This is a genomic window from Methylobacterium sp. Leaf399 (assembly GCF_001424525.1).
Classification (GTDB): Bacteria; Pseudomonadota; Alphaproteobacteria; order Rhizobiales; family Beijerinckiaceae; genus Methylobacterium.
Genome location: NZ_LMQK01000030.1, coordinates 1 through 56851, shown reverse-complemented (window position 1 = coordinate 56851; position 56851 = coordinate 1). Strand labels below are relative to the sequence as shown.

Here is a 56851-nt window from a genome sequence, read left to right as displayed (position 1 = left end):
TTCACGCCGCGCAGTTGCCCGTTGTGGGCGAAGGTCCAGCGCCGGCCCCACAGCTCCCGGCTGAAGGGGTGGGTGTTCTCCAGCGCGACCCGGCCGCGGTTGGCCTTGCGGACGTGGGCGATGACGATGCGGCTCTTGATGGGAGCGTTGCGCAGGAGCTTGGCGAGTTCCGAGCGCGCGCTCGGCTCGGGCTCGTGGAAGGCGCGGCAGCCGCGCCCCTCGTAGAAGCTGATCCCCCAGCCGTCCGCATGCGGCCCGGTCTCGCCGCCCCGGCGGGCCAGCGCCGCGAAGGAGAAGCGGATGTCGGTGGGCACGTTCGCGCTCATGCCGAGCAGTTCGCACATGGTGTGGGGGCGATTTCTTTGGAAGAAGGGAAAACCCGCAGCAGGCGGGCAGGCTTAAGGGCCTTTGCGGAATCCCACAACGCGCCTTCGCCTACAACGCGCCCTCGCGGATCGCTCCGGGGTCGGCCAGCGCATGCAGCAGCCGCGCCGCGTTGTGGGCAAAGCGCAGGGTCACGGCCTTGCGCCGGGCGCCGCTCAGGGGATGCTCCGGCCCCTCGCGCAGGATCATCGCCCCGAACGCATCGGCCACGATGAGGCCGGTCTCGGCCGGGATCAGCGACTCGGGCAGGGTCTCGGGGATCGCGAACAGGAAGCGGTCGCAATAGGCCCGGTAGTCCGGCCATTTCCTGTCGGCGCGAAAATCCGCCACGCTCGACTTGATCTCGACGATGGTGAGCCGCCCGGCCGGGCACAGGGCGATGACGTCGGCACGGCGCCCGCCCGCGAGGGTGAACTCGGGGATGGTGACGTGGCCCATCTCGCGAAACAGCCGCCGGACTCCGCGCTGGACCTGCAGCGCGGTGGCCGATTGCCGGCGGTCGGGGGGAAGGACGACGTGGGCGAGGGAGGCGGACATGCGCGGCGCGGGGGCGTGTGACGGCGTCCCGAAACGGGACGGCGCCCCTCAAGAATCAGGTCGCGGCGCCTTTGTCACCTGCGGCGTCGTTCCGTCAGCCCGCGCCTCACCCGCGAAAGTACGTGAACAGCCCGGCGCCGGGCGCCAGCATCGCGAAGGCCCAGACCAGTGCGGAGAGCACGTTGGCCACCTGGAACGGCAGGCGGGCCACGCCGAAGGCGCCCGCGATCAGGGGCACCACCGCGCGGGCCGGCCCGAAGAACCGGCCGACGGCCACGCCCATGGCGCCCCAGCGACGGCAGAAGTCCTCGCCGCGCGCCACCATGTCGGGGTAGCGGCTCATCGGCCAGAGCCGCTTGGTGGCATCGGTGTAGTGGCGCCCGACCTCGTAGGAGAGCCAGTCGCCGAGGATCGCGCCGAGGGCGGCGGCCAGCACCACTGGCCAGAACGGGATACCCACCGCCCCCATCAGCGCGCCGATCCCGATCAGCAGGACGGTGGAGGGCACCAGCAGCGACAGGAAGGCCAGCGATTCGCAGAAGGCGAGCACCCCCACCACCAGGGGCGTCCACTCCTTGTTGGCTTCTACGAAGGCGAGGCTCGCGGTCTTGATGGCGTCGAGGTCGATGAAATCGAAGGTCATGTCGGCTTTCAGCAGATCGTGTCCGCTTTCAAAAGGTCATCGGCCGCCTTCATACGGGGGCGGGGTCGCACCGCAAGCCCGCAGATCGTTTCCCCGGCGGGCGGTGCAAGGACGCCACGAACCGGCTAGAGCGCGGGCTGCTCGCAAACGGTCGGCCCCCATGAACATCCTCTCGATCCAGTCGCACGTCGCCTACGGCCATGTCGGCAACGCCTCGGCGGTATTCCCGATGCAGCGCCTGGGCGTCGAGGTCTGGCCGATCCATACGGTGCAGTTCTCCAACCACACCGGCTACGGCGCCTGGCGCGGCAACGTCTTCGACGGGCCCTCCATCGAGGACCTCGTGGCGGGGATCGCCGAGCGCGGGGTGCTCGGCACCTGCGACGGGGTGCTCTCGGGCTACATGGGGTCGGCCGACATCGGCACCGCCATCGTGCGGGCGGTGGCGGCGGTGCGGGCCGCCAACCCGAAGGCGCTCTATTGCTGCGACCCGGTGATGGGCGACACCGACCGGGGCGTCTACGTCCGCCCCGGCATCCCCGACTTCATGCGGGGCCAGGCGGTGCCCGCCGCCGACATCGTCACCCCCAACCAGTTCGAGCTCGACCACCTCTCGGGCCTGGCCTCCACCAGCCTCGCGGCGGCCAAGCGCGCCGTCGCGACGGTCCAGGCGATGGGGCCGCGGGTGGTACTGGTGACCTCGCTCGTCACCGATGCGACGCCGGCCGATGCCATCGACCTCCTGGCGGCCGAAGGCGGCGCGTACTGGCTCCTGCGCACGCCCCGGCTCGACCTCGGCGTCAACGGCGCCGGGGATGCCATCGCGGCGCTGTTCCTGGTGCATTACGCCCGCACCGGCTCGGCCGCGGTCGCGCTGGGGATGGCGGGCGCCTCGGTCTACGGCCTCCTGCGCCGCACGGCGGAGGCCGGCTCGCGCGAGATCCTCACGGTGGCGGCCCAGGACGAGTTCGTGACCCCGACGACGACGTTCCCGGTCACGCCGGTGTAGCGGCGCCGGCCTCCTGCGCCGGCGCCAGCACGGCGGGCGAGAGGGAGGGGATCACCGCCGCCGGCGGCCCCGAGGCGACGATGCGGCCGGCGTCCAGCACGTGGACCGTGTCGGCCCGCGCGAGGCTCGCCAGCCGGTGGGCGATGAGGATGAGGGTGCGCCGGCCGGCGAGCGCATCGAGGGCGGCCATCACCGCCGCCTCGGTCTCGCCGTCGAGGGCGGAGGTGGCCTCGTCGAACACGATCACGTCGGGGTCGTGGTAGAGGGCCCGCGCGATGCCGAGGCGCTGGCGCTGGCCGCCGCTGAGCCGGGCGCCGCGCTCGCCGACGCGCTCGCCGTAGCCGCCGGGCAGGGCGGCGATCACCGCGTCGAGGCCGGCCAGGCCGGCGGCCCGGCGCACGGCGTCGTGGTCGACGGCCTCGGGCGGGACGCCGAGCGCGATGTTCTCGGTGACGGTGCCGTCGATCAGGAACACGTCCTGGGGCACGTAGCCGACCCGGTTCTGCCAGGCCGGCAGGGTCGCCTCGTCGAGGAAGACGCCGTCGACGGCGATGGTGCCCGAGGTCGGCGTCAGGATGCCGAGGACGAGGCCGACGAGCGTCGACTTGCCCGAGCCCGTGCGCCCCACGAGGCCCACCGTGGTGTGGGCGGGGATCGTCAGGTCGAGGGCCGAGAGCGTCCGCCGGCCGGGCTCGTAATCGAACGACACGCCCGCCAGCCGGATCTCGCGGGCGAAGGGGAGGGTGTCGCCCGTGCGCGGCGGCACGCTGCGTTCCCCGGCGAGTTCATCCACCACCACCCGCACCGCCGGCAGGTAGAACCGCAGCAGCGACAGCGACAGGAAGATGTTCTGGAAGGCCGGCAGCATCCGGTAGCCGGCGAAGGCGAACAGCCCGAGCAGCGGCAGCAGCCCGGCGGTGTCGAGCCCCTGGGACAGGGCGAACAGCACCACCGCGACGACGCCGCCGAAGGCCAGCGATTCCATGACGAAGCGGGGAAGCTGGCCGGTGAGGAGACTGGCGGCGGTGGCCCTGGCGTAGGCGCGGGCGGGGCCGTCGAAGCCGGCGGCGAAGGCCTCGGCCCGGCCGTAGAGCTTGAGTTCGGTCAGCGCCCCGAAGGTCTCCTGCACCACCCGGTAACGCCGCTCGTTGTCGGCCACGGCCTTGGCCCCCAGCCGCGCGAGGCGGGCGCGCATGACGAGGTAGAGGGCGACGTAGAGGCTGCCGAAGCCGCCGCCGAGGATGAGGGCGAGCCGCGGCGCATAGGCCATCAGGAAGCCGATCACGGCGAGCGCCGAGAAGCTGCGCGAGGCGATGACGGTGGCCGGCGTCAGCACGCCGACCACGAGGCGGTCGGTTTCGCTCAGCACGTTCTTGGCGAGTTCGGCGCTGTTGGCGCGGGCGAAGAACAGGCGCTCGCGGGCGAGGTAGCGGGCGAGCAGGCGCCGGGCGAGGCCGTAGCCGGTGAGGTTGGTGAACAGCAGCGTGGCGAAGGTGAGCCCGGCGTTGATCAGGCTCGTCGTCAGGATGGCGAGCAGCGCCGCCGCCCCCATCGCCATCAGGAAGGTGCGGTCGTCGGTCAGTCCCATCGTGGCGCGCAGGGCGGCCAGATACGGCACCTTGGCCGCGGCGGACGGATCCCCGACCAGGGTCAGGAACGGCACCACCGAGGCGACGCCCACCACCTCGAACAGGGCGGCGAAGGCCAGCCCCATCGCCAGCAGGGCGAGCCGCCGCCGCTCGTGGGGCCGCAGGATGCGGACGAGGTCGATCAGCGCGCGCATCGCGGATACGGGCTTTCGGTCACGGCCGTGGCGGGGCGGGGGCGATCCATCTGGCTCAGCGCGATAGAGGCGGGGCGCGCCGGTGTCCATGGCGCGGGGGGAGGGGGCTCCGGCCGGCGGCCTGGCGGGAGGCTGCCCCCCCAAAAAGCCTGGCGCGGGCCGCGACGATTGGAGAAAGGCTTAAACCAATCTTGATCTATGTGTTGAATTCTGTCCGCATGAGTTGGCGCATCGTCGAAAACTGCCTCCTGTCCGCCGCCATAGCCTTCGTGCTGCCGCTCCTGGCGGTCTCGCCCGCTCGCCCCGGCGCGGCGGTCCTCGTCCTGGTGGCGCCCTGGGCCGGGCCCGACCGGGCGATCGGCCTGATCGCAGCGGCCGAGGGTGAGATCGTGCGCGGCACGGCGATGTCCTGGCTCGCCGTGGCCCGATCGGACCGGCCCGATTTCGCGGCGAGGCTGAGGCGCGCCGGTGCCTGGATGATCTTCGATGCGTCGGGGGTCGGCGGTTGCGACCCGCAGGGGCGAGACGAAACCAAAGCGAGAGACTAACGAGATGCACGAGGCCATCAGCACATCCGGCGATACCCTCCATCGCATCCGGTCATCGGCCGGTTTGGCGATGATCGGGTTCCTCTGGGCCAACGCCGTCCTGGTGGTCGGCGCCAACGTCTGGCGGGAGACCTTCGCCGCGCCGGGGCTCGCCGGTGCCTCGCTGGCGCTCGCGGCGGTGCCGACCTGGCTGGCCTACCGGACCCCGGCCGACCCGCGCACCCGCATCGTCACCAGCATGGCCCTGGCCGCGCTCGTGGCGGTGCTGGTGGCGGTGTTCCAGCCCGCCGGCGGTGCGCCCACCATCCAGGGCGACCTGCACATGTACTTCTTCGCCTGCCTCGCCATCACCGCCGCCTTCGTCGACTGGAAAGCCCTGGTGGCCTTTTCCACCGTCGTGGCCGTGCATCATCTCGGCCTGTCGCTGCTGATGCCGAGCCTGGTCTTCCCGAACGGGGGCGGCCTCGACCGTGTCGCCGTGCACGCCGTGATCCTGGTGGCCCAGACCGCGGTGCTGGCGTGGCTGGTGTTCCAGGTCCAGGCCGGGCTGGCCGCGGGCGATGCCCTCGTTCGGACCAGGGGCGAGAAGGACGAGGCCGACGCTCTCCGGGCGCAGGCGCAGGCCCTGGCGCGCAAGGAGGAGGTTCGCGCCGCGTCGGTGGAGGGCCGGGTCCGCGCGTTCCAGGGGGCGGTCGCCGGCGTCGTCGCGGCCATCGAGGCGGCGCTCGGCCGGATGGGGGCGAGCACCGCCGCGATGGTGGAGGTCGCAGGACGCACCGCCGCGGATACCGACGGCGCCACCGACTCGTCCCGCCGCGCCGGGCAGAACGTCAGCCGCGTGGCATCCACCTGCGGCGGCCTGACGGCGGCGGCCGAAGAGATCGCGCAGCATCTGGCGGCGACCAACGCCGTCACCCGCGCCGCCGGCGAGGAAGCCCGCCAGACCGGCGAGACCGTCGCCAAGCTCATGGCCTCCGTCGAGAGGATCGGCTCGGTGATCACCACCATCCGCTCGGTCGCCGAGCAGACCAACCTCCTCGCCCTCAACGCCACCATCGAGGCGGCGCGGGCCGGCGAGGCCGGGCGGGGCTTTGCCGTGGTCGCCGCCGAGGTCAAGGAGCTCGCCGGGCAGACCGCCCGCTCCACCGAGGAGATCGCCGCGCAGATCCGCGACGTCCAGGGTGCCACCGAGCAGTCGGTGGCTTTCATGCGTGCCTTCGCCACGCGCATCGGCGACGTCGAGCGCACCGCCGGCGCCATGGTCGAGGCGATCGACCGGCAGCGCGCGGCGACGCGGGCGATGGGCACCGACATCGAGGCCGCCCTCGACGACGCACGCGCCGCCACGACGCAGGTGACGGCGGTCTCCCAGGCGCTCGGCACCACCGAGGCCGCCATCGGCGACGTCCAGGGCTCGGCCGATGCCGTCCACCGCCAGGTCGAGATCCTGCGAGAGGTCACCGCCGGCTTCGTGCGCGATCTCGACGCCGCCTGAGAGCGAGGGCGCGCCGCGGCCCGTGCGGCGGAGGCCTTCGACCGGCGATCGCCGCCGGGACGGGCCGTCCCGCTTTCTCCCGCGCGACCGGCGATGCGCCCCTCGCCCCGGCCCGTCCTCCCGTGGGATACCGTCGGGGCGCCAAGGCAGCCATGCCGCGGCGCGGGTCTTCGAGGGGAAGCCGGTTTTCGTCGGGAAACCGATGACCACTTTCCCCGATACCCGCTCTGGGACGGAGGATCGATGGCACGCAAGCGCAGACGGGCGACCGCCGAGATCCTGGTGGAGGCGCTCTGGCGGCTGGGACACGATGCGGCCGCCGTCGATCTCGCGGCCCTCCAGGCCCGGCTCGGCCTGCCCGACGTCGACGGGTGGGTCGAGGACGAGGCGGTGGCGCAGGCACTGGCGGCGCGGGCGCCGGTGCCGGCCGAGCGCGTGGCCGAGGTGGTCCGCGCATGTCCCGGAATCAGGGGCGGGCTCGGCCCGGACGGGGGTCCGGAGTGGCGCGTGACCGCGACGATCCCGATCCTCGACGACGGCCGGGCGGACCTGCGCATCGACGCGACGCCCGAGCCCGGCGCCGTCGAGATCCTCGATGCCATGGCACGGCGCAACGATCCGAGCTGGCGGCGCGACGAGCTCGTCCGGCTCGTGGCGGCCGCGCAGGCGGGGATCGAGCGCGCCCTGCGCCGGCCGGTGGAGCGCCTGCGCGGCCAGGTCGCCGCGGACCTCGCCGAGGTCGGCGCCGACGCCGTCACCTACATCGCCCACCTCGACCGCTCGCTGCGCTCGCGCCGCTTCGCCTACGGCCCCGACCTGCCGGGCGCCCTCATCGAGACCCTGAAGCCGGTGCGCAGCCGCGGGCGGGTGCTGGCGCAGGAAAACTCCCGCCAGCGCCGCCTGCGCGACCGGATCGGCTTTGCCACCTACATCGACCGCTTCAGCGCCGCCCGCCGGCTCGGGCGGCGCATCGTCTTCCACATGGGGCCGACCAATTCGGGCAAGACCTACGCCGCGCTGCGCCATCTCTCGCAGGCCGCCACCGGCTGCTACCTCGCGCCCCTGCGCCTCCTGGCACTCGAGAACTACGAGACCCTGGTCGAGCGCGGCCTGCGCGCCGGCATGGTCACCGGCGAGGAGGTGCTGGGCGAGGCCGACCCGAGCCACACCGCCCGCACCATCGAGACCGCCGACCTGCGCCGCCCGGTGGACGTGGCGGTGATCGACGAGATCCAGATGATCATGGACCCGGACCGCGGCTGGGCCTGGACCAACGCGCTGTTCGGCATTCCCGCCCGCACGGTCGTCGTCTGCGGCTCGGAGGACGCGCTGTCCTACGTGCGCCGCGCCGCGGAAGCGGCCGACGAATCCCTCGACGTGGTCGCCTTCGCGCGCAAGACGCCGCTCCACCTGATGGACGAGCCGGTGCCCCTCGATCGCGTCGAGGCCGGCGATGCCGTCGTCGCCTTTTCGCGTCGGGCCGTCCACGAGAACCGCCAGGCGCTCATCGCCGCCGGCCACAGCGTCGCGACGATCTACGGCGCACTCTCGCCGGAGGTGCGCCGGGCCGAGGCCGCCCGCTTCCGGTCGGGGGAGGCACAGGTGCTGGTGACCACCGACGCCGTGGGCATGGGCCTCAACCTCGGGCCGCTCAAGCGCGTCGTGTTCTCGGCGGTGCGCAAATGGGACGGCACCGCCGATCGCCCGCTGACCCACTCGGAGATCCGGCAGGTCGCCGGCCGGGCCGGACGCTACGGCCACCAGGAGGCGGGCTACGTCGCCGCCCTCGACGAGACCGGGATCGCGCCGTTGCGGGCCGCCCTGGGCGGTGCCCTGACCGCGCCGGCGGCGGACCCGCGCTTCTACGTCCGGCCCGACCTCATCGCCATCGAGGCCCTGGCCGCGGAGATGGGCACCCAGAGCCTGCACGCGGTGCTGAGCCGGTTCGCGCTCGCCACCTTCTACGAGGGCTCGCCGTTCCAGCCCGCCGACCAGGCCGAGATGCTGGCGGCGGCCGAACGCACCGACCGGGTTCCCCTCGCCCTGGCCGACAGGCTCGTCTTCGCGGTCTGCCCGATCGACCGGCGCGACGCCGTCTCGGTGGCGGTCCTCGACCGCTGGATGGAGGCGTGTTCGCTCGGCGCGGCGGTGCCGGCGCTGCGGCCGGGCGCGTCCGGCGACCTCGCCGAGCAGGAGCGACTGGTCAAGCTCGCCAGCGCCTATCTCTGGCTCGGGCGCCGCTTTCCGGACGTCTTCGTCGCCCTCGACGAGATGCGGGCGATGCGCGGGGCCGCCAACGCGGCGATCGAGGCCTACCTCGTCGCCACGGCCGCCGCGAAGGCCACCACCCGCCGCCCGCGTGGCCCGACCCCGCAGGCTGCCCTCGCCGATACGGATGGTTGAGACGGGTTCCGCTTGAATCAAGCGGGACCCGTCTCACCGAGCCCGCGCGGCGCCTGGGCGAAGCCCATGTCCGCATCACGACGTGATCAACCGGAAATGGCATGAGACCGACCGGCACTATCGTGCCGGTCGGGACCCGCGCCGGATCACAGCGGTGCGGACTTCTTCATCGCCATGCGGTGCATGACGGCAAGACCGAGCCAGGGACCGACGAAGACCAGGAAGTAGAAGAAGCTCATGCTCTCGCTCCCGTCCGAACGCAGCCGGAAATGTCCCGCTGCCCGGAACGATAAGTCATGAAGGCGGGGTGGAGTTCAACATGTCGGTCCCCCCGCGACGGCCGGCGATTCCGGGTGGGCGCGACGCCGGGGCGAAGTCGGTCCGTGACCCATGTCCCCTCGTCGCGCGTTGCCGCAGCACCCGACGAGTACCGGCAAGCGAGGAGAACACGATGAGCGACGGCGCCACCGCCAGCGATAGCCCCTTCATCCAGGGACGCAACGCCCGCCTCTATGGCAAGACCCGCGAGAGCTGCCCCTACGGCGAGGGGACCGACGACCGGGCCGCATGGCTCGAGGCCTTCGACGAGGCGGCCGACGACGGCCGGGAGGGAACCACGACCGCGGGCGACGCGACGCCGGCCTGAGGCCGGCTCACGTCCCGCGCGGCTTGGCCCGGCGGGTCGGCGGTTCGGCGATCGGGTCCTCGGGCCAGGGATGGCGTGGGTAGCGGCCGCGCATGTCGGCCCGCACGCCGGCCCAGGAGCCGCGCCAGAACCCGGGCAGGTCGCGGGTGATCTGGATCGGGCGGGAGGCCGGCGAGAGCAGGTGGAGCACCAGGGGCACCCGCCCGCCGGCCAACGCCGGATGGCGGTCGAGGCCGAACAGTTCCTGCACCCGCACCGCCAGCACCGGCCCGCCCTCCACCTCGTAGTCCACCGGGATGCGCGAGCCGGTGGGCACCTCCACATGGGTCGGGCAGGCGCTATCGAGGCGGGCCCGCAGGTCCCAGGGCAGCAGCGCGAGCAGGGCGCGGCCGAGGGTGTCGGCGGGGATCGCGTCCACGCTCGTCACGCCGACGAGCTCAGGGGCGAGCCAGTCCGGTGCCGTCTCGGCCAGTGCCGCGTCGGACAGGTCCGGCCACGGCTCGCCCTCGGCCGCGCGCATGAAGCCGACGCGGGCCCGCCACTGCGTCAGGGCCGGCGTCCACGGCAGCGCCGCGATGCCGATCCGTGCGACCCCGCGTGCCAGGATCTCTGCCGAGGCCGCATCCGCCGGCACCGGCAGGGTGCGCTCGGCCAGCGTCACCGCACCCAGCCGGCGGGTGTTGCGGGCGCGTAGCGCCCGCGCCGCCGTGTCGAAGCTCACGGTGGTCGTCGCCTCGATCCGGTCGGAAAACAGGGCCTCGATCGCCTCCGAGGCGATGGCGGCCGCAGCCAGGATGCGGGCGTTGCCCGCGGCCCCCGCGAGGTCGGCCACAACGATGTAGGTCTCGCGGGCCAGCGCCGAGGCCGGATCGAGCCGTCCGCCGCGGCCGTTGGCGAGGACGAACTCGCCCTCGCGTCCCCGTGCCCTGGCGATCCGGTCCGGATAGGCGAGCGCCAGCAGCGGGCCGGCCTCGCGCAGATCGGGGCCGCCGCTGCCGTCGGGGTGTGACTCGGCCTGTCGCTCGGCCTGCCGCGCCCAGCCGTCGGCGAGCCGGCGCATGTCGGCGGCGCGCTGGCCGCGGTCGCGGGCGAAGCGGTCGACCCGCTCGGCGAGGTCGGCGCCGTCGCCGCCCAGGCCCCGTTCCACCAGCACGGCCGCCAGGCGCGCCGCCTGCACCGCCGCGCCGAGGCCGGCCGCACCCACCACCATGCGGGCCAGCCGTGGCGGCAGCGGCAGGGCGCGCAGGCGCCGCCCGGAGGTGGTGAGACGGCCCTCGTCGTCGATGGCCGCGATGGCCCGCAGCATGGCGCCGGCCTCGTCCAGCGCCGGGGCCGGCGGCGGGTCGAGGAAGGCCAGCGTGCGCGGGTCGAGGACGCCCCAGGACGCGCAATCGAGCACGAGCCCGGCGAGATCCGCCGCCAGGATCTCCGGCCGGCCGAACGGGTCGAGGGCCTGCGTGGCGGCCTCCGCCCAGAGCCGGTGGCAGACGCCGGGCTCGGTGCGCCCGGCGCGGCCCCGGCGCTGGTCGACCGAGGCGCGCGAGGCCCGTGCGGTGACGAGGCGGGTCAGCCCGGTGGCCGGCTCGTAGAGCGGCACCCGGGCCAGCCCGGAATCCACCACGATGCGCACGCCCTCGATGGTCAGCGAGGTCTCGGCGATGCTGGTGGCCAGCACCACCTTGCGCCGGCCCGCCGGAGCGGGGGACACCGCCCGGTCCTGCTCGGCCGGGGTCAGGGCGCCGTAGAGGGGCGCGACCTCGGTGTCGGCCGGAACCCGCCCGTCGAGGAGCCCGGCGACGCGGCGGATCTCGCCCTGGCCCGGCAGGAAGGCGAGCACCGAGCCCGGATCGGCCCGCAGGGCCCGCAGGATCGCCTCCGCCATCGCGTCCTCGATGCGTCCGTCGGGAGAGCGGGGATGGTGGCGGGTCTCGATTCCGAAGGCCCGGCCTTCCGATTCGATCACGTGGGCCTCGCCCAGGAGCCGCGCGACGCGGGCCCCGTCGAGGGTCGCCGACATGACGAGGATGCGCAGGTCCGGCCGCAGGGCCCCCTGCGCGTCGAGGGCCAGCGCCAGGCCGAGGTCGGCGTCGAGGGAACGCTCGTGGAACTCGTCGAACAGGACCGCGCCGACCCGCGCGAGCTCCGGATCGTCGAGGATCATGCGGGTGAACACGCCCTCGGTCACCACCTCGATGCGGGTGCGGGAGGAAACCTTCGAGCCCAGGCGCACGCGCAGGCCCACGGTCTCGCCCACCGCTTGGCCCAGCGTCGCGGCCATGCGCTCGGCCGCCCCCCGGGCTGCGAGACGGCGGGGCTCCAGCACGATGATGCGGGCCCTCTCCTCGAGCCAGGGCGCGTCGAGCAGGGCGAGCGGGACGCGGGTGGTCTTGCCCGCGCCCGGAGGCGCCACCAGGACTGCGCTCGTCGCCCTCTCCAAGGTCGCCCGCAGGCGGGGCAGCACCGCATCGATGGGGAGCGGGTGGTCGGTCGGGGCGGGGGTCACCGGTGCCATGGTCCAGGCTCCTGCGACGCGGTTTCGCGAACCGCAAGGGGGCGTGCCGGCGTAGCGGCGACGGCGGCGCGGACGGGCGCGGCGGACCGACACGTCGGGCGCGGCGTAACAATCCGATGCGCGCCCTTCAAAAATCCGAATGGCCTCAAGGCTTTGTATACACCGTTTTCATGCGCGCGATGTCGGATTTCCGGGAACAGGTCGCGCACAAGCGACTTATCAGGCCGGCGCGGTATCGCGCGGACCGACCGGATTGGACGACATGAACAAGCTGACCCTCACCCTCGCCGCGAGCCTGATGCTCGGCGGTCTCGGCCTCACCACCGCCTCCGCCGCTCCCGCCGTGCCGGCGGCCGCGACCCTCGCCGAGGGCCTGGCCACCACCGATGTCGCCTACCGCGGCAGCTACGGCGCCCGCCATCGCCACGGCTACCGCAACAAGATGCGCCGCCGGCAGCCGCGCATGATGAGCGACCCGAATTCCCGCAACCCGTCGCAGCCCGGCTACCAGCAGCAGAAGGGCAACACCTCGGGCGGCCCGCGCTACTGAGGTCAGGCGGAGGGCCGGCGCACCGCCGGCCCCGACCGCAGATACGGGGTCGATCCGTCCAGGGCCGATGCGGCGACGCATCGGCCCTTGTCGCGTCTCGATGGCCTCCACAGGCCAATGCCGGTGCCGCGCTGAAACGCGACCCGGGGTCTGATACCGTCACGCCATGTCCGAGCGTTCCGCCCGATCCCAGTCGAAGATCCTGCCTGTGCCGGACGGGCCCGCCCCCTTCGACAGGGCCGGCGCCACGCCGATGATGGCCCAGTACATCGAGATCAAGGCCGCCAACACCGATTGCCTCCTGTTCTACCGGATGGGGGACTTCTACGAACTGTTCTTCGAGGACGCCGAGATCGCCTCGCGGGCTTTGGGCATCGTGCTGACCAAGCGCGGCAAGCACGGCGGCGCCGACATCCCGATGTGCGGCGTGCCGGTGGAGCGGGCCGACGATTACCTCAGCCGCCTGATCGCGCTCGGCCACCGCGTCGCCGTCTGCGCCCAGACCGAGGACCCGGCCGAGGCCAAGAAGCGGGGCCCGAAATCGGTGGTGAACCGCGCCGTGGTGCGCCTCGTCACCCCCGGCACCATCACCGAGGAGCGGCTGCTCGATCCGGGCCGGGCCAGCATCCTGCTCGGCCTCGGGCGCCGCAAGAACCCGGACGGCGGCTTCGCCTACGGGCTCGCCGCCATCGATATCTCGACCGGGCGGTTCTCGCTCAGCGAGGTCGACGGCAGCGAACTCGCCGCGGCCATCGCCCGGCACGAGCCGCGCGAGATCGTCCTCTCGGAGGCGATCCACGCCGATCCCGGCCTCGCCCGGCTGTGGCGCGAGATCGCCGCCGCGGTGACGCCGCTGCCCCAGGCCGAACTCGAACCGGCCTCGGCCGAGCGGCGCATCCGCGAGCAGTTCGGCGTCTCCACCCTCGACGGGTTCGGTACGTTCGGCCGGGCCGAGATCGCCGCGGCCGGAGCGGTGCTCCTCTACATCGCCAGGACGCAGATCGGCGCGCGCCCGGCCCTGTCGCCGCCGACCCGCGAGGCCAGCGGCGCCACGCTCTCCATCGATGCGGCCACCCGCGCCAACCTCGAACTCACCCGCACCCTCTCGGGCGAGCGGGCCGGGAGCCTGCTCGCGGCCATCGACCGGACCGTGTCGGCCGGCGGCGCGCGGCTGCTGGCCGAGCACCTGGCCGGTCCGCTCACCGATCTGGCGGCCATCGGCCGTCGCCACGCGGCGGTCGCGGTCTTCGTGGACGACGGGGTGTCGCGCCGGGCCTGCCGCGAGATCCTGGCCCGCGCCCCCGATCTCGCCCGCGCCCTCTCGCGGATCGGGCTGGGGCGCGGCGGCCCGCGCGACCTCGCCGCCCTTCGGGACGGCCTCGACGCGGCCGGGGCGCTGGCCGACCGGCTCTCCGGCGTGGGCGCGCTGCCGGACGTCCTCGCCGGGATCGCCGAGACCCTGGCGCGGGTCGACCCCGACCTCGTCGACACCCTGCGCGCGGCCTTGGCCGACGAGCTGCCGCTCAACCGCCGCGACGGCGGCTTCGTGCGCGCCGGCTACGACGCCGAGATCGACGAGACCCGTCTCCTCGGCCAGGATTCCCGCAAGGTCGTGGCCGCCCTCCAGGCCCGCTACGCCGAGGAGACCGGCTGCCGCACCCTGCGCATCAAGCACAACCACCAGCTCGGCTACTACATCGAGGTGCCCCAGGCGGTGGGCGAGACCTGCCTCAAGGGTCCGATGCGCGAGACCTTCGTGCATCGCCAGACCATGATCGACGCGATGCGGTTCACGAGCGTCGAGCTCGGCGCCCTCGAATCGAAGATCTCGGGCGCCTCGGAGCGGGTGCTGGCCCTGGAGGGCGCGATCTTCGACGCGCTGGCCGCACGCGTGATGGGGCAGGCCACCACCATCGCCGCCTGCGCCGAGGCGCTCGCGGGCCTCGACGTCACCGCCTCCCACGCCGAACTGGCGGTGGAGCTCGACTGGACCCGGCCGTTCGTCGACGACGGCTTCGCCTTCGTCGTGCAGGGCGGGCGCCACCCGGTGGTGGAGGCGGCCCTGCGCCGGGCCGGCGAGCCCTTCATCGCCAACGATTGCGACCTCTCCGGCGAGGGCCGGGGGCGCATCCGCCTGATCACCGGCCCCAACATGGGCGGCAAGTCGACCTTCCTGCGCCAGAACGCCCTCATCGCCGTGCTGGCGCAGATGGGCGCCTTCGTGCCGGCGGCGCGGGTCCACCTCGGGGTGGTCGACCGCCTGTTCTCGAGGGTCGGCGCCGCCGACGACCTGGCGCGCGGGCAATCGACCTTCATGGTCGAGATGGTGGAGACCGCCGCGATCCTGAACCAGGCGACCCGGCGCTCCCTCGTCGTCCTCGACGAGATCGGGCGCGGCACCGCCACCTTCGACGGGCTCTCCATCGCCTGGGCCTGCCTCGAACACCTGCACGAGCAGAACGGCTGCCGGGCCCTGTTCGCCACCCACTTCCACGAACTGACGGCGCTCGGCCAGCGCCTCACCCGCCTCGACAACGCCACCCTGAAGGTGACCGAGCACAAGGGTGCCGTGGTGTTCCTGCACGAGGTCGTGCCCGGCGTGGCCGGTCGCTCCTACGGCCTGCAGGTGGCGCGCCTGGCCGGCCTGCCGGCCGGTGTGGTGGCGCGTGCCGGCGCCATCCTCAAGAACCTGGAGACGGCCGAGCGCGACCGCCCGAACCGCCCGCGCATCGACGACCTGCCGCTGTTCGCCAGCCTCGCCCCGCCGCCGCCGCTGCCGGAACCCGCGCCGGCCGACCCGCTGGGCGACCTCCTCGACACCATCGATCCCGACGCCCTGACCCCGCGCGAGGCCCTGGAGGCGCTCTATCGCCTCAAGGCGCAACGCCAGGGGGGCGGGCCCGGGTGAGGATGCCGCCACCGGCCGCGCGGGCCATGCCAGGCGGCCTTGCGTTCAATGGCTCATCAGGCAGCAGATCGGGATGCGCTCCAGCAGGGTGCGGGTGACGCTGCCGAAGATCACCTCCCGCATCCGGGTATGGCCGTAGGCCCCGGCGACGATCAGGTCGGCACCTTCCCGTTGCGCGATCGCGATGACCTCGGCGGCGACGCCGAGCTTCGGAGGCGGCCTCAGGACGGTGGTGGCGGTGACGCCGTGCCGGGACAGATAGGCCCTGGTCTCGCCGGCGCCCGTCCAGTCGGCCTCGTCGCCGAGGGCGACGATCAGCACTTCCTCGGCCATCCGCATGAACGGGAGCCCGTCCGACACGGCGCGGCGCGCTTCGCGGGTGTCCTTCCAGGCGACGACGATCCTGCGTGCGGCGAGGGTCTCGACGGACGGCGGGGCGATGAGCACCGGCCGGCCGAGGCGAAGCACCAGCTCGCCGGGCTCGATGGACGAGCACCAGTCCCCGGCGCCTTCCTCCCGGTACGGGTTGACCACGACGAGGTCGGCCGACCGGGCCTGCCGGACCAGGAACGCCATGGGATCGGTCTTGGCCGCGCGCCATTCGACATCGTCGGAACCGGCCGTGGCCTCGCGGAACCGTGCCTCGACCTGCGACAGCTCCTCGGACGCGCGGGTGCTGGCCTGGTCCACGAACTGGCTGCTGATGTAGGCGCCCCGGCCGTACAGGTGCTGCGGCAGGGCCTGCCGGGCCGCGAGCCCGATCAACCGGGCCTCGAAGCGTCGGGCCAGGGTGCTGGCGAGCCGCAGGCGCACGGCCACGGACGCCCCGAGGTCCAACGGAACCATCACGCTCGCGAACGTCATGACCGATCCCCTGCTGCCTCCCAGGTCCGGCAGGCGCGCCGGAGGGTCGGGCCGTGGTTCAGCCTACTGCGGACGCGCCCTCCCGGCGAGGCCCTACGCAAGCAATCTCAGATCACCGTGCAGCCCCGAGGTCCCGGCCCGGACGGGCCCGCGCGCGTCCCGGCCCCGATCCGCTCCCGACGCGACGCTTGACCGCGCCCGCACGACCATGCTGCGCTCGTCGGCGCACCGCGGAACAGCCTGCGGCACGGACCGACCCACCCATGACCCGACACGCCGATACCGTCCCGCCGGACTATTTCACCAACCTCTACGCCACCAATCCCGACCCGTGGAGTTTCGAGACCAGCGCCTACGAGACCGCGAAGTACGACGCGACCCTCGCCGCCCTGTCGCGGCCGACCTACGACGCGGCCGTCGAGATCGGATGCTCCATCGGCGTTCTGACCCGGCGGCTGGCCCCGCGCTGTCGCGACCTCCTCTCCCTCGACGTGGCCGCCCCCGCCATCGCCGCCGCCGCGGCGCGCTGCGCCGACCAGCCCCACGTGCGGTTCGCGCAGATGGTGGTGCCCGGGCAATGGCCCGAGGGGCGCTTCGACCTCGTGATGCTGTCCGAGGTGCTCTATTTCTTCAGCGACGACGACATGGCCGCTCTGATGGCGCACCTTCGTATCGCCCTCGTCCCCGAGGGTGAGGTGGTGCTCGTGAACTTCCTCGGGGAGACCCATTATCCCAACACCGGGGACGGGGCGGCCGAGGCCGTCATCGCCCTCGGGCACGACTGGCTCGACCTCGTCCGCCAGGAGCGCACCGAACGCTATCGCCTCGACGTCCTGCGCCGCCGTCCCGTGACCGCGCCGGTCGCCTGAGGGCGTCACCCTGAGCGAGCGGGGCCCGCGAGGCGGAATCCCTCGACCCGGCCGCCGCCGGGTTCGGCACCCGCGCGCAGGGCGGTGACGTAATCCAGCGCGGCCATGACCGTCCGTTCGGAATAGGGCTTGGCGATCACCCCGATGGCCCCGGCGAAATCCTCGGGAATGCGCTTGTCGTTGGCGGTCATGAAGATGAGGGTGATGCGCGGGTCCGCACTCAACGCCTCCGACACGCGGACCCCGGTCGGACCGTCCATGAGGTGGATGTCGACGAAGGCCACGTCGGGCACGCCGGCGAGGCCCAGGGCGATCGCCTCGGCGGAACCGACCGCCGTGCCGATCACCTCGTGCCCGAGATCCTGGAGGAGGCTGCCGAGTTCGAGGGCGATCAGCGCCTCGTCCTCGACCACCAGGATGCGCAGCGCGCTCAAGCGCAGCCGCCGGTGCGGACGAGGTCGGGTCCTGCCGCGGGATCAGGCACCCTTGAGCCTGACGCCGTCGAGGGGGACGGCGATGGCTACGCAGGTGCCCGGGTTGGTCTCGGTCCAGGCGATGGTACCGCGCAGCTGCCGCACCACCATCTCGGCCAGCGACCGCCCGAACCCGGCAGGGTTCGGCGTCCCGGCCCCGATCCCGATGCCGTCGTCCTCGATCCGCACGTTGAGGATGTTGCCCTCTCGGCGCGCCACGATGGAGACGCGGCCCTCGCGGTCGCCCGGGAAGGCATGCCGGATCGCGTTGCTGGCGATCTCGTGCATCAGGAGCGCCAGCGGGGCGGCCATGGCGGCGGAGACCGAAACCTCGTCGAACTCCGCGCTCACGGTTGTGCGCTTGCGGTCCACCGTCGCGGTGAGGTCGCCGAGGAAGTCGTCGGCGAAGTCCTTGATGTTGAACTGCGTCGCGTCGCCCGCGGAATACAGCATCCGGTGCGCGGTGGAGAGGGCGCCCACCCGCTCGGCCATGGCCTCCAGGGCGTCGCGGGCCTCGCCGAGCGGGGTCCGCCTGGCCTTCAGCAGCATCAGCGAGGAGATGACCTGGAGGTTGTTCTTGACGCGGTGGTCGACCTCGTGGAGCAGCGCGGTCTTCTGCTCCAGCGCCGCCTCGAGGGCCGAGGTGCGTTCGCGGACCTGCCGTTCGAGTTCGGCATTGGCGTCCGCCATGGCCGCCTCGAGGCGATGCTTCTCCGTCATGTCGGCCTGGGCGGCGAAGTAATAGGCCACCGCCCCCTCCTCGTTCCGGACCGGCGCGATGGTCATGCCGTTCCAGAAGGCCGAGCCGTCCTTGCGGTAGTTCAGGATCTCGACGTCGATGGGAGAGCCCGCCGCCACTGCCTCCGTGATGCGGCTCACGGTGCCCGCGTCGGTGTCCTCGCCCTGGAGCATGCGGCAGTTGCGCCCCTCGATCTCCTCGCGGGCATAGCCGGTGAGGGCGAGGAAGGCGTCGTTCACCCAGATGATCGGGTTGTCGGGCAGGCGCGGATCCGTCACCACCATCGGTGTCCGGCTGGCGCTGAAGGCCGAGACGAATGTCCCGGCGCCGACCTTGCGGACCTGATCGTTCGAGTCGTTGTCGTTGGCCATCCCGTTCCGACCCGAAACCCCGCTCCGAGCAATGGCGCCGTCGACGGACCGTGCCCGATCTGATGTTTCACGACCTTTCCCGACGCGCAAGTCAGCATCGGCGCGGGCGAGACCTTCCCTGCGTCCCTTATCAATTGACATTACGGTGCGCCGATCTCCACAGTCGAACAAATCTAGCGATGGATGGCCTTGGGTCGGGGCCATGCTGGCAGGGTTTTGCGGTCATCGCATGTCCTGGCGTGCGAACCGGTCGCCGGGACGGCGCCGGCGGAATCCGCCGTGTCGGTTTTCTCTTGGCGTCGGTCTGGGCTAACGAGAGCCACGATCATCCGCCATCAAGGGTCGTCGCGACCCGGGAGTTCCACACGATGGCCAACAGCGTTGTGCACGAGGCTTCCGAATCCTCGCCGCCGCGGCCGTTCCGCCTTCGCGACATCGTCGAGGATCCGCGCATCCTGCTGATGCTGGCCCTCGGGTTCTCGTCCGGCCTGCCGCTGCTCCTGGTGCTCGGCACCTTCTCGACCCGGCTCGCCTTCTCCGACGTCGACATCAAGGCCATCGGCCTCTTCAGCTACCTCGCGCTGCCCTATACCCTGAAGTTCCTGTGGGCCCCGATCATCGACCAGTTCGACGTGCCGGTGCTCACCCGCCGGTTCGGCCGCCGCCGGGCCTGGATGATCGCCACCCAGATCGCGGTCGCCCTCTCCCTGACGCTGATGGCCTTCGCCGACCCGGCCACCAGCCTCGCGCTGCTGGGGCTCGGCGCCTTCCTCGTGGCCTTCTGCGCCGCCACCCAGGACGTGGTCATCGACGGCTGGCGCATCGATGCGGCCGGCACCGACCTGCAGGGGGTGATGGCCGCCACCTCGAACCTCGGCTACCGCCTCGCGTTGATGTCGGCGGGTGCCGGCGCGCTGTTCATGGCGAGCTACGCCGGCTGGACCGCCGCCTACCTGACCATGGCCGCCCTGATGGGGGTCGGCATCCTCGCCGCCCTGTTCGCGCCCGCCTTCGACGCCAGGCACGCCACCGCACTGGCCGCCGCATCCCGCCCCGCCGCGGACGGCCGCAAGACAGCATGGTCGTTCCGCACCGCCGTGTTCGAGCCGTTGAAGGAGCTGCACACCCGCCTGGGAGTCGGCCTCTGGGCGATCCTGGTGCTCGTGGCCTTCTACCGGATGCCGGACTTCATCTCCGGCGTGATGGCGAGCCCGCTCTACCGGCAGGTCGGCTTCAGCCTCGTGGAGATCGGCACCGTATCGAAGCTCTACGGCATCTGGATCGGCATCGCCGGGGCCTTCGCCGGCGGCTGGGCGATGACGCGGTTCGGCCTGTTCCCGACGCTCGTGGTGGGCGCCTTCCTGGGCGCCGCCTCCAACCTGTCGTTCTCCTGGCTGTCCTACGGCGGGCCGGAGGTCTGGCGGCTCACCACGGCGATCTCCGTCGACAACTTCTGCGGCTCCTTCGCCGGCATGGCGCTGATCGCCTACATGTCGAGCCTCACCGCGCCCGGCTTCGCGGCGAGCCAATACGCCCTGTTCTCCTCGCTCTACGCGCTGCCGGGCAAGCTGGTGGCGGGCACCTCCGGCTTCATCGCCTCGGCCTACGGCTACCCGGTGTTCTTCGCCTTCACGGCCGCCGTGGGCATCCCGGTGGTGATCCTCTGCCTGTTCGTCGGCCGGGCCGGCGAGCGCGCCGCCGTGGCGGTGCCGGAGCCCGATGCGGCGGTGGGGCTCGACGGCGACGGCCTGGCCCCGGCCGGGTTGCCCGCGGGGAACCATCCGCCGGGGCACGGGCTTGCGTCCCGGTAACGGCCTTTCATCCCAGGCCCGGCCTCACCATGCCGGTCCCCGATCCGCTACGCGCATGAGATGGCAGACGTGAGCATCGCTCTGATCACCGACGACAGCGTCACCCTTCCCGCCGCCCCCGCCGGCGCCCCCGGCCTCAGTGCGGACGATCGCGAGGCCCTGCGCCGGGCCGTGCTCGCCCTCGAGAAGCCTGGTCTGGCCGCCCGCCTCTCGGCTGCGGTGGGCGCGCCCCTCGACATGATCGGGCGCGCCTTGCCGGCCCCGGTCACCGATGTGGTGGCAAGGTCCACGGACGCCGCCATGCGCACCGCCCTGCGGATCGCCCTGGCGTCGCTGCCAGCAGCCAAGCCCGCCACCGGGCGCGACCTGATCGACGCCCTCGATACGCCGGCGCCCAAGCGGTTCGCCAACCTGTTCGGATCGAGCGAGACCAAGCACAAGGTCTTCGCCGGTCTGTCGGGCGCGGTGGGCGGTGCCTTCGGCCTCGCGACCCTGGCCGTCGAACTGCCGCTCTCCACCACGCTGATGCTGCGCTCCATTGCCGAGATCGCCCGCAGCGAGGGCGAGGATCTCGCCAAGCCCGAGAATGCGCTCGCCTGCATGCAGGTGTTCGCGCTCGGTGGGCGCGCGGGCGCCGAGACCTCCCTCAGCGACAGCGGCTACTTCGCCGTACGCGCCGCCCTCGCTAAGACCATGGCCGAGGCGGCCCGCTACGCCGGCAACAAGGCCCTCCTCGACGAGGCGGCCCCGGCCCTGATCCGGTTCTCGGCGCAGATCGCCTCGCGCTTCGGCCTCGTGGTCTCGCAGAAGGTGGCGGCCCAGGCCGTGCCGATCGTCGGCGCGGTCGGCGGGGCGGCGGTCAACGTCGCCTTCATGGACCATTTCCAGGCCACCGCCCGGGCCCACTTCACCGTCCGGCGGCTGGAGCGCGTCTACGGCCAGCCGGCGGTGCGGGCCGCCTACGAGTTGGAGCGGGCGGCGCTCGGCGCCTGAGGCTCACGCGCCGTAGCGGTCCTTCAGGAGGCGGTACACCAGCCGCGCGCCCTGGACCTCGCCGCCCTCCGGCCGGCCCGGCTTGGTGGTCGGGTTCCAGCCGTAGAGGTCGAGGTGCACGTGGCGGCGGGTCTTGGGCGCGAAACGGCGCAGGAACAGCGCCGCCGTGATCGCTCCGGCGAAGGGACCGCCCGAGACGTTGTTGATGTCGGCCACCTTCGAGTCGAGGAGCTTGGCGTAGGGCTTGTGCAGGGGCATCCGCCAGACCGGGTCGATCGCGCGGGCGCCCGCCTGCATCACGGCGCCGGCCAGATCCTCGTCCTCGGTGAAGAAAGCCGGCAGGTCCGGCCCCAGCGCCACCCGGGCCGCCCCCGTCAGGGTCGCGAAATCGACGATCAGGTCGGGTTCCTCTGCGTCGGCGAGGCAGAGCGCGTCGGCCAGGATCAGGCGACCCTCGGCGTCGGTGTTGCCGATCTCGACCGACAGGCCGGCCCGGCTCGCGAGCACGTCGCCGGGCCGGAAGGCGTTGCCGGCGACGGCGTTCTCCACCGCCGGGATGAGCAGGCGCAGGCGCAGCCTCAGGCCCGCCCCCATCACCATGTCGGCGGCGGCGAGCGCCGCGGCGGCCCCGCCCATGTCCTTCTTCATGAGCAGCATGCCGCTCGACGGCTTGATGTCGAGGCCGCCGGTGTCGAAGGCGACGCCCTTGCCCACCAGCGTCACGCGGGGCGCATCCGCCGGCCCCCAGGTCAGGTCGATGAGGCGCGGCGCCCGCGGCGAGGCGGCGCCGACCGCATGGACCAGGGGGAAGTCGCGGGCGAGATCCTCGCCCAGCGTGACCGCGACCGCGGCGCCGTGCCGTTCGGCCAGGGCCCGGGCCGCGGCCTCGATCTCGGCGGGGCCGAGATCGTTGGCGGGCGTATTGACGAGGTCGCGGCCCATGGCGACGGCGACGGCGATCCGCACGATCTCGGCGGCGTCGACGCCCTCGGGCGCCACGAGGCCGGGGCTCGGGCTCGCCGTCCTGTAGCGGGCGAAGCGATAGCCGCCGAGCAGCCAGGCGAGGGCGGCCTCGGCCGCGTCGAAGCCGTCGCGCGTCTCGAACCGATAGGTGCCGGGCGGCAGCAGGCCCGGCAGCTTGCCGGCGACGAGGCGGTCCTCTCCGGTTTCCCCGAGCCCGTAGAGGACGCGGGCGAGGGTGCCGTCCTCGCCGGGCAGGAGGACGATCCGCCCGGCCTTGGGCGTGAAGTCCACGGCCGTGCAATAGGCGCCCTGCGCCCGGCTCAAGGCGTCGCGCGCCGCCGGCCACTCCTCGAGCGACAGGCAGGCGATCGGGGTCGCCGCGGTTCCGGGCGGCAGCAGTTCGGGCGGGCGAGAAGGCATGGGCCGGCGGGGCTTGGGGGATGGGCGGGGTTAACCCGGGATTAGGGTTAACGCTCTATCACCGGCTGGCCGGCGGCGTGAAGCGCGAGACCGGCCAGTCAGTTCGGAGTGCGTCATGGCCACGCCTAGGTCCGGGTTCCATCGCCGTCCGGGCGTCCTGCTGCGGGCTCCCCTGGCCGGCGCGATCCTCGTGGGCGCGGTGCTCGGCGGCTGCCAATCGCGCTCGCCCGAGACCACCGGATCGATCGGCTCGCCCGGCCTCGGCTTCGGGCGTCAGCGCGAGACGGTGAGCCGCCGCGACGTGGAAGCGCTGGGCGAGCGCTACGCCGCCAGCCCCTCCGACGTCGGCCTCGCCCTGCGCTACGCGCAAGGGCTGCGGGCCACCGACCAGAAGCCCCAGGCCGCCGCCGTCCTGCAGCAGACGGCCCTGCGCAACCCCAAGAATTCCGCGGTCCTGGCCGCCTACGGCAAGGCCCTCTCCGACGTCGGCCGCTTCACCGAGGCCGCCGACGTCCTCCAGAACGCCCACACCCCGGCCCGGCCGGACTGGCGCGTGCTCTCGGCGCAGGGCGCGGTGGCCGACCAGCTCGGTGATCACGCCCGCGCCCAGGCGTTCTACGAGGCGGCCTTGAAGATCCAGCCCGAGGAGCCGTCGGTCATGTCCAACCTCGGCCTGTCCTACGCGCTCGCCCGCCAACTCGACCCGGCCGAGGCGATCCTGCGCCGGGCGGCGGCCCTGCCGCAGGCCGATTCCCGCGTGCGCCAGAACCTCGCCCTGGTGCTCGGCCTGCGCGGCAACTTCGCCGAGGCCGAGGAACTCTCGCGCCGCGACCTTCCGCCGGACGTCGCCGCCGCCAACACGGTCGCTCTGCGCGCTCTTGTCGCCCGCACCAGAGCACCGAAATCCGCGGCCGCCCCGCGCAGCACCGCCCGTGCGGGCGAGGCGGCCAATTCCGCCAGCCCGCGCGGCTGAGTTCCACCGCGGCCCCGCCCCTGGAATCGCCGGCGGGGAGACGGCATAAGCCTTCCACCGCCGGAGACGGTTCGGAAAGGCAGATCCAGGCATGACCGCATCGACCGGCGACACCTCACTTCCGGCCAGCGACCATGAGCGTGCCGGCCTCGCGCGGTGTGGCAAGGTCCTTCGCCATGTCCTCCTCGGCGCCGCCGTCCTCCTCGGCACCGTCCCGGCCCGGGCCGACGACTGGCCGATGTTCGGGCGCGACCACACCAACCGGCACTACTCGCCGCTGACCGCGATCGACCGCACCAACGTGGCGCGCCTGCGGCCGGCCTGGATCTTCCAGACCGGCATCACCGGCTACTTCCAGGCCGAGCCGGTGGTGGTCGACGGGGTGCTCTACGTCTCCACCACCCAGAACCATGTCGCCGCCCTGGAGGCCGGCACCGGCCGGGTGCTGTGGACCTACACCCACAAGGCGCGGACCGAGAAGATCTTCGGGCCGCCCTCGAACCGCGGCGTCGCCGTCTCCGGCGGCAAGGTGTTCGAGGCGACCATGGACGGACGCCTCATCGCTCTCGACGCCGGGACCGGCAAGGTCGTGTGGGACCATGAGGCGGTGCGGCCGGAGGAGGGCGAGTCCGAGACCGCCTCGGATCTCGCCGCCACGCTCGGCGCCAAGGGCGTGCAGGGTTCGAGCCGGCTCGGCTTCAAGATGCCGCCGCTGGTGGCCGAGGGCCTCGTCATCGTCGGGGTCGCGGGCGCCGGCTACGGGCTCCATGTGGAATCCGACAAGGGCGGCGTCGGCGAGGGCGCGGTGGTGGGCATCGAGGGCGGCTACGGCCGCCGCGGCTGGCTCGCCGCCTACGATGCCGCCACCGGCGCGGAACGCTGGCGCTGGTACGTCACCAAGGCCGACGGCTGGGAGGGCGGCTTCGTCGACAAGACCCTCGACGGGCTGCCCTTGAAGCGCGACCTGCCCGCCGAGCGGGCGGCCGCCCTGCGGTACCCCGACGCCTGGAAGGTCGGCGGCGGCTCCCTGTGGATGACCCCCGCCTTCGATCCGGGCCTCGGGCTGATCTACGTCGGCACCGGCAATCCGGCCCCGCAGAACTTCGGGATCTCGCGGCCGGGCGACAACCTCTATTCGGTGAGCCTCGTCGCCCTCGACGTGCGCACCGGGGCCTTGCGCTGGTACCACCAGCACGTGCCCCACGACGAATGGGGCTACGATGTCGCCAGCCCGCCCTTCCTCCTCGACTACCCGACCCCGCAGGGGCCGGTGAAGGCGGTGGCCCAGGCGAGCAAGACCGGCTGGATCTACGTCAACGACCGCGAGAGCGGCGCGCTTCTGGGCCGCTCGGCCTCCCTCGTGGAGCAGAAGAACCTGTTCGCGCCGCCCACGGAAGCCGGCGTGGTGGTGAGCCCCGGCCCGCTCGGCGCGATCTCCTGGCACCCGGTCGCCTACGATCCGGCCCTGGGCGCGGCCTTCGCCCAGGTCCGCCAGAGCGCCACCACCTACGTCGTCAAGACGGTGCCCGCCGCCGCCGGGCGCCCGGCGATCCGCTACACCGAGACGGCGGAGGCGCCGGGCGAACCCGCCTTCTCGGCGCTGACCAAGGTCGACCTCGCCGCCGGGGGCGCCCTCGCCTGGTCGGTCAAGGCGAAGACCCGCCTGTCGGGCGGCACGCTGGCCACCGCCGGCGGCCTCGTGTTCTCCGGCGAGGAGGACGGCCACATCAACGCCCACGACGCGACCACCGGCGCCGTGCTGTGGCGCTTTCAGTGCGGCGCCGGCATCAGCGGCCCGCCGATCACCTTCTCGCTCGGGTCCACGCAATACGTGGCGGTGGCGGCGGGCGGGGCCTCCTACACCAAGGGCTCCGGCTTCGGCACGGGCGATGCGTTGGTGGTGTTCGCGCTGCCCGATTGACCCGGCGAGGAGAGACGAGGATGGACGCGGCCCAGCCCACCGACAGGGGCCCGCCGGTGGTGCGCACCATCGCGATGCCCGCCGACACCAACCCGTCCGGCGACATCTTCGGCGGCTGGCTGATGGGCCAGATGGACCTGGCCGCCGGCAACGTCGCCGCCCGCCGCTCGCGGGGGCGCTGCGCCACCATCTCCGTCGATGCGATGACCTTCCACTCCCCGGTCTTCGTCGGCGACGAGGTCAGCCTCTACGCCTGGATCGTCGCGGTGGGCCGCACCTCGATCCGCATCCAGGTCGAGGTCTGGCGCCGCGAGCGCACCGGCGAGGCGACGATCAAGGTGACGGAAGGGCGGTTCACCTTCGTGGCCATCGACGCTGAGCGGCGGCCGCGGGTGGTGCCGCCGGAGGTCGTGTAGGGGATGAGCGCGGGTGAGGGGGCGGTGAGGGTCTGCTTGCGACCCACGCTCGCCGCCCGGGCCATCCCGGTCACGTCTCCGACGCGGCCGTTCGGCGACGTCGCTGGACGCATCCTTTCGCGGTGTGCGCCTTCTCACCGCGTCTTCGATCGCATGTGCTCTAGCCAGCCCTGATGAGCATCAGCATCCACGACGTCAGCGTCCCGATCTTCGTCAACGCGCTTGGCAACATGAGCGCGTGGCTCGACAAGGCGGCATCGGAGAAGCCGGAAGCCGAGTTGCTGATCCGGCGGCTGGCTCCGGACATGAAGCCCTTGCCTGCCCAGTATCAAATGGCGTCCGACAGCGCGAAGAACGCGGTGGCACGGCTCGCTGGGATCGAAGCGCCCTCGATGCCCGACGTCGAGGCGACGTTCGCCGAACTGAAGGAGCGCTGTGCCAGGACGATGGCCTTCGTCGAAGGCGTCGATCCGGCCGCGTTGGCCTCAGGCGCGCAGCGCGAGGTGGAACTGACGTTCCCGAACGGCATGGGATACCGCTTCACCGGGCAGGCCTATCTCACCGGCTTCGCGCTTCCGAACTTCTTCTTCCACGTGACCACAGCCTACGGGATCCTCCGCAGCGCCGGAGTGAGCCTCGCCAAGCCGGATTTTCTTCGGCATCTCGGGCCTCCGAACATCCCGGGCGCGAAGTAGTCGTTCAGGTCTCCTAGTCTCGCGACCGATCTGCGGAATCTGCTTGGGGCGCGCATGGCGCCCTCAGCTCGGCAGTCTCCAGGAGGTCGATTGAGCCTTGCCGACGTCGGCGCGTTCCCTCCCACGTCCTGCGCCGAACCGAAGCCCCCATGTCGAGCCTGTCCGAGGGAAAGGCTCGCTTGACCGACCGTGCCGAAGCGCCGCTCCGCCGCCTGCCTGTCTCCCGACCGAGGCGGCTCGTGAACGTGCTGTACCTCGACGTGCGTTCCGATGCTCCGGCACGCGGATGCGGACCGGCAGAAATCCACCCGCGTCGGACCTCGGTCCGAACGCCTCGGTCATGCTCGGACCACCGGCGACACGGCCTTCATCGGATCGCCACGAACGACTTCACCAACCCGAAAAACCGCTCCCGCTCGATCCGTGCGTCGGGAAACAGCGCCGTCATCTCGCGCCCGTCGAGCAAACTCGAATCGGAGAGGATACGGTCGGCCTCCTCGAAGGTGTCGGCACGCGGGAAGAAACCATGGGCGCTCGTCATCACCAGGCTGCGCTGCCAGGGGCGGGGGAGCCAGTGGATCAGAGGCGTGCGCAGGTGCGGTTCCACCGGGAACCAGTAGTTGGGCGTCTGGACGTAATAGCGGGGTGCGACGCGGCGGATCTCGGCGGCCATGCGGACCTTGTTGCCCCAGCTGCCCACATGCTCGATCACCGAGTTGGAATGCACCACGTCGAAGGCGAAGTCGGGGATGTCGGTCAGGGCGCAGCCGTCGCCCACGGTGGCGACGAAGCGGGAATCGGGCGTCTTCTCCGGGTAGAGATTGAGCAGGGTGAAATGCAGCGGCCGGTCCTTCCACAGCGATTCCAGCCCGAGCCAGTAGTCGGCCGCTCCCCCGAGGTCGAGGACGCGGCAGGTCGGCTGGCGCGCCAGGATCTCGTCGCAGACCGCCAGGAACGCGCTCACCCGCCTGCGGCGGAAACGGTTGGCGTAGACGGCCGTCTTCGTCGGCTTGACCCACCACATCGGACGATCCCGTCTCCCCCTGGCACATCCGGACGGGTCCTTTCGGAACCGCAGCCCGCCTGTGCCGACCGTTTTCGGCACGCCTGGCGCGGCCCCCGGCCGCTCGGTCCCGGCCGCCGCAAGGGAAGAGCCAGGACGGCCCGTCGTGCAACCGGTATCCGCCGGCATGGTCACTGGTTCGGCTCCTCCACCCCGGCGGCCGCGTGCTCTCCGGTGAGGGCTGCGCGATGATCTTTGCGCGCGAGCCCGATCGCGCCGCCGGCGGGGGGACCGATCGTCGGGCCGTCGTCGCCGGGGGGCTCGCGCTCGCCGCCGGGATGGGGGGGCAGGCGCGGGCCTGGGCGCCCGACGGCCTCCACGCCGCCGCGCGGGCCAAGGGGCTGGCCTACGGCTCGGCCGTCAACATCACGCCGTTGCGCCGCGACCCGGCCTACGGCCGGGCGATCGCGCGGGAGTGCGGGCTGGTGGTGGCCGAGAACGAGATGAAGATGGCCCACGCCTGGCCGCAGGCTGAGCGGCCGGCCTTTGCCGGCGGCGACGAGACCGCGGCCTTCGCGCGGGCCAACGGCCAGTCCCTGCGCGGCACGACCCTGGTCTGGCACGAGGCCCTGCCGGCCTGGGCGCGGGAGCGGATGACGGCGCCGCGCGAGGCGGAGGCACTGATGCGCCGCTGGATCGGCCTCATCGCCGGGCGCTACCGCGGCCGCATCGAATCCTGGGACGTCGTCAACGAGATCTGCGGGCCGCAGGACGGGCGCGAGGGCGGCTTGCGCAACAGCCCCTGGCTCGACGCGCTGGGCCCCCGCTACGTCGACCTCGCCTTCGCGATCCTGCGCGAGGTCGATCCCCTCGCCGCAGGGGTCTGGAACGAGAACGACCTCGAACCCGCCGCCGACTGGGTCGAGCGCCGCCGCGCCATGGTGCTCAAGACCCTCGAGGGCCTGCTGGCCCGCGGCGTGCCGGTCCGCCGCTTCGGCCTGCAGGGGCACCTCAACAGCACGCTGCCGTTCGACGAGCGCGCCTTCCGCCGGTTTCTGGCGGAGATCGCGGCGTTGGGGCTCTCCATCGAGATCACCGAGTTCGACGTCGACGACAGGGCCTATCCGGCCGACATCGCCGTGCGCGACCGCAAGGTCTCCGACTTCGCGCGGCGCTTCCTCGACGTGGCCCTCGACGAGCCCGCGCTCCTCGCCGTCACGACCTGGGACATCACAAACGCCAACACCTGGCTCGACGTGAACCCGCAGCGCCGCCGCCGGGACGGGCTGCCCCAGCGCGCGCTGCCCCTCGACGACGCCTACGGGCGCACGCCGCTCTGGCAGGCGATGCGGACGGCCTTCGTCGATGCGCCCGACCACCGCGCCATGCGCGCCCGGCTGCGGGGGGGATAGGCGCCTTACCGGCGCGCCGCGGACACCGAGGGCCGCTCCTCGGCGTATTGCCGGAGGAAGGCGGTCATTTCCGACAACGCCGGTGCCTTCGAGCGGAAGGCCACCGAGAGGGCCAGCAGCGTGTCGGCGTGGTCGAGGCCGGGGTAGACCCGCTCCTGCACCGGCACGCGCACGGCGCGCAGCCTGGCGGCGAGGTTCTGCGTGTTGCGCGGGCGCACGATGGTGTCGGCCTCGCCCGTGGCGAGGAAGGCCGGCGGCGAATGCGGCCCGGCGAAGGTGATCGGCTGGGTCGCGGCCTTGTCGGGCGCCTCGCCGAAGATCTCGCGGGCGGTGCCCTCGTCCAGCGGCAGGAAGTCGTAGGGGCCCGACAGGCCCGCCACCGCCCGGATCGCCTTGGGGTCGACGCCGGCCCGGCGCAGGTAGCGGGAATCGAGCCCGAGCATCGCCGCGTTGTAGGCCCCGGCCGAATGGCCCGCGAGCACGATGCGGTTCGGGTCGCCGCCCAAGGCCGCGATGTTGTCGCGCACCCAGGCGACGGCGGCGGCCCCGTCGTCGAGGAAGGCGGGGAAGCGCACCGCCGGGTACAGCCGGTAATCGGGCATCACCGTCACGAAGCCCTGCGCGGCGAGCGCCTGGCCGACGAAGGCGTAATCCTCCTTGGCGCCGCTCTTCCACGAGCCGCCGTAGAAGAACACGAGCACCGGCGCCCGGTTGGCCGCGGCCACCGGCACGAACACGTCGAGTTTCGCGCGCGGATCGCTGCCGTAGACGGCATCCTTGAGGGCGAGACGGCCGCCGCCGTCGCGGGGTCCCAGCGCGTCGAACAGGGCGAGCGGCGAGCAGGCCGACAGCCCGAGCGCCCCGAGGGCGAGGGCGAAGAGGCCGGCGACGACGGTGAGGATTCGGGTCATTCAGCTCTCGGAACGGGGCGACGCCGACCCTGATCCACGGCCGAAGGGGCGGATTCATGACCGAACGCCGGACAAGGGCGCACGCGCGTCAATCCGGCCGTCGGCTCGCCAGATCGTCGTAGAGGGCGATCAGTGCCGCGGCGTGGCGCGCGGCCGTCATCGGGCTCGCCCAGTAGCGGTCGTGGGCCGCCCGCCCGAGGTCGGCGACCCGCCGGTCGTCGTGCAGCTGCCCGAAGGCCGCCGCGAGGGCAGGGACCTCCGGGGCGGTGACGAAGCCGGTGAGCCCGTCGACGACCTTCTCGGCCGCCCCCGACCGGTTCGAGGCGACGACCGGGATGCCGGCGGCCAGGGCCTCGTAGACCGTGAGCGGCCCGGTCTCGTACCAGCGCGAGGGGGCGGCCAGGGCCCGGGCGCGCGAGCGCAGGATCGCGGCGACGGCCTCGGGCGCCTGCCAGCCGACGACCTCGACGCCGGGCCGCGCCCGCAGCTCCTCCTCCAGCGGCCCGGCGCCGATGAACAGGGCGGTGAGCCCGGCGACCCGGGCGGCCTCGGCCACGAGGTCGGCGCCTTTCTCCCGGGTGAGGCGCCCGACGTAGGCGACCGCGTCGCCGCGGTCCGGCTCGGCCGGCGGGCCGGGCATCGCCCGCACTGGATTGTCGATGCGGTGATGGCGCAGGTCGAGGCCGCCGACGAGGTCGCCCATCCGGTCCAGGCTCGCGTCGCAGACGTGCACGACGTCGAGCCGGCGGCGGCGCAGGGTGGCGCGAAGGGCGGCCGTGCGGCCGACCCGGACGAGCTTGTGCAGGCGCCCGCGACCGTCGCAGGGTGCGCTCAGGCAGGCCGGCGAGAGCGGCCGGAGGGTGCAGGGCTCGTTCCGGTCGAACCGGTAGTAGACCCCGTTGGGACAGGCGAGGAAGTAGTCGTGCAGGGTGACGAGCACCGGCACGCCGCGCTTCGCCAGTACCGGAAACGCGCTCGGCGACAGGCTCCGTGTCCATTGGTGCAGGTGGATGACGTCGGGGGCGCGCGACAGGCCGTCGAGAGCCGCCGCGAGGCGCCGGGCCGATGCCCGGTCCCAGAGGCCGGCCATGGCCCCCGCCAACCGCGGCCGGTCCCAGATGTCGGCGTTCCCGAGGACGATCCGGGCGATGCCGGCGTGGTCCAGCAGCGGATCGGCCGGTCCCGCGATGGCCTGGACGTAGGTCACCGCGACGCCCGCCTCGGCCAGGGCCCTGGCCGATTCCACCGCGACCTTCTCGGCGCCCCCGCTCGCCACCGCGAATTCGGCCAGGACAACGACGTGCATGGGCGTGTCACCGGCTCGGGCGGCATCGTCGCCGACTGTCGACAATCTAACCTGGTTTACGGCCGATCAACGCACGGATGGTAAAGATCGGATCCCCGCCGCCCCGATGAAGGTCGACCCGCCATGCACGTCGTCCTCGTCGCCGACCACGCCTTCATCAACGGCGGCCAGGCCAAGGTCGCCATCGACGAAGCCCTCGGCCTCGTCGGGCGCGGGCACCGGGTCACGCTGTTCGCCGCCGTCGGCCCGGCCGATCCGCGCCTCGCGGCCGCCGGCGTCCGGGTGGTCTGCCTCGACCAGGACGACATCGCCACCACCCGCAACCGCCTCGCCTTCGCGGTCCAGGCGATCTGGAACCGGACCGCGGCCCGGCGCCTCGCGCAGGAGCTGAGTGTCTGCGACCCGCGCGACACCATCGTGCACGTGCATGCCTTCGCCAAGGCGCTGTCGCCCTCGATCGGGGTCAGCCTGCGGCGCTCGGGGCTGCCGCTCCTCTACACGATGCACGAGTTCTTCCTCGTCTGCCCGAACGGGGGGTTCTACGAGTTTCCCGCCCAACGCATCTGCCATCGCGTGCCGATGTCGCTCGATTGCGTCACCACGAACTGCGACGCGCGCAGCTATCCGCGCAAGGTCCTGCGCCTGGTGCGCCACACCGGCCTCGACCACGTGGCGGGCCTGCGCGACGTGTTTCCCCACATCGTCACCATCAGCGCCCTGCAGGAGCGGGTGGTGACGCCCTACCTGCCCGCCGGCACCGCGTTCCACCGCGTCGACAACCCGATCGGCATCGCCCAGGCGCCCCTGCGCGAGGGGCCGCCCGGGGACTTCCTGTTCGTGGGCCGCATCTCCAGCGAGAAGGGCGCGCCGGTCTTCGCCGAGGCCGCGCGGCTCGCCGGCGTGCGCCCGGTCTTCATCGGCGACGGACCGCGCCGGGACGACCTCGTCGCGCGCTATCCCGAGGCGGTGATGCTCGGTTGGAAGGACCCCGAGGCGGTGGCGGCCGCCATGCGGCAGGCCCGCGCCCTGGTGTTCCCCAGCGTCTGGTACGAGGGTCAGCCGCTCACGGTCTACGAGGCGCTCGCCTGCGGCACGCCGGTGGTGGTGAGCGACGACTGCGCCGGCCGCGAGGCGATCGAGGACGGCGAGAACGGTTTCTGGTTCCGCACCGGCGACCCCGAGGCGCTGGCCGCACACCTGCGCCGGCTCTGCGACGACGACCTCGCCATCCGCATGGGACGGACCGCCTACGACCGCTACTGGGGCAGCCCGCTGACCCTCGACGCCCATCTCGACCGCCTGCAGGGCGTCTACGAGGTCGTCCGGCGCAGCGCGGCGACGAGGCCCGACCGGCCCCGGCTGACCCGTCTGGCACCTCTGGGCTCCGCCGCGCGTTGACCGCATGAGAGCATCGCCGCTGCGGTGCACGACGCGAAACCTTGGGAGACAACCGATGGTCGACGACGCCAGGACGCCCGGCAAGGGCCAGCCGCCGGGTCCGCACGAGGACGACACCAAGCCCACGAGCGGCGCCAAGACCGCGCCGTCGGACAAGGGCCGCCCGGAGAACGACCAGGGCGCCCTCAACGAGCGCCTCGACGAGGCGCTGGAGGAGACGTTTCCCTCGAGCGATCCGGTCTCGGTGAAGATCACCAAGTAGGCCGGAATCCATCGGCGGGCGGGAGGAAACCTGAAAGCCGGACCCCCTCTCCGCTACCGCCGGTCACACCACCATCCCGCGGACCGCGAACGCGCTGGCCAGCATCCCGAACACGAACAGCGGTACGCCGAAGCCGCTGTACCAGATCGCCCGTGCGGTCGGCGCCTTGAGGAACGTCTGCATCATCACGAGCTGGCCGGCCAGGAAGACCACGATCACCGCGGCCTCGACCTGCCGGTCCCAGGCGAGCAGGAAGCCGATCACCGCCACCTGCGGCACCGCCATCATCCAGCAGGCCACCGTCGCGGCCCGCTGCGGACCCAGCATCGCCGGCAGCGACCGGATGCCGGTCTGGAGGTCGCCCTTGATCGACTTGAAGTCGTTGAGGGTCATGATGCCGTGGGCCCCGGCGCTGTAGAGGGCGGCGAGGATCAGCGAGGGCGCCGGCGGCAGTCCGCCGCCGATCATCACCGCCGCTCCGGTGACCCAGGCGAGGCCTTCGTAGCAGAGGCCGCATGCGGCGTTGCCCCACCAGCCGTTGCGCTTGAGCCGCAGGGGCGGTGCGCTGTAGGCCCAGGCCAGGGCCAGCCCGACGACGGCCGCCACGAACACCCATGGCCCCAGGGCGAGCGCCACCAGGAGCGAAAGCCCCGTCCAGGCGACGGCGATGCGCAGGCCCCAGGTGCCGGGGATGCGCCCCGAGGGGATCGGCCGGCTCGGCTCGTTGATGGCATCGACCTCGCGGTCGTACCAGTCGTTGACCGCCTGGCTCGTGGCGCAGACCAGCGGCCCGGCGAGCACGATGCCGACGACGGCCACGAGCCAGTTCCCGGCGAGCGGTACGCCCGAGGCGACCACGCCGCAGCCGAAGGCCCACATCGGCGGAAACCACGTCACCGGCTTGAGGAGTTCCAGCACCGCGGACGGGGCGGGCGTGGTCCTGGCCGGCGTAGTGCTCGCCGGGGTCGTCGCGGCCGTGCCGTCGCGGCCCGGCTCGTGCGCGAAGCCCGGCGCCGCCGTCGTCGCCGAGCCTCGAGACTCCGTCGAGACCCGGGAATCGATCGAGATCTGGGATTCGCTCATGTCCGCCTCCGTCTCAGCGTGCCAGCAGCGGGAAGGTGACGCCGATCGCCCAGGCGAAGGCGATGGCGTTGGCGAGGCCCGCCACCATGGGGTGGCCGGTGCGTCGGTAGCTCCAGCCGCTGATCGCGCCGTATACGAGGAAGAACAGCACGATCACCGGCACGATGATGACGAGGAAGAACAGGCGCCCGAAGTCGAGCCCGACGGCGAGCGCCAGCGACGCGAGGAAGGCGAGCTTCGAGGCGGCGTAGGCCCCTCGTGCGGCCCCCCGCCCGCGCGTGAGCCATTCGTCGGCGAGGAAGAACGACAGGGTTCCCGCCAGCATCGCCAGGATCAGGACCACCCGGTGCGGGGCGGGCACGAAGGCGGTCGCATAGGCGTCGATGGGCAGGACGAGGCCGACGAATCCGTAGAGCGTGACCGCGGCGGCTCCGGCGGCGAGCGCCGGGACGGAGATCGGCGCCTTCGTCCCCACCGGTGCGCCACGCCGCCCGATCCACCACAGGCAGGCGGCGGTGAGGAGGCCGTAGGCGGCGAAGTGGACGGCGAGGTAATCCGCCACGAGGACGGGCATGACGTGGGTCGGCACCACCCGCAGGACGAGGGGCGTGACGATGGCGGGGATCGCCAGCGCCGGCCACAGGCGGCGCCAGCTCAAGCCTGCGCCCAAAGGCACTGGGCTCACGACGGGCAGGAGACGGGAGGCCGGCCAGGCCAGCGCGACGACCCCGGCGAGCAGGAGGACGATCCAGGGGCCGCGCCCGTCGAGGGGACGCGGTATAGGACCGGACCGCAAGAACGTCGCGTCGAGCCAGGCGGCGGCCTCCTCGAGTCCGGCCCGGGCATAGAGCACGCCGACATGCTCGACGCCGGGGGAGACGGCGAGCCGGCGGGCGGTGCCGGCCGCGAGGTCGCCATAGGTGACGCCCTCGCGCGGCGCGTCCGGCGCCGAGCTCAGCCCGACCGCGCGCAGGCCTTCGGCCCGCAGGGTGCCCTCCCAGCCCCCGGCGACGATCAGCAGGTTGCGCGGGCTGTCGCGGGTGACCGCGGGGGAGAACATCGAGACCGCGACGGTGGCGGCGACCTCCGGCAAGTCCTGCTTCGGCACGTCTTGCTTCGGCACGTCCTGGTCCGGGATGTTCTGGGCGACGCGCACGACGATGTCGGAGGCCATGGAATGGCCGAGGAGGGCCAGGCGTCCGTCGCCGCGGCCGCGCAGGCGGTCGATCACCCGCTTCGTCGCGTCCACGAGGCTGCGGGTCGCGCCATCCTCGCTGGTGATGCTGCCGGTGAGGGGCGCGGGGTTCCGGCCGTGGCCGGGAAAGTCGAAGGTGACGGCGACGTACCCGCTGTGCGCGAGCGTCGTCGCGAACGGCAGCATCAGCTGCTGCGAACCGGCGAACCCGTGCGCGATCACCACCACCGGCCCGGGCGGGGCGCCGGCCGCCCGGAACACGGTGGCCGGCGTGCCGTCGACCGACACCGCCTCGACGACGAGCCCTCGCGTGGCCGCCTGCAGGTGCCACAGGGCCGCCGCGATGGCGATGAGCGCGGCCACGGCCACGGCGGCCCGCCGGACCCGCTGCATCGTCGGACGCGTCATGCCGGGTCGACGGGGATCGCGGCCCTGGGCGTCTCGTCCTCGGTCGGGGTCAGTCCGTAGGGGGCGACCAGGGCCCAGACGTGGGGCGGCACCATCGTGCGCAGGCGCCGCGGCCGGTTGCGGCGCAGGTGCAGCACCGTCTCGACGGCCTTCATCTCGACGCGGGTACGGGCGAATTCGAGCCCGCGCGGTCCGACCCGCGGCATCAGCCAGCCGACGATGGGGCGCACCCAGTCGGGCATGCGGCGGAGCGGCAGGCCGCCGGCCGCGCGCTCGACGTTGGCGAGGAACCCCTTCACCGCCCCCTTCCGCTTACCGGCGCTGCCGGGGGCCGCGGTGCGGACCTCGTCACCGAGCAGGGCGAGCAGTTCCTCGCCCCGCTCGTTGCGGACGATGAGCCATTGCTCGCCCTGCCCGGCCATGTAGCCCACCGTGATGTCGGACAGGACGTTGGTGTAGTCGACGCAGGTCCGGCAGGTGAGGGGAAAGAAGTCGGGCGGCAACTGCGAGATCGGCAACTGCAGGAACGGGATCGCCTTCACGCGGCCGTCGGAGAAGCGCAGCTCGACGTGGTAGTCCGCCCGGAACTCCAGGTAGACGATCGTGGCGGGATCCTCGGACAGGAGCGCCAGGAAGCCGTGGAACCGCTCGGTGGTGGTGTTGTCCGAACACGGCGTGCCGATCACGTAGAGGCGCTCGAACCCCAGTTCGGCTTCGAGGGCGCGCAGGGCATAGACCTGGCAGGGAATGCCGACGACGGCCAGGCGCCGGTAGCCGCGTTCGCGCGCCGGTTCGAGCAGGGCGAGGAGGGGCGCGTAGCCCATGCGCATGCCCCGGCAGGCCGCGAGATCCTCGGGGCGGGTGACGAGGACGGGGACCGGCCGCCAACGGTCGTCCGGGTCCGCGGCCATGGTCAGCACGGCATCCACCGCGCCGGTCTCGAGCAGGCGCTCGGCGAGCCGCGTGGTGATACCGCTCCATTGCGCGCCCTCGCGCGGCGCGACGAGGTTGGCGCGCAGCATGCGCCGGAACGGCCCGAAGAAGCGTTCGTCGGTGCGGGCCTCGTCGCGCGCCCGGCCGTGCACCCGCGCCTCCAGCCCCGCATAGTCCGGCTTGATGAACTGGCAGGCCGTGCCGCAGCGCTTGGGGTCGGCGGTCCGGGAGATCCCGCAGTCGGTGCACAGATCGCGCGGCGCCGGCACCGGCCAGGCCGGAGCGGAGGGGGGCGATGCGAGGGATCGCTCGATGCGGGACGCGGCCATGACTCTACTCTGGGAGCGCGTCCACCTGTCCCGGTCGATCCCCGGGGCCGCCGGATGGGCGACGTGCTCGCACTTCGAGCCGCATCAAAGCCGCTGATGGCGAATGTGTAAAGTTGTTTTGACACACGGCAAGCGGCGTCGGCCTCCGGAGGGTCGGACGGAGTCCGACCCTCCGGAGGCGGGGCGGGATCATCCCAGCCGCTTGGCGGCCCAGGCGATGTGGTCGGCCATGAAGGTCGAGATGAAGTAGTAGGAGTGGTCGTAGCCCTCGCGCATGTTGAGGGTCAGGGCGATCCCGGCCTTTTTGCAGGCCTCTTCGAGCAGCCAGGGGCGAAGGCCGTCGTCGAGGAAGCTGTCGGCCGTGCCCTGGTCCACCAGGAATTCCGGGAAGCGCTTGCCGTCCTCGATCAGCGCGGTGGCGTCGTGGGCGCGCCACGTGGCGGTGTCGGCCCCGAGGTACTTCTCGAAGGCGGGCTTCGACCATCCGGCCGTGGAGGGCTGGGCGATGGGGGCGAAGGCCGAGCACGACTTGAAGCGGTCGGGGTAGGTCAGTGCGATGGTGAGGGCCCCGTGGCCGCCCATCGAGTGGCCGAAGATGCCCTGGCGGGTCATGTCCGCCGGGAACTCCTTGGCGACGAGGGCGGGCAGCTCCTCGGTGACGTAGCTCCACATCTTGTAGTTCGCGGCGTAGGGCGCCTGCGTGGCATCGAGGTAGAAGCCCGCCCCTGAGCCGAACTGCCAGTTGTCCGCCTCGTCCGGGATGCCGGGGCCGCGCGGGCTGGTGTCGGGCGCCACGATGATGACGCCGTGCTCGGCCGCCGCCTTGCGGTACTCGCCCTTGTCCATGACGTTGGCGTGGGTGCAGGTGAGGCCCGACAGGTACCACAGCACCGGCACCGGGCCGTTCTCGGCCTGCGGCGGCACGAACACCGCGAAGGTCATCGGGCAGCCGGTGGTGGTCGCATCGTGCTTGTAGACGCCCTGCGTGCCGCAGTGGGCGCGGGCCTTCGAGATGGTTTCCATGTGTGCTCTCCTGCTGGGGGCATGGATTTTATTGGGGGCATGGATTTTCCCTCCCCACAAAGGGGGAGGGAGGCAGTGTCAGCCAAGATCCATCCTAGTAAACCACCACCGACCGGATCGACTTGCCCTCGTGCATGAGGTCGAAGCCGTGGTTGATGTCTTCGAGCGGCATGGTGTGGGTGATCAGATCGTCGATGTTGATCTTGCCCTCCATGTACCAGTCGACGATCTTCGGCACGTCGGTGCGGCCGCGCGCTCCGCCGAAGGCCGAGCCCTTCCAGACGCGGCCGGTGACGAGCTGGAACGGACGGGTCGAGATCTCCTTGCCGGCCTCGGCCACGCCGATGACGATGGATTCACCCCAGCCGCGATGACAGCATTCGAGCGCCTGGCGCATGACGTTGACGTTGCCGGTGCAGTCGAACGAGAAGTCGGCGCCGCCCCCTGTGGCGTCGAGGATCGCCGCCACGACGTGATCGTTGCCGACCTCTTTCGGGTTGATGAAGTGGGTCATGCCGAATTTGCGGGCCATCTCCTGCTTGTCCGGATTGATGTCGACGCCGATGATCTTGTCGGCGCCCACCATCCGGGCGGCCTGGAGCACGTTGAGGCCGATGCCGCCGAGGCCGAACACCACCACGTTGGCGCCGGGCCAGACTTTCGCGGTGTAGATGACCGCGCCGATGCCGGTGGTGACGCCGCAGCCGATGTAGCAGATCTTGTCGAAGGGGGCGTCTTCGCGGATCTTGGCCAGGGCGATCGCCGGCAGCACCGTGAAGTTCGAGAAGGTCGAGCAGCCCATGTAGTGGAACACGGAATTCGCGCTGCCCAGGCTGCCGCCCGTGGAGACGCAGGAGAAGCGCGAGGTGCCGTCCGGCATCACGCCCTGGCCCTGCGTGGAGCGGATCGCCGTGCAGAGGTTGGTGCGCTGGGACAGGCAGGACTTACAGCTGCGGCATTCCGGCGTGTAGAGCGGGATGACGTGGTCGCCGACTTTCAGGTCCGTGACCCCGGCGCCGACTTCGCGCACGATGCCGGCGCCCTCGTGGCCGAGGATCGCCGGGAACTTGCCCTCGGAATCGAGGCCCGACAGGGTGTAGGCGTCGGTGTGGCAGATGCCCGTGGCCATGAGCTCGACGAGAACCTCGCCGGCCTTGGGTCCTTCGATATCGATGGTCTCGATGGTGAGAGGCTTCTTGGCCTCCCACGCCACCGCTGCGCGCGTCTTCATGATCGTCATGTCTCTTGGGTATCGATCACGGACGGCGTCGAACTGCCGACTCTTCGCGCCGCGTCGTCCCGGAAGGACGGCGGCACGAACGGCCCGAAAATCTGGGTGGTGTGTGATGGTTCTGGCCGCGAGATGCAACGTCCCGGCGCCGACCGTTCGGATCGGACCCCGCAAACTTGCCGCGCCCATGAGCTCGCCACGCCCATGAGGCGAAACGGGGCATGAACCGTTTTCGACAACCACGCGTTTCATGCCCATGGGGGACGTGACGTCTTTCGGAGATCGATCATGAAACGTGTTCTTCTCGCATCAGCCGCCATGGTCGGGGCGCTGGCCCTGATTCCCGCCACCGCCGATGCCCGGGGCTTCCGGGGCGGTGGCTTCCACGGCGGCGGCTTCGGTGGCGGTGGCTTCGGCGGTGGTGGCTTCCGGGGCGGCTTCGGCGGCGGCGGGTTCCGCGGAGCCGGCTTCGGCGGGGGCTATCGCGGCGGCTTTGGGGGATACCGTGGCGGCTTCGGCGGCGGTTATCGTCCGGCGGCCTTCGGCGGCTACCGCGGTGGCTTCGGCGGCTATCGCGGCGGCTACTACGGTGGCCGCGGCTATGGACGCGGCGTCGGCATCGGAGCGGTCGGCCTGGGTCTCGGCCTCGGTCTGGCGGCCGGCGGCCTCTACGGCGGCGGCTACTACCCGAGCTACGGCTACGCACCTGTGGGCTACGGTGGCGGTTACGCCTACGGCGGTGGCTATGCCCCGGCATCCTACGGCGGCTACGGCGAGTGCTACACCGTGCCGCGCACCCGCTGGACGCCCTACGGTTACCGCCGCGTGCTGGTCGAGCGCTGCTACTGAGCGACCGACATCGGTGATCTCGATGATGGGGGCCGCGATCTCGCGGCCCCTTTTTCGTCGTGCCTAGCGTCGCATCTCGTCCCGTCGCATCGGCATCGCATCGATGGTCGAGGCCAGCTGCGCCGCCGTGATCGGATCGGTGGCCACGAGCTTGGCCCCTCCGTCCTTGCCGATCAAAACCGACCGAAAGGCGCCCTCGGGAAGTCCGAGCTTCTTCCTTAGGGCCACCGCCGATGGGGCGTCGCCATAGGCGTCCACGCTCACGAGGTCGCGCTCGGCCATGGCTTTCCCGGCCGCCGCGGCGATGGCGCGTTGCGCCCGTGCCCGCGGGTCGTCGGCGCTGGGTGCGGAGATCACGAGGACTCGCGACCGCCAGCGATGCTCCGAGAGAGGATCGGCCTTGACCGCCGTCGCCGAGCCGACCGCGATCATCGCCAGGCCAACCGTCCAGACGGACGCGACGGTCCTGCCCCCCGATCTCGCGACGGATCGAAGGTCGCTCGGGCTCGCCGAGATCGATCCGTCGAGGCCTGCGATCATCCCCATTCGCGCCATGCTGCACTCCTATGGACCGCACCACAGCGGCGCGCCGGTGCGCGCCGTGGTCGCCGTGTCCTGAACGTCTCCAACCTCTGAAAGTGCCCATGGCCGAGCTCAACCGCCGCATCGTCCTCGCCTCGCGCCCCCATGGCGAACCGAGCCCGGCGCATTTCCGGATGGAGGAGGTGCGGGCACCCACCCCCCAGGAGGGCGAGGTGCTCCTGCGCAACCGCATCCTGTCCCTCGACCCCTACATGCGGGGCCGCATGAGCGCGGCGAAATCATACGCCAAGCCCGTCGAGATCGGCGAGACCATGGTCGGCGCCACGGTCAGCGAGGTCGTGGCCTCGCGCCATCCCGATTTCGCGCCCGGCACCCTCGTCGTCGGCTTCGGCGGCTGGCAGGATTTTGCGATCTCCGATGGAAGCGGCCTGCGGCGGCTCGATCCGGGCGTGGCCCCCGTCGGTACGGCGCTGGGCATCCTCGGGATGCCGGGCATGACCGCTTATACGGGCCTCCTCACCATCGGTCGTCCGAAGGCGGGGGAGACCGTGGTGGTGGCCGCCGCCGCCGGGCCGGTGGGGTCCCTGGTCGGCCAGATCGCCAAGCTGAAGGGCGCCCGGGCCGTCGGCATCGCCGGGGGCGCGGAGAAATGCGCCTACCTCGTCGACGAACTCGGCTTCGACGCGGCCGTCGACCACCGCGGCCCCGACCTGCCGGGCAGCCTCGCCGCCGCCTGCCCGGACGGCATCGACGTCTATTTCGAGAACGTCGGCGGCGCGGTGTTCGAGGCCGTGCTGCCGCTCCTCAACGATTTTGCCCGCATGCCGGTCTGCGGCCTCGTCTCCGGCTACAGCCTCACCGACCTGCCGCCCGGCCCCGACCGTTCGCCGATCCTGATGCGGGCGGTGCTCACCAAGCGCCTGCACATCCAGGGCTTCATCGTCTGGGACTTCGCCGACCAGGAGGCCGCCTTCCTCGCCGAGGTCGGCGAATGGCTGGCGCAGGGGCGCGTCAAGCACCGCGAGGACATCGCGGAGGGCCTCGACAGGGCACCCGAGGCTTTCGTCGGCCTGCTCAAGGGCCGCAACTTCGGCAAGATGCTCGTCAGGCTGCCGTAGGCGACGGGCCTCGTTCCCTTGCTGGGCGACGAGAACATGAGTAGAACATCGGAGGTCTGGGGACAGATTCGCTGCGTGGTGGACAACGCCGGCCAATGTGGTTGTCGGCGGCGCGCGAAAGCCTCAGGACGTGGGTCGGCGGGGGCGGCGATGTGGAGCCCGTCCTTGCGCCGTCGTGAGATCGGTTCGGAGGAGAGAGCGGCATGGCCGGCAGCGTCAACAAGGTGATTTTGGTTGGCAACCTCGGACGCGATCCCGAGACGCGGCGGCTCGCCTCCGGCGACCCGGTGGTCAACCTGCGCATCGCGACCTCGGAGTCCTGGAAGGACAAGATGTCCGGCGAGCGCAAGGAGAAGACCGAGTGGCACTCGGTGGTGATCTACAACGAGAATCTCGCCAAGGTCGCCGAGCAGTACCTGCGCAAGGGCTCTAAGGTCTACATCGAGGGCCAGCTGCAGACGCGCAAATGGGCCGACCAATCCGGCGTCGAGAAGTACACCACCGAGGTGGTGCTGCAGCGGTTCCGAGGTGAGCTCACCCTCCTCGACGGCCGCAGCGGCGGCGGTGGCGAGATGGGCGCCGACGAGGAGGGCGGTGGCCAGATCAGCCGAGGCGGCGATTACGGCGGCGGCCGTGGCGGCTCCGGCGGCGGTTCGGATCGCGGCGGCGACTACGGTGGCGGTGGTGGTGGCCGCTCCGGCGGGGACCGCCGGCCGGCTCCGTCGTCCGGCGGTGGCGGCGGCTCGAAGCCCAATTACGACCTCGACGACGACATTCCGTTCTAGGCAGGCTCACGTCGGCGAGCCGACGCTCCACCCCGCCTACGCCCGGTGCCTCGGCGCGGTTCTTGCTCCCCTTGCGTGCAAAGGGAGTGAGACGGCGCCATGGCATCCTTCATCCGCGTGACCGAGGTGTGGGTTCCCTCCAAGGACGGGACGGCCCTCGAGTTCGGGAGCGGCAGCTACGGCGGCCTCGACGGCTTCCATGCGCAGAGCCACCAGACCGTGTTCGGCTACGGCGAGGGCCTGCCGGGGCAGGCCTGGGCGACGCGCCGGCCCATCGTCCTCAAGGACCTGCAGAATTCCTACTTCAAGCGGGGTGCTGCGGCCGCCGCGGCGGGGCTGACCTGCGGCCTCGCCCTGCCGATCTTCGCCGGCGACGTGCTGCAGGCGGTGGTGACGTTCTTCTGTGCCGACGACGACGAGAAGGTCGGGGCGATCGAGGTCTGGAGCAACGACCCCGCGCGATCGAGCGCCATGGCGGTCGAGGACGGCTACTACGGCAACGCGGAGTTCTTCGAGCGCAACTCGAAGGCGATCCAGTTCGGACGCGGACAGGGCCTGCCCGGCGAGGTCTGGGAGCGGGACCGGCCCGTCGTGGTCAAGGAGCCCTACGGCTCGCACCGGTTTCTGCGAAAGGCGGAGGCCCTCAAGATCGGGCGGACCACCGCCTTCGGCCTGCCCTGCCACGGCGACCGCGACCGGGACTGGGTGATGACCTTCCTGTCGGCGCTCGGCACCCCCATCGCCCGGCGCTTCGAGGTGTGGAAGGTGGAGCCCGACAGCGAGCACCTCACCTACGAGGCGGGGCTTTGCGAGGTGCAGGGCGATGTCGCGGCGTCCTACGGCCCCCTGAGCCTGACCCGCGAGGACGGCACCATCGGCCGCATCCTGCTCACCGGCCTGCCGGTGATCGCCACCGACTTCTCGCACGAGCCGACCGTGATCGCGGCGAGCCTGGCCGCCGCCGGGCTGACCACCCTCGTGGCCATCCCGGTGTTCAGCGGCACCGCCCGGCTGAACGCCGTGGCGGCCTGGTACTTCTGACGCGCAGTGGGCTATTGCGACCGCTTGCCGAAGGACACCGCATAGGCCTGGGTGCGCGCGTCGATCAGCGGATCGTCGGACACCTCGATCCCGTCCACGAGGTTGGTGGGCAGGAACAGGAGCGGCTTCTCGGCCGCCGCCGTATCGGCCGTGGCCTTCGAGAGGGTGAGGGTGCCCATGGTCACCAGCCGGCGGTCCTCCGGCCAGACCTGCGTCGGGTCCTTGGTCTGGTCGCCCGGATTGGCCAGTTGCGCCTGGATCGTGAAGGCCACCGGACCCTTGGCGAGGGTGGCGGGCAGGCCCTCCATCAGGAAGTTAGGCGGCTGCTTTCCGGCCTCCTCCGCCGAGAGATGGTCGTTGCCCGCCACCGGCACGATGCGGAAGCGGAACGGCTGCCTCTTGCCCTCGGCGTTCACGAACACGAAGGCGTCGATGCCGTTGTAGGTCTCCCGCGCCAGACTCGAGGGCGTCTTCACGCCGGCTCCCGCCTTGGGCACCATCGGATGGGCGGCGACGAACTGCTCCAGCGGCGTCGGCTTTGGGGTATCGGGCTTGGTCTGCGCATTCGCCGTCAGCAGCGCCAGGAACTCCTCGCCGGTGGCGACGGGGAAGAACGGCAGCGAGTTGGCGACGATGTCGAACTCGCCGTCGGGAAGGGCGAACTTCAGCGCCATTCCGTGCGGGTTGGCCGGCTTGGCGCCGTCCGCGATGGCGGGCAGGCCCGTGGCGTTGGAGAACCGCACCGTCACCGGCACCGGCTTGCCGCCGAAGACGCTGGCCTTGCTCAACGGCGCGGCCTCCGGGGTCGCGGTGAAGCTGCCTTCCACCACCACGCCCTTGGCGTGGTTGGCGCGCAGGCCCGCGTGGCTGCCCCACAGGGTGTTCATCACCGCGATGGTCCGCTCGGCGGTGGTGCCCTCGGCGGCGGCGGCCAGCGGCGCGAAGCCGACGGCGAAGAGGGCGGCCAGCCCAAGGGGGCGGCGCAAGCGGGTGGCAACCATGCACGATCTCCCGACGTGTCTGTCGATCGAGCGGGATGATCCCGCGCTCGCCCTCGTGTCTATCCACAACGGGAGCGGTCGAACAGACGTGGCCGGCGGGACCCGCGACGCCCCGCGGCCGGCGGTCGGCCCTGCGTAAGCCCTTGAGCCGGACGGTCTATCGCGCTCCCCTTATCCCCGTGCCGCGGTAGGGGTCGCGGTGGCGTGCCGCAGGCGAATGGCGTATGGAAACAGGGTGACAGACGTGGCGCGACGCGACCGGGGCGGACCCGGCCGGCGAGCGCCCGACATCCGCAGTCCCACGAACGCGACGTCGTTCGGCGCGGCCCCGGCCGCGCCGGCCCGTATGCAGGCAGAGATCGAAGACCTTGGCAGAGAACGACACACCGGGCGCGGGCACGCCGCCGCCCGCCAGCGACATCCGCCCCGTCTCCATCACCGACGAGATGAAGCGGTCGTATCTCGATTACGCCATGAGCGTGATCGTGAGTCGGGCCCTGCCCGATGCCCGCGACGGCCTCAAGCCGGTCCACCGCCGCATCCTGTTCTCGGCCTACGAGAGCGGGCACCTGCCCGAGCGCAAATACGTCAAGTCGGCCCGCATCGTCGGCGACGTGATCGGTCTCTACCACCCGCACGGCGACCAATCGATCTACGACGCCCTGGTGCGCATGGCCCAGGACTTCTCGATGCGGCTGATGCTCATCGACGGCCAGGGCAACTTCGGCTCCGTCGACGGCGATCCGCCGGCCGCCATGCGCTACACCGAATCGCGCCTGGCCAAGCCCGCCAACGCGCTGCTCGCCGACATCGACAAGAACACCGTCGACTTCCAGCCGAACTACGACGAGTCGCGCGAGGAGCCGACCGTCCTGCCCGCTCGCTTCCCCAACCTCCTCGCCAACGGTGCCGGCGGCATCGCGGTGGGCATGGCCACCAACATCCCGCCCCACAACCTCGGCGAGCTGATCGACGGCTGCGTCGCGCTCATCGACGATCCCAGCATCGACGTGGAGGGCCTGACCGAGATCATCCCGGGCCCCGACTTCCCCACCGGAGGCTCGATCCTCGGCCGGGCGGGCACCCGCCAGGCCTACGCCACCGGGCGCGGCTCCATCATCATGCGGGCGAAATCCCACGTGGAGGAGCTGCGCAAGGAGCGCGAGGCGCTGATCTTCACCGAGATCCCGTATCAGGTGAACAAGGCGACGCTCATGGAGAAGATCGCCGAGCTGGTGAAGGAGAAGCGCGTCGAGGGCATCTCCGACCTGCGCGACGAATCCGACCGCGACGGCATGCGCATCGTCGTCGAGATCAAGCGCGACGCGATGGCCGACGTGGTGCTCAACCAGCTCTACCGGTTCACGCCGCTGCAATCCTCCTTCGGCTGCAACATGGTGGCGCTCAACGGCGGCCGCCCCGAACTGATGAACCTGAAGGACCTGCTGCAGGCCTTCGTGGACTTCCGAGAGGAGGTCGTCTCCCGCCGCACCAAGTTCCTGCTCAACAAGGCCCGCGAGCGGGCGCACGTGTTGTGCGGCCTGGCCATCGCGGTGGCCAACATCGACGAGGTCATCCGCCTGATCCGGACCTCGCCCGACCCCAACACCGCCCGCGAGGCGCTGATGGGCCGCGACTGGCCGGCCCACGACATCGCGCCCCTGATCGCGCTGGTGGACGACCCGCGCCACCGCATCAACGCCGACGATTCCTACCGCCTCTCCGACGTCCAGGCCCGCGCCATCCTCGACCTGCGCCTGCAGCGCCTCACCGCGCTCGGCCGCGACGAGATCGGCGGCGAGTTGCAGAAGCTCGCCGACGAGATCGCCGACTACCTCGACATCCTGCGCTCGCGCCTGCGCATCATGGGGATCGTCAAGGACGAGCTCGCGGAGGTCCGCGAGGCCTACGCCACGCCGCGTCGCACCGTGATCCTCGACTGGGATTCCAACGTCGAGGACGAGGACCTGATCCAGCGCGAGGACATGGTCGTCACCGTGTCCCACGCCGGCTACGTCAAGCGCGTGCCGCTCTCGACCTACCGGGCCCAGCGCAGGGGCGGCAAGGGCCGCTCGGGCATGTCAACCCGCGACGAGGACTTCGTCACCCGCCTGTTCGTGGCCAACACCCACACGCCGATCCTGTTCTTCTCCAGCCAGGGCCAGGTCTACAAGGAGAAGGTGTGGCGCCTGCCGATGGCGGCGCCCAACGCCCGCGGCAAGGCGCTGGTCAACATCCTGGCCATGGATGCCGGCACCGAGCGCATCACCACGATCATGCCGCTGCCCGAGGACGAGGCCTCGTGGGAGACGCTGGACGTGATGTTCGCCACCGCCTCGGGCGGCGTGCGGCGCAACAAGCTCTCCGACTTCGTGCAGGTGAACCGCGCCGGCAAGATCGCCATGAAGCTCGACGAGGGCGACCACATCGTCCACGTGGAGATCTGCCGCGCCGACCAGAACGTCCTGCTCACCTCGAAGGACGGGCAGTGCATCCGCTTCCCCGTCGAGGACGTGCGGGTGTTCAAGGGCCGCGATTCCACCGGCGTGCGCGGCATCAGCCTCGCATCGGGCGACCGCGTCATCTCGATGACCATCCTCAACAGCTTCGAGGCGACGCCCGAGGAGCGCGGCGCCTTCCTGAAGATGCAGCGGGCGGTGATCGGCGACACGGAAGGGGGCGACGCCGATTCCGAGGAGATCGCCACGGATGCGCCGCTCCTCTCGCAGGAGCGCTACGCCGAGATGGGGGCGAACCAGCAGTTCGTGCTCACCCTGTCCGAGCGCGGCTTCGGCAAGCGCAGCTCCTCCTTCGAGTACCGGACCTCGGGACGCGGCGGCAAAGGCATCACCGCGATGCGGGTGAATGCCCGCAACGGCAGCCTCGTGGCCTCCTTCCCGGTGCAGCCCTCGGACCAGATCATGCTGGTGACGGATGCCGGCCAGCTCATCCGCGTGCCGGTCGACGACATCCGCATCGTCGGACGCGCCTCGCAGGGGGTGACGGTGTTCAACACCGACAAGACCGAGCGCGTGGTCTCGGTGGAGCATATCGAGGGCGAGGACGAGAGCGGCGACGAGGTGGCCTGATCGCCTGCGCCGATCCGTCCGGCGACGGTCGGGGATGAACAAGTCGTTACGCGCGTGTCGGAAAACGGAAACCGGGCGGCCAACATGTGGCCGTTCGGTGTTGCTCTGATGTCATAGGTGCTCGGGCCGCTTGACGGTAAGACGGGGGCAGTGAAACAGCCCCTCCGAAGGACTGCCCCCGTGTTCAAGAAGATCCTCCTCGCCGGCGCCTCCCTGGCCGTGATGGTCGGCACCGCCGCCGCCGCCGATCTGCCGCGCCGCGCCGCGCCGCCGGTCTTCGTTCCGGTCCCCGTCTTCACCTGGACCGGGTTCTACTTCGGTATCAACGCCGGCTACGCCTTCAGCGAGAACGACACCATCCGCACCACGGGCATCAACACCCCCGGCGGCGCCCAGCTCAACAACAACGTCCTCAACGGTCTGCGTCGCGCCAACGTCTCGACCGCCACGGAAGGCTTCACCGGCGGCGCTCAGATCGGCTACAACTATCAGTTCACCCCGGGCTCGGGCCTGGTGGTGGGTGTCGAGGCCGACGCCCAGTACATGGACCTGCAGCAGACCCGGGTCGAGAACATCTTCCTCCCCGCCTTCAACCCCAACAACCTCACCAACACCTACCGCACCGACCTGTCCTTCCTCGGTACCGTCCGCGGTCGCGTCGGCTACGCCTTCGACAAGTTCATGATCTACGGCACCGGCGGCTTCGCCTACGGCGACGTCACCCAGCGGATCAGCTTCACCACCGGCCTCCCGGTGACCTACGCCGCCTCCCGCTCCAGCATGGAGACCGGCTACGTCTACGGCGGCGGCGTCGAGTACGCTCTCCCGACCGACTCCTTCCTGAACTTCTTCAAGTCCAGCGCCGTCACGATCAAGGCGGAATACCTGCGCTACGACCTCGGCAGCCGCAACCTGCTCGTCGGCAGCGTCGGTGGTCCGGGCGTCGGGTACAACTCCCGCATCGCCACCGAGGGCAGCATCGCCCGCGCCGGCCTGAACTACAAGTTCGGCTCCTACTAGGACCTTCCGTCGAAAGCAGCCACGCTTTCGAAGTCCGACGATCGGCCTGCCTCGCGTATCCCCGGATGCGCGAGGCAGGCTTTTTTTATGGGTTCCCACTGAGTCCGGGGCCTCCTCGTCGTCAGTATACGACCGTCGATCGGAGCCCGAAGACGAGGCCGCCCCTCGTCCTGGTTCCGGGACGTGAGGGGTTCTCGACGCCACCGCCCGGGTTGACGACGTACTGGATGTCGGGCTGCACGATCCAGCCGGGGGCGATCCGGGCCTGGTAGCTGAGCTCGACCGTCGCTTCGAAGCTCCTGACCGGCCGGTAAGCATGGCCCCACCGCGCCCCATCGATGTCGGCCGCCCGCGCCCCGTCGCCGATCCGCGCGTAGATGACACTCGCGCCGAACCTGTCGTCTGGCCGGCCTGGAATCATGCCGGCGCAGACCACCCCGCCGTCGGCCCAGAGGTCGATCAGGTTGCGGTCCGCCGGGCTGCCCGAGATCCGGGCGTAGACCGAGACCCCGCCATCGGGGCCCGCGCCCTCGGGACGATGAAGTTGCTGGTCGACGACACCATAGACGCCGCCGGTGCCGCGCAGGCGCCGGGCGACGCCGTTGGCGAAGGGACTGGCCAGCGGCAGGCCGGCGGTATCGAACCGCAGGTCGTCGAAGCGGCCGAAATGCCGGTATCCGCCGAGCTTGAGGCTGCCGGCGAGCCCGCGCGCCCGCGTGCCCTGGTTGTAGCGGACCTGCGCCTCGGCCATCACCAGGGGCGGGTCGCCGAGCCGGAAGTTCGTGCCGGTCCGGTTGACGATGCGCTGGTCGCCCGGATCGCCGTTGAAGATCGCCACGAGGGCCGAGACCGCCGCGTTCGGGTCGTAGCGCAGGCGCACTCCGGGGGTGGCGAGCGGATAGGCCGGGCCGCCGCCCGGCAGGTTGGCGCCGGTGATCGTCGGCCAGTCGTTGCTCACGAACAGCTTGCCGGTGTCGGACGAGAAGAACTCGCCATCGGCGACGAGCTGGCCGAATCGTACCGCGAAGCGGTCCCCGGCCCATTTCTGCTCCAGCCAGATTTCGGACAGGCGCGTCGAGGGAAGCGCCTCGATGTTGCTGACGGTGATCAGGCGCCCGAAGCTGCGGTCACGCAGGCCGCCGGTGTCGTGGATCTGGAAGGCGTTGGCGAAGAAGGTGAGGCCATCGAGGCCGGCGAGCGTCCCCAGATCAGCGGTGACGATAGTCTCGAGCTTTCCGGCGTAGATCGGCCCGCGGGCAAAGCCGCCGGTGACGTTCCCCAGCGCCTCGTTGGTGGAGATGGCGTTGTAGGTGATGCCGCGGGCACCGAGCGCGGCCCGAAACCCGCCCGGATCGCCGAACGCCCCGAGGGACGACTGGATCGACGCAGGTCGGGCGGAGTCCGACTCGGGCTCTACCGCGGCCGATTGCACCGGCCTGTCGGCAAGCGGCGAATCGATGTCCGGCTGCGCCACGGCCGGAAAATCGGGAGCGACGAGGCAGACCGCGACGCAAAGGCCGCGCGCCGAGGCCCATGGCCGCTGCCCCGGCCCGATCGCAGGCGGGCGAGGCGCGGATCGGGGCGACCGAAGCCATGGAGAGAGTCGCCTCATCTGCGCCTATGCTGTGAAGTATGCCTCTTGCTATACTCTGTAGGACGCGCAAATTCCCGCTGTCAATCGCGACGGCGTTCGACCGAGAACGATTTTTGGGGGGAGGGGGATAAGCCGGCGATCCACGCCACCGGCCTCGGTCACGAGACCGGCGCGCCTAGCGCGACCGCATCGAGCGGCGTCAAAACGGCCGGGAGAAAACGGCGCCGGGGTGGCAGCGCGGAGCCGGATCGGCGCGACCGCCGACCTCGGTAAAATCCGCGACGGAGCGCTACGCCTTGCGCTTCTGGTAGTCCTTCACGTCGGTGAACCGCACGTCCGGCGCGCGCTCCTCCTCGTAGCGCAGCGAGAACGCGGTGGTCGCCATGAACACCGGGGCGCCGTCGAGGTCGCTGGCCATGGCCGAGCCGTGGCTGCCGACGAATTTGTCCAGCGGCGCTTCGGTGTCGGCCTCGATCCAGCGGCAGATCGAAAAGCGGGTCGGCTCGTAGTCGATGGGCAGGCCGTACTCCGCCTGGAGCCGCTCCTTCAGCACGTCGAGCTGCAGCGCGCCCACCACGCCGACGATGGCCTGGGAGCCGTCGTGCGGGCGGAACACCTGCACCACGCCCTCCTCGCCCATCTGCTGCAGGGCCTCGCGCAGCTTCTTGGCCTTCATGGCGTCGGTGAGCTTGATCCGGCGCAGGATCTCGGGCGCGAAGCTCGGCACGCCGCGGAACACGATCTCCTCGCCCTCCGTCAGCGTGTCGCCGATGCGCAAGGTCCCGTGGTTGGGGATGCCGACGACGTCGCCCGCGAACGCCTCGTCGGCGATGGCGCGGTCCTGCGCGAAGAAGAACTGCGGGGCCGACAGCGACATCGGCTTGCCGGTGCGCACGAGCTTGGCCTTCATGCCCCGGCTCAACCGGCCCGAGCACACCCGCATGAAGGCGATGCGGTCGCGGTGGTTGGGGTCCATGTTCGCCTGGATCTTGAACACGAAGCCGGTCATCTTCGGTTCGGTGGGCTCTACCAGGCGCTTGTCGCAATCCTGGCCGCGCGGCGGCGGCGCGAAGCGCGCCAGGCCGTCGATGAGGTCGCGCACGCCGAAGTTGCGCAGCGCCGACCCGAAGAACACCGGCGTGAGGTGGCCCTCGCGAAAGGCGTCGAGGTCGAAGCGCTTGAGGCCGGTCTCGGCGAGTTCGGCCTCCTCGCGCCAGGTCGTGGCCTCGCCCTGCTCCGTGAGCAGCTGGTCGAACAGCGGATCGTCGACCCCGGTCACCGGCACGGTGCCGGCGTCGTCAGCCGCATCGAGCCGCCGCACGCGGCCGTTGCCGAGATCGTAGGTGCCGGCAAAGCTGCGGCCCCGCCCGATCGGCCAGGTCACGGGCGCCACGTCCAGCGCCAGGGTCTTCTCGATCTCGTCCAGGAGCTCGAACGGGTCGCGGGCCTCGCGGTCGAGCTTGTTGATGAAGGTGACGATGGGGATGTCGCGAAGCCGGCAGACCTCGAACAGTTTTCGCGTGCGCGCCTCGATGCCCTTGGCGGCGTCGATCACCATCACGGCCGAATCGACCGCCGTCAGGGTGCGGTAGGTGTCCTCCGAGAAGTCCTCGTGGCCCGGGGTGTCGAGGAGGTTGAAGACGCAGTCGCCGTACTCGAACGTCATCACCGAGGTGACAACGGAGATGCCGCGCTCCTTCTCGATGCCCATCCAGTCCGAGCGGGTCGAAACGCGGTTGCGCTTGGCCTTGACCTCGCCGGCGAGCTGGATGGCGCCGCCGAACAGCAGCAGTTTTTCCGTGAGCGTGGTCTTGCCGGCGTCCGGGTGCGAGATGATCGCGAAGGTGCGCCGGCGCGCGACGGGGTCGTCGGTGCGGGCGGGTTTCGCGTCGGGCTGGGTCTGCATCAACATCGCGGGGAATTGCTTTCGAGGCCGCGTCCGCGGGCCTTTTTTTCAGGTCTGACGGAGGTCGACGGCCCGCCGAGGAGCCCGCCCCGCCCCTCCTTACAGGAGAGGGGGGCCGCGCTCCACCATCGGTGGAGGGGCCCCGCGTCGGCTCAGCCCCGCCCGATGTAGGGCATGCCGGTGGCCATCACCGTGAGGAACGGGACGTTGGCATCGAGCGGAAGGCCGGCCATGTAGACCACCGCATCGGCCACATGCGCGACGTCCATCAGCGGTTCGGACCTGATCGACCCGTCGGCCTGGCGCACGCCGGCGGCCATGGGCCCGGTCATCGCGGTGGCGGCGTTGCCGACGTCGATCTGGCCGCAGGCGATGTCGTGGGCGCGTCCGTCCAGCGCCGTGGCCTTGGTGAGCCCGGTCATGGCGTGCTTGGTGGCGGCATAGGCCGCCGAGTTCGGCCGCGGCACATGCGCCGAGATCGAGCCGTTGTTGACGATGCGCCCGCCGCGCGGCTCCTGCGCCTTCATCATCCGGAAGGCCGCGCGCGTGCACAGGAAGGCGCCGGTGAGGTTGACGTCCACGAGGCGGCGCCAGTCGTCGAGGGCGACCTCGTCCACCGGCACCGCCGGCGCGAACACCCCGGCGTTGTTGAACAAGAGGTCGAGGCGGCCGAACTCCTGCCGCACCCGCGCGAACAGCGCCTCGACGGACGCCTCGTCCGCCACGTCGGCGGGCACGGCCCGCGCGGTGCCGCCCGCCGCCGCGATCGCCTCCGCGACCGCCGCCAGCGGCTCGGCCCGGCGCCCGGCGAGCACGACGACGAAGCCCGCCCGCGCCAGCCCCTCCGCCACGGCCCTGCCGATCCCCGATCCCGCCCCCGTCACCACCGCGATCCGCCGCATCGATTCTGTCTCCCCGTCCTGTTGCCACCCGCAGGCCCGGCGTCTAGACAACGCCGATCCTGCCAGGATGGGGCGTCGCCAAGTGGTAAGGCAGCGGTTTTTGGTACCGCCATTCCCAGGTTCGAATCCTGGCGCCCCAGCCAACTTTTAGCCTAAGTCATTCAGATCGTTTGGCTTCTCGCCCAGCCGTCCTGCGGAGCGAGCCGGTTGCTACACTTCGCTGCTACACGAGCCGCCTGAAATGCGGCGAAGGAGTACGGTGGCAGCCCTCTTCAACGTCGTCCTCCGTAAGACGATTTACCATTTCCGGCGGCGGGTGCCGGACGACCTGCGGCCGTGCCTTGAACGCCGCGAGCTTGTGCGCAGCCTGGCTACGTCAGACCCGCGCACTGCCAAGCTGCGCGCATGTCGGTTATACGTCGCTTCCGAGACCCTCTTCTCGGTCCTGCGTACGACGCCGATGCTGACACAAGCACAACTCGCCCGGATGGTGCAGGACTTTTACAGCCTGCTCCTCGACACGGAGAACCTGTGCCGCTTGCGGGAGCAGCCGATCAACGAGGTCCGGCGCTCAGGCCGGGCCCGGCACTACGGCGCGGTCGCACAACGGGCGCGCGAGGCCCTGGCCTGCAACCGGCTCGACGAGGCCCGTTTCCTCACGGAGGGAATGCTGAAGAAGCAGGGCATCGTGCTTCGTGGCCTGCCACCCGACGACCTCGCCCGCGCCGAGCAGGCTATGTTGCGGGCCGGCATCGACGCGGCGGAGGCGCTCAAGGCCCGCTACGAAGGCGACTTCAACTACGAGCCGCGCGACCGTCTTCTGAAGCTGCAGCTCGACGCACTGAACGAGGGTACGACACAAACCGCGCAGCCGAAGGCTCAACCAACCGCACAGACACCAGCCGAGACAAAGGCGGAGACGGACAAAGCGCCACCATTTTCTGTCGTGGGAACCAAGTTTCGCGCTTCACAGGTCGCGACGAAGGTGTGGGACCAGCAGACCGCCGCCCAGGCCGGGGCAACATACCGCCTCTTCGTCGATGTCTGCGGCGACAAGCCGGTCTCAGCCTACACGCGAAAGGACGTCGGCCGCTTCCGCGAGCAGGTCCAGCGCTTGCCCAACGACTACGGCAAGCATCCCCGTTACCGTGACGTGTCAGTCGAACAGATTCTCGCTGTTCATGAGGCAGCGTCTCCAACAAACCGCAAGCCGGTCATCACGCAACGCACCGTGAAGCGACACTTCTCGGCGCTCTCAACTATGTGGAGCGCCGCGGTGTCCAAGGAGGACGCAACCACCAACATCTTCTCAGGCTTTCGCTTCGCCAACAGCCGCAAGGCCAGCGAACAACGCGACATGTGGGAGCGCGCCGACCTAGCGCGCCTGTTCGCCACCCCGATCTGGACCGGCTGCGCTTCGGCAGGCCGACGCACCGCTCCGGGCGATCTTATCCTACGTGACGAGAAGTTCTGGTTGCCCCTGATCGCCGTGTTCTCCGGCCTGCGCCAGGAGGAAATCTGCCAGCTTCAAGTCGAAGACATCCGGCAGGATGAAGATGTTTGGTTCTTCGACATCAACGACCGGCCGCCTCGTAAAATAAAGAACACGACCGCGGTACGGCACGTCCCTCTGCATGCCGAGCTGATTCGCCTCGGGTTCCTAGCCCACGTCGAGACACAGCGACGGCGGCGGCAGACGCGCGTTTTCGCGAATCTCACCCCGGGCGGCGCGGACGGACGCCTCGGACACGCCTTCACTAAGTGGTTCACGCGCTACCGCCGTGATGTCGGCCTGTATCGGCCAGGCCTCGATTTCCACTCGTTCCGGCACACCGCCACGACGCTGATGCATCAGGCTGGTGTGTCCGTGGCCGTCATCGACCACATTACGGGTCATACGACCGCAGGCGAGACCGCCCGCTACACCAAGCGCTCAACCCTGGTCCAGATGAAGGCCTCCATTGACACCATCGGCATAGGGGTCGACCTGACGGCGCTCTACGGCAAAGGCCAGCCTCCAGCCTGACCTGCTGCTGGATGAGCGCAGCAGTCGATCCGGTCATGGGCGGTCAGCGCCGCCGTCCCCCGCGCAACGATTCAGGGCGGGGCTCTCCCTCAGCCGGCGCCACGAACAGTTCGCCAAAGGGCACGTCGAGAGCACCGGCAACCTTGTCGAGCAGGTCGACCGTCGGATTCTCGGCCTGACGCTCCAGGCCGCCCAAATAGGCCCGGTCCACGCCCGCATCCGCTGCCAGCCGCTCCTGCGACAAGCCTTGCGCCACACGCACCCGGCGCAGGTTCCACGCGACCAAAGCCCGACCCTTCATGAGTCGGATCAGCACGCGAGAGGGGCTATCTAACCACTGGCTATAGCCACACGTTACGGCTAAGCTCTTCCCACAACCTAGGGGATATAGGCGTCCGATGCGGGTGCGCATCCACCGCGGCGCGCGCGAAATCGGCGGCTGCTGCATCGAGCTGGCGCACGATAGCGCCCGTCTCCTGCTCGACCTCGGCCTGCCCCTCGACGGTCATCCGGACGACCACACCCGCCATCCCGACATCGACGGCCTGGCCGGCGGCGGCACCCTGCTTGCCCTCGTGCTCAGCCACGGCCACCGCGACCACGTCGGCCTCAGTCACCTCGCTGGGCCGGACCTACCGGTGGCGCTCGGCGCCGCCACCCTTCGTATTCTGCAGGCGGCATCCGCCTTCGTCCCCGATTGCCACGWGCCCACCAACACCATCACGTTTACAGACCGCCAGCCGCTCACCTTCATACCGTTCACGGTTACCCCCATCCTCGTCGACCACTCGGCCTACGATGCCTACNGCCCACCAACACCATCACGTTTACAGACCGCCAGCCGCTCACCTTCATACCGTTCACGGTTACCCCCATCCTCGTCGACCACTCGGCCTACGATGCCTACGCCCTGCTGGTGGAGGCAGGCGGACAGCGCCTGCTGTACTCGGGCGACCTACGSGGGCACGGGCGCAAGGGCGCGCTGTTCGAGCGACTGCTGCGCGAGCCGCCSCAAGACATCGACACCCTGCTGATGGAAGGCTCAAGCCTCGGCCGGCTCGACGACAACCGCACCTTCCCGACCGAGGYAGAGATCGAGGACCGCTTCGTCGASTTGTTCGAGGACACCGTGGGACTCGCCCTGGTCGCGGCCTCGGCCCAGAACATCGATCGCGTGGTCTCMCTCTACCGTGCCTGCAAGCGTGCCGGCCGGACCCTCGTCATCGACCTCTACGCCGCCGAGGTCCTGGCTGCGACCGGCAATCCGCGCATCCCACAATCCGACTGGCCGRRCGTCGCCGTCTTCGTGCCCCACCACCAGCGCGTCCGCATCAAGAGGACCAACCGGTTCGACCTAATCGAACGGCACGGCAGGAACCGCATCTACGCGGAGGACCTCGCCACCCTGGCACCGCGGGCCGCCCTTCTGTTCCGCCACTCGCTGCTGCCCGACCTCGACCGGGCCGGGTGCCTCACCGACGCACGCGCGATCTGGTCACAGTGGGACGGCTACCTGCGCCAGCCGCGAGGGCAGGCACTCGCGGCYGACCTMGCCGC

Annotated in this window: 48 protein-coding genes and 1 tRNA gene (1 of these 49 cut by a window edge); 26 read left to right on the top strand and 23 right to left on the bottom strand. The window is 71.3% G+C overall.

The genetic code is table 11. The features are described 5' to 3' along the window. The 3 genes from ASG40_RS13620 to ASG40_RS13610 form a co-directional block, all read right to left on the bottom strand. Positions 1–344, bottom strand: the 5' portion of a protein-coding gene (locus tag ASG40_RS13620; RefSeq protein ID WP_055886654.1) for a class II glutamine amidotransferase. The gene continues 487 nt to the left of window position 1, outside the view; the window shows 344 of its 831 coding nt (coding positions 1–344); it begins with the start codon at positions 342–344; its stop codon lies off the left edge, out of view. A gap of 91 nt (positions 345–435) precedes the next feature. After that, the gene (locus ASG40_RS13615) at positions 436–921 is read right to left on the bottom strand and encodes an MmcB family DNA repair protein (protein ID WP_055886651.1); all 486 of its coding nucleotides are present in this window, start codon (positions 919–921) and stop codon (positions 436–438) included. 106 nt (positions 922–1027) lie between these two features. After that, the gene (locus tag ASG40_RS13610) at positions 1028–1549 is read right to left on the bottom strand and encodes a DedA family protein (RefSeq protein ID WP_055887352.1); all 522 of its coding nucleotides are present in this window, start codon (positions 1547–1549) and stop codon (positions 1028–1030) included. A 175-nt stretch (positions 1550–1724) separates the two neighbouring features. Here ASG40_RS13610 and pdxY point away from each other — a divergent pair, with 175 nt between their 5' ends. Then, entirely contained in the window at positions 1725–2573 is an 849-nt protein-coding gene (pdxY, locus tag ASG40_RS13605) for a pyridoxal kinase PdxY (RefSeq protein WP_055886649.1), read from the top strand. Here pdxY and ASG40_RS13600 read toward each other — a convergent pair. After that, positions 2560–4356 carry an ABC transporter ATP-binding protein gene (locus ASG40_RS13600; RefSeq protein ID WP_055886647.1) on the bottom strand — a complete coding sequence of 599 codons (1797 nt, stop codon included), beginning with the start codon at positions 4354–4356 and terminating at the stop codon, positions 2560–2562. The two genes, pdxY and ASG40_RS13600, sit on opposite strands and share 14 nt — an antisense overlap. Positions 4357–4574: 218 nt before the next feature. Here ASG40_RS13600 and ASG40_RS13595 point away from each other — a divergent pair, with 218 nt between their 5' ends. The 4 genes from ASG40_RS13595 (at position 4575) to ASG40_RS13580 (ending at position 9448) form a co-directional block, all read left to right on the top strand. Next, positions 4575–4904, top strand: a complete 330-nt coding sequence (locus ASG40_RS13595) for a hypothetical protein (protein WP_055886644.1) — start codon at positions 4575–4577, stop codon at positions 4902–4904. A 70-nt stretch (positions 4905–4974) separates the two neighbouring features. Next, positions 4975–6399 (top strand): methyl-accepting chemotaxis protein, encoded by a 1425-nt coding sequence (locus ASG40_RS13590; RefSeq protein WP_200944267.1) that lies wholly within the window; start codon positions 4975–4977, stop codon positions 6397–6399. 243 nt (positions 6400–6642) lie between these two features. After that, the gene (locus ASG40_RS13585; protein ID WP_055886639.1) at positions 6643–8802 is read left to right on the top strand and encodes a helicase-related protein; all 2160 of its coding nucleotides are present in this window, start codon (positions 6643–6645) and stop codon (positions 8800–8802) included. A gap of 451 nt (positions 8803–9253) precedes the next feature. Beyond that, complete coding sequence (locus tag ASG40_RS13580) at positions 9254–9448, top strand: ribosome modulation factor (protein WP_055886636.1); 195 nt, start codon at positions 9254–9256, stop codon at positions 9446–9448. Positions 9449–9455: 7 nt separating this feature from the next. Here the strand turns inward: ASG40_RS13580 and hrpB are convergent, their stop codons facing one another. Continuing rightward, positions 9456–11960 (bottom strand): ATP-dependent helicase HrpB, encoded by a 2505-nt coding sequence (gene hrpB, locus ASG40_RS13575; RefSeq protein WP_055886633.1) that lies wholly within the window; start codon positions 11958–11960, stop codon positions 9456–9458. A 262-nt stretch (positions 11961–12222) separates the two neighbouring features. Between hrpB and ASG40_RS13570 the strand changes: the two genes are divergently transcribed. Together ASG40_RS13570 and mutS are read left to right on the top strand one after the other, a co-directional pair. Beyond that, positions 12223–12510: a hypothetical protein gene (locus ASG40_RS13570; RefSeq protein WP_055886631.1), complete on the top strand. Its 288-nt coding sequence runs from the start codon at positions 12223–12225 to the stop codon at positions 12508–12510. 166 nt (positions 12511–12676) lie between these two features. Continuing rightward, a complete protein-coding gene (gene mutS, locus ASG40_RS13565; protein WP_055886628.1) occupies positions 12677–15418 on the top strand; it encodes a DNA mismatch repair protein MutS in 2742 nt (913 codons plus the stop codon). Between the two features lie 45 nt (positions 15419–15463). On the opposite strand, the gene ASG40_RS13560 is transcribed toward mutS, so the two are convergent. After that, positions 15464–16282 (bottom strand): universal stress protein, encoded by an 819-nt coding sequence (locus ASG40_RS13560; RefSeq protein WP_055886625.1) that lies wholly within the window; start codon positions 16280–16282, stop codon positions 15464–15466. A 263-nt stretch (positions 16283–16545) separates the two neighbouring features. On the opposite strand from ASG40_RS13560, the gene ASG40_RS13555 reads away from it, so the two are divergent. Further along, on the top strand, positions 16546–17151 hold the full coding sequence (locus ASG40_RS13555) for an SAM-dependent methyltransferase (RefSeq protein ID WP_055886623.1): 606 nt from the start codon (positions 16546–16548) through the stop codon (positions 17149–17151). A 5-nt stretch (positions 17152–17156) separates the two neighbouring features. On the opposite strand, the gene ASG40_RS13550 is transcribed toward ASG40_RS13555, so the two are convergent. Together ASG40_RS13550 and ASG40_RS13545 are read right to left on the bottom strand one after the other, a co-directional pair. Next, complete coding sequence (locus tag ASG40_RS13550) at positions 17157–17591, bottom strand: response regulator (RefSeq protein ID WP_055886618.1); 435 nt, start codon at positions 17589–17591, stop codon at positions 17157–17159. Between the two features lie 36 nt (positions 17592–17627). Beyond that, the gene (locus tag ASG40_RS13545; protein WP_055886615.1) at positions 17628–18734 is read right to left on the bottom strand and encodes a PAS domain-containing protein; all 1107 of its coding nucleotides are present in this window, start codon (positions 18732–18734) and stop codon (positions 17628–17630) included. Between the two features lie 368 nt (positions 18735–19102). Here ASG40_RS13545 and ASG40_RS13540 point away from each other — a divergent pair, with 368 nt between their 5' ends. Together ASG40_RS13540 and ASG40_RS13535 are read left to right on the top strand one after the other, a co-directional pair. Continuing rightward, the gene (locus ASG40_RS13540; RefSeq protein WP_055886612.1) at positions 19103–20545 is read left to right on the top strand and encodes an AmpG family muropeptide MFS transporter; all 1443 of its coding nucleotides are present in this window, start codon (positions 19103–19105) and stop codon (positions 20543–20545) included. Positions 20546–20620: 75 nt separating this feature from the next. Further along, positions 20621–21538: an EcsC family protein gene (locus tag ASG40_RS13535; RefSeq protein ID WP_443136620.1), complete on the top strand. Its 918-nt coding sequence runs from the start codon at positions 20621–20623 to the stop codon at positions 21536–21538. Positions 21539–21541: 3 nt separating this feature from the next. Here the strand turns inward: ASG40_RS13535 and ASG40_RS13530 are convergent, their stop codons facing one another. Further along, the gene (locus ASG40_RS13530) at positions 21542–22921 is read right to left on the bottom strand and encodes a leucyl aminopeptidase family protein (protein WP_055886607.1); all 1380 of its coding nucleotides are present in this window, start codon (positions 22919–22921) and stop codon (positions 21542–21544) included. A gap of 115 nt (positions 22922–23036) precedes the next feature. Here ASG40_RS13530 and ASG40_RS13525 point away from each other — a divergent pair, with 115 nt between their 5' ends. From ASG40_RS13525 to ASG40_RS13510, 4 genes are all read left to right on the top strand, one after another. Further along, positions 23037–23894, top strand: coding sequence for a tetratricopeptide repeat protein (locus ASG40_RS13525; protein WP_055886604.1), 858 nt, complete (start codon positions 23037–23039; stop codon positions 23892–23894). Between the two features lie 91 nt (positions 23895–23985). Then, the gene (locus ASG40_RS13520) at positions 23986–25815 is read left to right on the top strand and encodes a pyrroloquinoline quinone-dependent dehydrogenase (protein WP_055886601.1); all 1830 of its coding nucleotides are present in this window, start codon (positions 23986–23988) and stop codon (positions 25813–25815) included. Between the two features lie 20 nt (positions 25816–25835). Beyond that, positions 25836–26231 carry an acyl-CoA thioesterase gene (locus ASG40_RS13515; RefSeq protein ID WP_055886598.1) on the top strand — a complete coding sequence of 132 codons (396 nt, stop codon included), beginning with the start codon at positions 25836–25838 and terminating at the stop codon, positions 26229–26231. 173 nt (positions 26232–26404) lie between these two features. Next, the gene (locus tag ASG40_RS13510; RefSeq protein ID WP_055886596.1) at positions 26405–26926 is read left to right on the top strand and encodes a DUF1993 domain-containing protein; all 522 of its coding nucleotides are present in this window, start codon (positions 26405–26407) and stop codon (positions 26924–26926) included. Between the two features lie 367 nt (positions 26927–27293). On the opposite strand, the gene ASG40_RS13505 is transcribed toward ASG40_RS13510, so the two are convergent. Then, positions 27294–27950, bottom strand: coding sequence for a class I SAM-dependent methyltransferase (locus ASG40_RS13505; protein WP_055886593.1), 657 nt, complete (start codon positions 27948–27950; stop codon positions 27294–27296). 227 nt (positions 27951–28177) lie between these two features. Here ASG40_RS13505 and ASG40_RS13500 point away from each other — a divergent pair, with 227 nt between their 5' ends. Then, on the top strand, positions 28178–29341 hold the full coding sequence (locus ASG40_RS13500) for an endo-1,4-beta-xylanase (RefSeq protein WP_055886591.1): 1164 nt from the start codon (positions 28178–28180) through the stop codon (positions 29339–29341). Positions 29342–29346: 5 nt separating this feature from the next. Here the strand turns inward: ASG40_RS13500 and ASG40_RS13495 are convergent, their stop codons facing one another. Then, the gene (locus ASG40_RS13495; RefSeq protein ID WP_055886589.1) at positions 29347–30252 is read right to left on the bottom strand and encodes an alpha/beta hydrolase; all 906 of its coding nucleotides are present in this window, start codon (positions 30250–30252) and stop codon (positions 29347–29349) included. Positions 30253–30340: 88 nt separating this feature from the next. Beyond that, positions 30341–31558, bottom strand: a complete 1218-nt coding sequence (locus ASG40_RS13490; protein ID WP_055886586.1) for a glycosyltransferase — start codon at positions 31556–31558, stop codon at positions 30341–30343. Between the two features lie 123 nt (positions 31559–31681). Here ASG40_RS13490 and ASG40_RS13485 point away from each other — a divergent pair, with 123 nt between their 5' ends. Next, positions 31682–32956: a glycosyltransferase family 4 protein gene (locus ASG40_RS13485; RefSeq protein ID WP_055886583.1), complete on the top strand. Its 1275-nt coding sequence runs from the start codon at positions 31682–31684 to the stop codon at positions 32954–32956. 55 nt (positions 32957–33011) lie between these two features. After that, positions 33012–33218 (top strand): hypothetical protein, encoded by a 207-nt coding sequence (locus tag ASG40_RS13480; protein ID WP_055886581.1) that lies wholly within the window; start codon positions 33012–33014, stop codon positions 33216–33218. Positions 33219–33281: 63 nt separating this feature from the next. Here ASG40_RS13480 and chlG read toward each other — a convergent pair whose 3' ends face one another. The 5 genes from chlG to ASG40_RS13455 all read right to left on the bottom strand — a co-directional run bounded on the left by chlG (position 33282) and on the right by ASG40_RS13455 (position 39420). Beyond that, on the bottom strand, positions 33282–34301 hold the full coding sequence (chlG, locus tag ASG40_RS13475; RefSeq protein WP_082524071.1) for a chlorophyll synthase ChlG: 1020 nt from the start codon (positions 34299–34301) through the stop codon (positions 33282–33284). Between the two features lie 13 nt (positions 34302–34314). Continuing rightward, positions 34315–35904, bottom strand: coding sequence for an alpha/beta hydrolase (locus tag ASG40_RS13470; RefSeq protein WP_055886578.1), 1590 nt, complete (start codon positions 35902–35904; stop codon positions 34315–34317). Beyond that, on the bottom strand, positions 35901–37166 hold the full coding sequence (locus tag ASG40_RS13465) for a Coenzyme F420 hydrogenase/dehydrogenase, beta subunit C-terminal domain (protein WP_055886575.1): 1266 nt from the start codon (positions 37164–37166) through the stop codon (positions 35901–35903). Before ASG40_RS13465 ends, ASG40_RS13470 begins: the two co-directional genes overlap by 4 nt. Before the next feature lie 189 nt (positions 37167–37355). Then, positions 37356–38189: an S-formylglutathione hydrolase gene (fghA, locus tag ASG40_RS13460; protein WP_055886573.1), complete on the bottom strand. Its 834-nt coding sequence runs from the start codon at positions 38187–38189 to the stop codon at positions 37356–37358. Positions 38190–38283: 94 nt separating this feature from the next. Beyond that, positions 38284–39420, bottom strand: coding sequence for an S-(hydroxymethyl)glutathione dehydrogenase/class III alcohol dehydrogenase (locus ASG40_RS13455; RefSeq protein ID WP_055887346.1), 1137 nt, complete (start codon positions 39418–39420; stop codon positions 38284–38286). Between the two features lie 288 nt (positions 39421–39708). Here ASG40_RS13455 and ASG40_RS13450 point away from each other — a divergent pair, with 288 nt between their 5' ends. Beyond that, on the top strand, positions 39709–40269 hold the full coding sequence (locus ASG40_RS13450) for a hypothetical protein (RefSeq protein ID WP_055886570.1): 561 nt from the start codon (positions 39709–39711) through the stop codon (positions 40267–40269). Between the two features lie 63 nt (positions 40270–40332). Here the strand turns inward: ASG40_RS13450 and ASG40_RS13445 are convergent, their stop codons facing one another. After that, the gene (locus ASG40_RS13445) at positions 40333–40701 is read right to left on the bottom strand and encodes a DUF4174 domain-containing protein (RefSeq protein WP_055886567.1); all 369 of its coding nucleotides are present in this window, start codon (positions 40699–40701) and stop codon (positions 40333–40335) included. On the opposite strand from ASG40_RS13445, the gene ASG40_RS21800 reads away from it, so the two are divergent. The 4 genes from ASG40_RS21800 to ASG40_RS13425 all read left to right on the top strand — a co-directional run bounded on the left by ASG40_RS21800 (position 40670) and on the right by ASG40_RS13425 (position 43756). Then, positions 40670–40888, top strand: coding sequence for a hypothetical protein (locus ASG40_RS21800; protein ID WP_055886564.1), 219 nt, complete (start codon positions 40670–40672; stop codon positions 40886–40888). The two genes, ASG40_RS13445 and ASG40_RS21800, sit on opposite strands and share 32 nt — an antisense overlap. A 25-nt stretch (positions 40889–40913) precedes the next feature. Then, positions 40914–41930 carry an NADP-dependent oxidoreductase gene (locus ASG40_RS13435; protein ID WP_055886561.1) on the top strand — a complete coding sequence of 339 codons (1017 nt, stop codon included), beginning with the start codon at positions 40914–40916 and terminating at the stop codon, positions 41928–41930. A gap of 203 nt (positions 41931–42133) precedes the next feature. Continuing rightward, positions 42134–42715, top strand: coding sequence for a single-stranded DNA-binding protein (gene ssb / locus ASG40_RS13430; RefSeq protein ID WP_055886559.1), 582 nt, complete (start codon positions 42134–42136; stop codon positions 42713–42715). 99 nt (positions 42716–42814) lie between these two features. After that, complete coding sequence (locus ASG40_RS13425) at positions 42815–43756, top strand: GAF domain-containing protein (protein ID WP_055886557.1); 942 nt, start codon at positions 42815–42817, stop codon at positions 43754–43756. 11 nt (positions 43757–43767) lie between these two features. Here the strand turns inward: ASG40_RS13425 and ASG40_RS13420 are convergent, their stop codons facing one another. Further along, positions 43768–44757 (bottom strand): catalase family peroxidase, encoded by a 990-nt coding sequence (locus ASG40_RS13420; protein ID WP_055886554.1) that lies wholly within the window; start codon positions 44755–44757, stop codon positions 43768–43770. Between the two features lie 368 nt (positions 44758–45125). Between ASG40_RS13420 and gyrA the strand changes: the two genes are divergently transcribed. Both gyrA and ASG40_RS13410 read left to right on the top strand, forming a co-directional pair. After that, the gene (gene gyrA, locus ASG40_RS13415) at positions 45126–47846 is read left to right on the top strand and encodes a DNA gyrase subunit A (RefSeq protein WP_055886551.1); all 2721 of its coding nucleotides are present in this window, start codon (positions 45126–45128) and stop codon (positions 47844–47846) included. Positions 47847–48026: 180 nt separating this feature from the next. After that, entirely contained in the window at positions 48027–48866 is an 840-nt protein-coding gene (locus ASG40_RS13410; RefSeq protein ID WP_156387728.1) for an outer membrane protein, read from the top strand. 121 nt (positions 48867–48987) lie between these two features. Here the strand turns inward: ASG40_RS13410 and ASG40_RS13405 are convergent, their stop codons facing one another. From ASG40_RS13405 to ASG40_RS13395, 3 genes are all read right to left on the bottom strand, one after another. Next, a complete protein-coding gene (locus ASG40_RS13405) occupies positions 48988–50340 on the bottom strand; it encodes a carbohydrate porin (RefSeq protein ID WP_244480618.1) in 1353 nt (450 codons plus the stop codon). A 409-nt stretch (positions 50341–50749) separates the two neighbouring features. Continuing rightward, positions 50750–52372: a peptide chain release factor 3 gene (locus ASG40_RS13400; RefSeq protein ID WP_055886549.1), complete on the bottom strand. Its 1623-nt coding sequence runs from the start codon at positions 52370–52372 to the stop codon at positions 50750–50752. A gap of 146 nt (positions 52373–52518) precedes the next feature. Beyond that, positions 52519–53268, bottom strand: coding sequence for an SDR family oxidoreductase (locus ASG40_RS13395; RefSeq protein WP_055886546.1), 750 nt, complete (start codon positions 53266–53268; stop codon positions 52519–52521). A gap of 68 nt (positions 53269–53336) precedes the next feature. Here ASG40_RS13395 and ASG40_RS13390 point away from each other — a divergent pair. Both ASG40_RS13390 and ASG40_RS13385 read left to right on the top strand, forming a co-directional pair. Next, positions 53337–53411: transfer RNA gene (locus ASG40_RS13390), tRNA-Gln, on the top strand. Positions 53412–53527: 116 nt separating this feature from the next. Then, a complete protein-coding gene (locus ASG40_RS13385; RefSeq protein ID WP_156387727.1) occupies positions 53528–55294 on the top strand; it encodes a site-specific integrase in 1767 nt (588 codons plus the stop codon). A gap of 43 nt (positions 55295–55337) precedes the next feature. Here ASG40_RS13385 and ASG40_RS13380 read toward each other — a convergent pair whose 3' ends face one another. Then, positions 55338–55595 carry a helix-turn-helix domain-containing protein gene (locus ASG40_RS13380; protein ID WP_055886541.1) on the bottom strand — a complete coding sequence of 86 codons (258 nt, stop codon included), beginning with the start codon at positions 55593–55595 and terminating at the stop codon, positions 55338–55340. Positions 55596–56851 lie beyond the last annotated feature (1256 nt).

What these genes read in the sequence shown, in the direction of transcription:
- ASG40_RS13400 (WP_055886549.1), bottom strand. Translation starts at nt 52,372, where the DNA reads ATGTTGATGCAGACCCAGCCCGACGCGAAACCCGCCCGCACCGACGAC.
- ASG40_RS13600 (WP_055886647.1), bottom strand. Translation starts at nt 4,356, where the DNA reads ATGCGCGCGCTGATCGACCTCGTCCGCATCCTGCGGCCCCACGAGCGG.
- ASG40_RS13495 (WP_055886589.1), bottom strand. Translation starts at nt 30,252, where the DNA reads ATGACCCGAATCCTCACCGTCGTCGCCGGCCTCTTCGCCCTCGCCCTC.
- ASG40_RS13570 (WP_055886631.1), top strand. Translation starts at nt 12,223, where the DNA reads ATGAACAAGCTGACCCTCACCCTCGCCGCGAGCCTGATGCTCGGCGGT.
- ASG40_RS13470 (WP_055886578.1), bottom strand. Translation starts at nt 35,904, where the DNA reads ATGACGCGTCCGACGATGCAGCGGGTCCGGCGGGCCGCCGTGGCCGTG.
- ASG40_RS13480 (WP_055886581.1), top strand. Translation starts at nt 33,012, where the DNA reads ATGGTCGACGACGCCAGGACGCCCGGCAAGGGCCAGCCGCCGGGTCCG.
- ASG40_RS13560 (WP_055886625.1), bottom strand. Translation starts at nt 16,282, where the DNA reads ATGACGTTCGCGAGCGTGATGGTTCCGTTGGACCTCGGGGCGTCCGTG.
- ASG40_RS13455 (WP_055887346.1), bottom strand. Translation starts at nt 39,420, where the DNA reads ATGAAGACGCGCGCAGCGGTGGCGTGGGAGGCCAAGAAGCCTCTCACC.
- ASG40_RS13500 (WP_055886591.1), top strand. Translation starts at nt 28,178, where the DNA reads ATGATCTTTGCGCGCGAGCCCGATCGCGCCGCCGGCGGGGGGACCGAT.
- ASG40_RS13380 (WP_055886541.1), bottom strand. Translation starts at nt 55,595, where the DNA reads ATGAAGGGTCGGGCTTTGGTCGCGTGGAACCTGCGCCGGGTGCGTGTG.
- ASG40_RS13615 (WP_055886651.1), bottom strand. Translation starts at nt 921, where the DNA reads ATGTCCGCCTCCCTCGCCCACGTCGTCCTTCCCCCCGACCGCCGGCAA.
- ASG40_RS13585 (WP_055886639.1), top strand. Translation starts at nt 6,643, where the DNA reads ATGGCACGCAAGCGCAGACGGGCGACCGCCGAGATCCTGGTGGAGGCG.
- ASG40_RS13555 (WP_055886623.1), top strand. Translation starts at nt 16,546, where the DNA reads ATGACCCGACACGCCGATACCGTCCCGCCGGACTATTTCACCAACCTC.
- ASG40_RS13530 (WP_055886607.1), bottom strand. Translation starts at nt 22,921, where the DNA reads ATGCCTTCTCGCCCGCCCGAACTGCTGCCGCCCGGAACCGCGGCGACC.
- ASG40_RS13485 (WP_055886583.1), top strand. Translation starts at nt 31,682, where the DNA reads ATGCACGTCGTCCTCGTCGCCGACCACGCCTTCATCAACGGCGGCCAG.
- ASG40_RS13515 (WP_055886598.1), top strand. Translation starts at nt 25,836, where the DNA reads ATGGACGCGGCCCAGCCCACCGACAGGGGCCCGCCGGTGGTGCGCACC.
- ASG40_RS13465 (WP_055886575.1), bottom strand. Translation starts at nt 37,166, where the DNA reads ATGGCCGCGTCCCGCATCGAGCGATCCCTCGCATCGCCCCCCTCCGCT.
- ASG40_RS13420 (WP_055886554.1), bottom strand. Translation starts at nt 44,757, where the DNA reads ATGGTTGCCACCCGCTTGCGCCGCCCCCTTGGGCTGGCCGCCCTCTTC.
- ASG40_RS13395 (WP_055886546.1), bottom strand. Translation starts at nt 53,268, where the DNA reads ATGCGGCGGATCGCGGTGGTGACGGGGGCGGGATCGGGGATCGGCAGG.
- ASG40_RS13545 (WP_055886615.1), bottom strand. Translation starts at nt 18,734, where the DNA reads ATGGCCAACGACAACGACTCGAACGATCAGGTCCGCAAGGTCGGCGCC.
- ASG40_RS13540 (WP_055886612.1), top strand. Translation starts at nt 19,103, where the DNA reads ATGGCCAACAGCGTTGTGCACGAGGCTTCCGAATCCTCGCCGCCGCGG.
- hrpB (WP_055886633.1), bottom strand. Translation starts at nt 11,960, where the DNA reads ATGGCACCGGTGACCCCCGCCCCGACCGACCACCCGCTCCCCATCGAT.
- pdxY (WP_055886649.1), top strand. Translation starts at nt 1,725, where the DNA reads ATGAACATCCTCTCGATCCAGTCGCACGTCGCCTACGGCCATGTCGGC.
- ASG40_RS13445 (WP_055886567.1), bottom strand. Translation starts at nt 40,701, where the DNA reads ATGATCGCGGTCGGCTCGGCGACGGCGGTCAAGGCCGATCCTCTCTCG.
- chlG (WP_082524071.1), bottom strand. Translation starts at nt 34,301, where the DNA reads ATGAGCGAATCCCAGATCTCGATCGATTCCCGGGTCTCGACGGAGTCT.
- mutS (WP_055886628.1), top strand. Translation starts at nt 12,677, where the DNA reads ATGTCCGAGCGTTCCGCCCGATCCCAGTCGAAGATCCTGCCTGTGCCG.
- ssb (WP_055886559.1), top strand. Translation starts at nt 42,134, where the DNA reads ATGGCCGGCAGCGTCAACAAGGTGATTTTGGTTGGCAACCTCGGACGC.
- ASG40_RS13435 (WP_055886561.1), top strand. Translation starts at nt 40,914, where the DNA reads ATGGCCGAGCTCAACCGCCGCATCGTCCTCGCCTCGCGCCCCCATGGC.
- fghA (WP_055886573.1), bottom strand. Translation starts at nt 38,189, where the DNA reads ATGGAAACCATCTCGAAGGCCCGCGCCCACTGCGGCACGCAGGGCGTC.
- ASG40_RS13450 (WP_055886570.1), top strand. Translation starts at nt 39,709, where the DNA reads ATGAAACGTGTTCTTCTCGCATCAGCCGCCATGGTCGGGGCGCTGGCC.
- ASG40_RS13595 (WP_055886644.1), top strand. Translation starts at nt 4,575, where the DNA reads ATGAGTTGGCGCATCGTCGAAAACTGCCTCCTGTCCGCCGCCATAGCC.
- ASG40_RS13520 (WP_055886601.1), top strand. Translation starts at nt 23,986, where the DNA reads ATGACCGCATCGACCGGCGACACCTCACTTCCGGCCAGCGACCATGAG.
- ASG40_RS13505 (WP_055886593.1), bottom strand. Translation starts at nt 27,950, where the DNA reads ATGTGGTGGGTCAAGCCGACGAAGACGGCCGTCTACGCCAACCGTTTC.
- ASG40_RS13490 (WP_055886586.1), bottom strand. Translation starts at nt 31,558, where the DNA reads ATGCACGTCGTTGTCCTGGCCGAATTCGCGGTGGCGAGCGGGGGCGCC.
- ASG40_RS13425 (WP_055886557.1), top strand. Translation starts at nt 42,815, where the DNA reads ATGGCATCCTTCATCCGCGTGACCGAGGTGTGGGTTCCCTCCAAGGAC.
- ASG40_RS13525 (WP_055886604.1), top strand. Translation starts at nt 23,037, where the DNA reads ATGGCCACGCCTAGGTCCGGGTTCCATCGCCGTCCGGGCGTCCTGCTG.
- ASG40_RS13590 (WP_200944267.1), top strand. Translation starts at nt 4,975, where the DNA reads ATGATCGGGTTCCTCTGGGCCAACGCCGTCCTGGTGGTCGGCGCCAAC.
- ASG40_RS13580 (WP_055886636.1), top strand. Translation starts at nt 9,254, where the DNA reads ATGAGCGACGGCGCCACCGCCAGCGATAGCCCCTTCATCCAGGGACGC.
- ASG40_RS13510 (WP_055886596.1), top strand. Translation starts at nt 26,405, where the DNA reads ATGAGCATCAGCATCCACGACGTCAGCGTCCCGATCTTCGTCAACGCG.